The organism is Nostoc sp. CMAA1605 (assembly GCF_021596505.1).
Taxonomy (GTDB): domain Bacteria; phylum Cyanobacteriota; class Cyanobacteriia; order Cyanobacteriales; family Nostocaceae; genus Trichormus.
The window spans coordinates 1-57,671 of the sequence record NZ_PJIZ01000013.1 but is presented as its reverse complement, the minus strand read 5'-3'; the positions used below and the strand labels follow the sequence as shown (position 1 = coordinate 57,671).

The 57,671-nt window shown below is 40.1% G+C and carries 49 protein-coding genes and 2 pseudogenes (1 of these 51 running past the window's edge); 25 read left to right on the top strand and 26 right to left on the bottom strand.

The window, feature by feature from the left end; all coding sequences use genetic code 11:
- From CV014_RS07145 to CV014_RS07135, 3 genes are all read right to left on the bottom strand, one after another.
- Positions 1–256, bottom strand: the 5' portion of a protein-coding gene (locus tag CV014_RS07145) for a M20 family metallopeptidase (RefSeq protein ID WP_236141396.1). 926 nt of this gene lie to the left of the window's left edge; the window shows 256 of its 1,182 coding nt (coding positions 1–256); the start codon lies at positions 254–256; its stop codon lies beyond the left edge, outside the window.
- A 189-nt stretch (positions 257–445) separates the two neighbouring features.
- Positions 446–1,039, bottom strand: a complete 594-nt coding sequence (locus CV014_RS07140; RefSeq protein ID WP_236141395.1) for a Uma2 family endonuclease — start codon at positions 1,037–1,039, stop codon at positions 446–448.
- Between the two features lie 242 nt (positions 1,040–1,281).
- The gene (locus CV014_RS07135; RefSeq protein ID WP_236141394.1) at positions 1,282–3,951 is read right to left on the bottom strand and encodes a CHAT domain-containing protein; all 2,670 of its coding nucleotides are present in this window, start codon (positions 3,949–3,951) and stop codon (positions 1,282–1,284) included.
- 960 nt (positions 3,952–4,911) lie between these two features.
- Between CV014_RS07135 and CV014_RS07130 the strand changes: the two genes are divergently transcribed.
- Both CV014_RS07130 and CV014_RS07125 read left to right on the top strand, forming a co-directional pair.
- Positions 4,912–5,655 (top strand): DUF928 domain-containing protein, encoded by a 744-nt coding sequence (locus CV014_RS07130; RefSeq protein WP_236141393.1) that lies wholly within the window; start codon positions 4,912–4,914, stop codon positions 5,653–5,655.
- 611 nt (positions 5,656–6,266) lie between these two features.
- Entirely contained in the window at positions 6,267–8,768 is a 2,502-nt protein-coding gene (locus CV014_RS07125) for an EAL domain-containing protein (RefSeq protein WP_236141392.1), read from the top strand.
- A 156-nt stretch (positions 8,769–8,924) separates the two neighbouring features.
- On the opposite strand, the gene CV014_RS07120 is transcribed toward CV014_RS07125, so the two are convergent.
- Both CV014_RS07120 and CV014_RS07115 read right to left on the bottom strand, forming a co-directional pair.
- Positions 8,925–10,076, bottom strand: coding sequence for a glycosyltransferase (locus CV014_RS07120; RefSeq protein WP_236141391.1), 1,152 nt, complete (start codon positions 10,074–10,076; stop codon positions 8,925–8,927).
- Positions 10,077–10,088: 12 nt separating this feature from the next.
- Complete coding sequence (locus CV014_RS07115; RefSeq protein WP_236141390.1) at positions 10,089–11,255, bottom strand: glycosyltransferase family 4 protein; 1,167 nt, start codon at positions 11,253–11,255, stop codon at positions 10,089–10,091.
- Between the two features lie 661 nt (positions 11,256–11,916).
- Between CV014_RS07115 and CV014_RS07110 the strand changes: the two genes are divergently transcribed.
- The gene (locus CV014_RS07110) at positions 11,917–12,696 is read left to right on the top strand and encodes a PIG-L deacetylase family protein (RefSeq protein ID WP_236141389.1); all 780 of its coding nucleotides are present in this window, start codon (positions 11,917–11,919) and stop codon (positions 12,694–12,696) included.
- An 87-nt stretch (positions 12,697–12,783) separates the two neighbouring features.
- Positions 12,784–13,890, top strand: coding sequence for a glycosyltransferase family 4 protein (locus CV014_RS07105; RefSeq protein WP_236141388.1), 1,107 nt, complete (start codon positions 12,784–12,786; stop codon positions 13,888–13,890).
- Between the two features lie 205 nt (positions 13,891–14,095).
- On the opposite strand, the gene CV014_RS07100 is transcribed toward CV014_RS07105, so the two are convergent.
- Positions 14,096–15,379, bottom strand: a complete 1,284-nt coding sequence (locus CV014_RS07100; protein WP_329608353.1) for an ABC transporter ATP-binding protein — start codon at positions 15,377–15,379, stop codon at positions 14,096–14,098.
- A gap of 186 nt (positions 15,380–15,565) precedes the next feature.
- On the opposite strand from CV014_RS07100, the gene CV014_RS07095 reads away from it, so the two are divergent.
- Both CV014_RS07095 and CV014_RS07090 read left to right on the top strand, forming a co-directional pair.
- Positions 15,566–16,780 (top strand): FAD-dependent oxidoreductase, encoded by a 1,215-nt coding sequence (locus CV014_RS07095; protein ID WP_236141387.1) that lies wholly within the window; start codon positions 15,566–15,568, stop codon positions 16,778–16,780.
- A gap of 344 nt (positions 16,781–17,124) precedes the next feature.
- Positions 17,125–17,640 carry a single-stranded DNA-binding protein gene (locus CV014_RS07090; protein ID WP_236141386.1) on the top strand — a complete coding sequence of 172 codons (516 nt, stop codon included), beginning with the start codon at positions 17,125–17,127 and terminating at the stop codon, positions 17,638–17,640.
- A gap of 315 nt (positions 17,641–17,955) precedes the next feature.
- Here CV014_RS07090 and CV014_RS07085 read toward each other — a convergent pair whose 3' ends face one another.
- On the bottom strand, positions 17,956–18,876 hold the full coding sequence (locus CV014_RS07085; protein ID WP_236141385.1) for an AraC family transcriptional regulator: 921 nt from the start codon (positions 18,874–18,876) through the stop codon (positions 17,956–17,958).
- Positions 18,877–19,115: 239 nt separating this feature from the next.
- Here CV014_RS07085 and CV014_RS07080 point away from each other — a divergent pair, with 239 nt between their 5' ends.
- Together CV014_RS07080 and CV014_RS07075 are read left to right on the top strand one after the other, a co-directional pair.
- Positions 19,116–19,850 (top strand): SDR family oxidoreductase, encoded by a 735-nt coding sequence (locus CV014_RS07080; RefSeq protein ID WP_236141384.1) that lies wholly within the window; start codon positions 19,116–19,118, stop codon positions 19,848–19,850.
- Positions 19,851–19,999: 149 nt separating this feature from the next.
- Positions 20,000–20,401 (top strand): ribosomal maturation YjgA family protein, encoded by a 402-nt coding sequence (locus CV014_RS07075; RefSeq protein ID WP_236141383.1) that lies wholly within the window; start codon positions 20,000–20,002, stop codon positions 20,399–20,401.
- A gap of 246 nt (positions 20,402–20,647) precedes the next feature.
- Here CV014_RS07075 and CV014_RS07070 read toward each other — a convergent pair whose 3' ends face one another.
- The 5 genes from CV014_RS07070 to CV014_RS07050 all read right to left on the bottom strand — a co-directional run bounded on the left by CV014_RS07070 (position 20,648) and on the right by CV014_RS07050 (position 23,962).
- Entirely contained in the window at positions 20,648–21,229 is a 582-nt protein-coding gene (locus CV014_RS07070) for a hypothetical protein (protein ID WP_236141382.1), read from the bottom strand.
- A 31-nt stretch (positions 21,230–21,260) separates the two neighbouring features.
- Entirely contained in the window at positions 21,261–22,082 is an 822-nt protein-coding gene (locus tag CV014_RS07065) for a hypothetical protein (RefSeq protein WP_236141381.1), read from the bottom strand.
- Positions 22,083–22,172: 90 nt separating this feature from the next.
- Entirely contained in the window at positions 22,173–22,706 is a 534-nt protein-coding gene (locus tag CV014_RS07060; protein WP_236141380.1) for a hypothetical protein, read from the bottom strand.
- A 52-nt stretch (positions 22,707–22,758) separates the two neighbouring features.
- A complete protein-coding gene (locus CV014_RS07055) occupies positions 22,759–23,313 on the bottom strand; it encodes a hypothetical protein (RefSeq protein WP_236141379.1) in 555 nt (184 codons plus the stop codon).
- A gap of 28 nt (positions 23,314–23,341) precedes the next feature.
- The gene (locus tag CV014_RS07050) at positions 23,342–23,962 is read right to left on the bottom strand and encodes a hypothetical protein (RefSeq protein ID WP_236141378.1); all 621 of its coding nucleotides are present in this window, start codon (positions 23,960–23,962) and stop codon (positions 23,342–23,344) included.
- A 415-nt stretch (positions 23,963–24,377) separates the two neighbouring features.
- Between CV014_RS07050 and CV014_RS07045 the strand changes: the two genes are divergently transcribed.
- Positions 24,378–26,369: an ABC transporter ATP-binding protein gene (locus CV014_RS07045; RefSeq protein WP_236141377.1), complete on the top strand. Its 1,992-nt coding sequence runs from the start codon at positions 24,378–24,380 to the stop codon at positions 26,367–26,369.
- Between the two features lie 366 nt (positions 26,370–26,735).
- Here CV014_RS07045 and psaB read toward each other — a convergent pair whose 3' ends face one another.
- Together psaB and CV014_RS07035 are read right to left on the bottom strand one after the other, a co-directional pair.
- The gene (gene psaB / locus CV014_RS07040; protein ID WP_236141376.1) at positions 26,736–28,964 is read right to left on the bottom strand and encodes a photosystem I core protein PsaB; all 2,229 of its coding nucleotides are present in this window, start codon (positions 28,962–28,964) and stop codon (positions 26,736–26,738) included.
- Positions 28,965–29,322: 358 nt separating this feature from the next.
- The gene (locus tag CV014_RS07035; protein WP_236141375.1) at positions 29,323–29,538 is read right to left on the bottom strand and encodes a hypothetical protein; all 216 of its coding nucleotides are present in this window, start codon (positions 29,536–29,538) and stop codon (positions 29,323–29,325) included.
- 256 nt (positions 29,539–29,794) lie between these two features.
- On the opposite strand from CV014_RS07035, the gene ndhI reads away from it, so the two are divergent.
- Both ndhI and CV014_RS07025 read left to right on the top strand, forming a co-directional pair.
- Entirely contained in the window at positions 29,795–30,391 is a 597-nt protein-coding gene (ndhI, locus tag CV014_RS07030; RefSeq protein WP_236141374.1) for an NAD(P)H-quinone oxidoreductase subunit I, read from the top strand.
- Between the two features lie 4 nt (positions 30,392–30,395).
- Positions 30,396–30,977 carry a DUF4142 domain-containing protein gene (locus CV014_RS07025; protein WP_236141373.1) on the top strand — a complete coding sequence of 194 codons (582 nt, stop codon included), beginning with the start codon at positions 30,396–30,398 and terminating at the stop codon, positions 30,975–30,977.
- A 157-nt stretch (positions 30,978–31,134) separates the two neighbouring features.
- Here CV014_RS07025 and CV014_RS07020 read toward each other — a convergent pair whose 3' ends face one another.
- The gene (locus CV014_RS07020) at positions 31,135–31,626 is read right to left on the bottom strand and encodes a hypothetical protein (protein WP_236141372.1); all 492 of its coding nucleotides are present in this window, start codon (positions 31,624–31,626) and stop codon (positions 31,135–31,137) included.
- A 527-nt stretch (positions 31,627–32,153) separates the two neighbouring features.
- On the opposite strand from CV014_RS07020, the gene CV014_RS07015 reads away from it, so the two are divergent.
- Positions 32,154–32,417 carry a hypothetical protein gene (locus tag CV014_RS07015; RefSeq protein WP_236141371.1) on the top strand — a complete coding sequence of 88 codons (264 nt, stop codon included), beginning with the start codon at positions 32,154–32,156 and terminating at the stop codon, positions 32,415–32,417.
- On the opposite strand, the gene CV014_RS07010 is transcribed toward CV014_RS07015, so the two are convergent.
- Together CV014_RS07010 and CV014_RS07005 are read right to left on the bottom strand one after the other, a co-directional pair.
- Entirely contained in the window at positions 32,414–33,856 is a 1,443-nt protein-coding gene (locus CV014_RS07010) for a pentapeptide repeat-containing protein (RefSeq protein WP_442946891.1), read from the bottom strand. The genes CV014_RS07015 and CV014_RS07010 overlap by 4 nt on opposite strands.
- A 177-nt stretch (positions 33,857–34,033) precedes the next feature.
- Positions 34,034–34,744: a pentapeptide repeat-containing protein gene (locus CV014_RS07005; RefSeq protein WP_442946890.1), complete on the bottom strand. Its 711-nt coding sequence runs from the start codon at positions 34,742–34,744 to the stop codon at positions 34,034–34,036.
- Positions 34,745–35,091: 347 nt separating this feature from the next.
- Between CV014_RS07005 and CV014_RS07000 the strand changes: the two genes are divergently transcribed.
- Positions 35,092–36,267, top strand: a complete 1,176-nt coding sequence (locus CV014_RS07000) for an FAD-dependent oxidoreductase (protein WP_236141368.1) — start codon at positions 35,092–35,094, stop codon at positions 36,265–36,267.
- 315 nt (positions 36,268–36,582) lie between these two features.
- On the opposite strand, the gene CV014_RS06995 is transcribed toward CV014_RS07000, so the two are convergent.
- From CV014_RS06995 to CV014_RS06980, 4 genes are all read right to left on the bottom strand, one after another.
- Positions 36,583–37,668 carry an AI-2E family transporter gene (locus CV014_RS06995; RefSeq protein ID WP_236141367.1) on the bottom strand — a complete coding sequence of 362 codons (1,086 nt, stop codon included), beginning with the start codon at positions 37,666–37,668 and terminating at the stop codon, positions 36,583–36,585.
- A 48-nt stretch (positions 37,669–37,716) separates the two neighbouring features.
- Positions 37,717–39,150 carry a bifunctional orotidine-5'-phosphate decarboxylase/orotate phosphoribosyltransferase gene (locus tag CV014_RS06990; protein ID WP_236141366.1) on the bottom strand — a complete coding sequence of 478 codons (1,434 nt, stop codon included), beginning with the start codon at positions 39,148–39,150 and terminating at the stop codon, positions 37,717–37,719.
- A gap of 126 nt (positions 39,151–39,276) precedes the next feature.
- The gene (locus tag CV014_RS06985) at positions 39,277–39,999 is read right to left on the bottom strand and encodes a molybdopterin-dependent oxidoreductase (protein WP_236141365.1); all 723 of its coding nucleotides are present in this window, start codon (positions 39,997–39,999) and stop codon (positions 39,277–39,279) included.
- Positions 40,000–40,212: 213 nt separating this feature from the next.
- Positions 40,213–40,812: a cytochrome b/b6 domain-containing protein gene (locus CV014_RS06980; RefSeq protein WP_236141364.1), complete on the bottom strand. Its 600-nt coding sequence runs from the start codon at positions 40,810–40,812 to the stop codon at positions 40,213–40,215.
- Between the two features lie 106 nt (positions 40,813–40,918).
- Between CV014_RS06980 and CV014_RS06975 the strand changes: the two are divergent.
- The 4 genes and pseudogenes from CV014_RS06975 to CV014_RS06960 form a co-directional block, all read left to right on the top strand.
- Positions 40,919–41,017, top strand: a pseudogene (locus tag CV014_RS06975) (IS1/IS1595 family N-terminal zinc-binding domain-containing protein); the annotation flags it as partial.
- 90 nt (positions 41,018–41,107) lie between these two features.
- A complete protein-coding gene (locus CV014_RS06970) occupies positions 41,108–42,202 on the top strand; it encodes an NYN domain-containing protein (RefSeq protein WP_329608355.1) in 1,095 nt (364 codons plus the stop codon).
- Between the two features lie 176 nt (positions 42,203–42,378).
- Entirely contained in the window at positions 42,379–43,407 is a 1,029-nt protein-coding gene (gene hppD, locus CV014_RS06965; protein WP_236141363.1) for a 4-hydroxyphenylpyruvate dioxygenase, read from the top strand.
- On the top strand, positions 43,370–43,657 hold the full coding sequence (locus CV014_RS06960) for a hypothetical protein (protein ID WP_236141362.1): 288 nt from the start codon (positions 43,370–43,372) through the stop codon (positions 43,655–43,657). The genes hppD and CV014_RS06960 overlap by 38 nt, the downstream gene beginning before the upstream one ends.
- Here the strand turns inward: CV014_RS06960 and CV014_RS06955 are convergent.
- The 4 genes from CV014_RS06955 to CV014_RS06940 form a co-directional block, all read right to left on the bottom strand.
- Entirely contained in the window at positions 43,631–45,865 is a 2,235-nt protein-coding gene (locus CV014_RS06955) for a TOMM precursor leader peptide-binding protein (protein WP_329608352.1), read from the bottom strand. The two genes, CV014_RS06960 and CV014_RS06955, sit on opposite strands and share 27 nt — an antisense overlap.
- 269 nt (positions 45,866–46,134) lie before the next feature.
- The gene (locus CV014_RS06950) at positions 46,135–46,398 is read right to left on the bottom strand and encodes a hypothetical protein (RefSeq protein WP_236141360.1); all 264 of its coding nucleotides are present in this window, start codon (positions 46,396–46,398) and stop codon (positions 46,135–46,137) included.
- 124 nt (positions 46,399–46,522) lie between these two features.
- Positions 46,523–46,798: a hypothetical protein gene (locus tag CV014_RS06945; protein WP_236141359.1), complete on the bottom strand. Its 276-nt coding sequence runs from the start codon at positions 46,796–46,798 to the stop codon at positions 46,523–46,525.
- Positions 46,799–47,329: 531 nt separating this feature from the next.
- Positions 47,330–49,927, bottom strand: coding sequence for a two-partner secretion domain-containing protein (locus CV014_RS06940; RefSeq protein WP_236141358.1), 2,598 nt, complete (start codon positions 49,925–49,927; stop codon positions 47,330–47,332).
- A gap of 282 nt (positions 49,928–50,209) precedes the next feature.
- Between CV014_RS06940 and CV014_RS06935 the strand changes: the two genes are divergently transcribed.
- From CV014_RS06935 to CV014_RS06920, 4 genes are all read left to right on the top strand, one after another.
- Complete coding sequence (locus CV014_RS06935; protein ID WP_236141357.1) at positions 50,210–50,572, top strand: hypothetical protein; 363 nt, start codon at positions 50,210–50,212, stop codon at positions 50,570–50,572.
- 99 nt (positions 50,573–50,671) lie between these two features.
- On the top strand, positions 50,672–51,022 hold the full coding sequence (locus CV014_RS06930) for a YtxH domain-containing protein (RefSeq protein ID WP_236141356.1): 351 nt from the start codon (positions 50,672–50,674) through the stop codon (positions 51,020–51,022).
- Between the two features lie 133 nt (positions 51,023–51,155).
- Positions 51,156–51,704 carry a DUF948 domain-containing protein gene (locus CV014_RS06925; protein WP_236141355.1) on the top strand — a complete coding sequence of 183 codons (549 nt, stop codon included), beginning with the start codon at positions 51,156–51,158 and terminating at the stop codon, positions 51,702–51,704.
- Between the two features lie 241 nt (positions 51,705–51,945).
- Complete coding sequence (locus tag CV014_RS06920) at positions 51,946–52,755, top strand: TPM domain-containing protein (protein WP_236141354.1); 810 nt, start codon at positions 51,946–51,948, stop codon at positions 52,753–52,755.
- On the opposite strand, the gene CV014_RS29905 is transcribed toward CV014_RS06920, so the two are convergent.
- A complete protein-coding gene (locus tag CV014_RS29905) occupies positions 52,724–52,852 on the bottom strand; it encodes a hypothetical protein (RefSeq protein WP_268964537.1) in 129 nt (42 codons plus the stop codon). The genes CV014_RS06920 and CV014_RS29905 overlap by 32 nt on opposite strands.
- 58 nt (positions 52,853–52,910) lie before the next feature.
- Between CV014_RS29905 and CV014_RS06915 the strand changes: the two genes are divergently transcribed.
- From CV014_RS06915 to CV014_RS06900, 4 genes and pseudogenes are all read left to right on the top strand, one after another.
- Positions 52,911–53,540, top strand: a complete 630-nt coding sequence (locus tag CV014_RS06915; protein WP_236141353.1) for a precorrin-8X methylmutase — start codon at positions 52,911–52,913, stop codon at positions 53,538–53,540.
- Between the two features lie 72 nt (positions 53,541–53,612).
- Entirely contained in the window at positions 53,613–54,263 is a 651-nt protein-coding gene (locus CV014_RS06910) for a sigma-70 family RNA polymerase sigma factor (protein ID WP_236141352.1), read from the top strand.
- A 163-nt stretch (positions 54,264–54,426) separates the two neighbouring features.
- Positions 54,427–57,253: pseudogene (locus CV014_RS06905) on the top strand (CHAT domain-containing protein).
- 206 nt (positions 57,254–57,459) lie between these two features.
- Positions 57,460–57,671: DUF1822 family protein (locus CV014_RS06900; RefSeq protein ID WP_236141351.1), on the top strand; the 212-nt coding region annotated here is incomplete at its 3' end.

Below are 57,671 nucleotides of genomic sequence, written 5' to 3'. Positions count from 1 at the left end.
GAATGGGTAAAGCATCCATATCAGTACGAATCGCCAGGAATGGCTGATCTTGACTGCTACCGTGTAGTTCTCCCACCACACCAGTTTTACCAACTCCCTCCTGTACACGCAGACCACTGGACGATAAGACACCGGCCACAAACGCCGCAGTTTGATATTCTTGACCGCTAAGTTCTGGATGAGAGTGAATGTGACGACGAATCTCGATGAGGCGGGGTGCTAGTTTTGTGGCTAAATCTTTAATCAGGGTCAGCATTGCTTGATTTTAATTTACAGGCTTTGTTCCATGATAGATAGGGATTTAAAATTGGGCATGGGGAATTGGGTTTTATTAGGGGTGTAGGGGTGTAGGGGTGTAGGGGTGTAAGGGTGTAAGGGTGTAAGGGTGTAAGGGTGTGGGGGTTTCAATCTCCACGCAACACGGTTCGGTTGCCTCAAAGTTTTTTTACGGGTTGAGGATGAGGCTTAAATCTAGGACAAATCCTGGTAATACATCTTCTCCTGAAAGTTGTGGTGGTTGGTCTATGGAGAAATTAAGGGTTTCTACTTCCAAACCTGGACGATAAATTTCTACTAAAGGTGTTTGAGGGTCAATTAACCAACCGAGACGCACCCCATGATCTCGATATTCCTGCATTTTCGCCCTTAATTTTTTTAAGGAATCGGTTTCAGAACGCAGTTCAATAACAAAATCTGGCGAGAGTGGCGGAAAGCGTCGTCTTTGTTCAGCCGTTAATGCTTCCCAACGTTCTTTTTTTACCCACGCTACATCCGGTGAACGAAAAGCCCCATTGGGTAGGCGAAATTCTGTTGAGGAGTCAAAGACTTTTCCTAGTTTTGCTTGACGATTCCATAATCCTAGTTCTAGATTTAAATCTGAATTTCTGATGCCGCTTTCGCCGCCAGTTGGGGGCATAATAATTAACTCTCCTTGTGCGGTCAATTCTATCCGCCATTTATCGTTGGCTATGCACAGTTGATAAAACTGCTCATCTGTAAGACCTACGGCTGGTGGAACGTTGAGGGTGACAGTTGCCATTTGAATTTTACTAGTGGAGTTTGTTTTATTATCAGAAAATCTCTGTGTACTTGGGCGTTGAAAAAGTGAATATTTAGCGCAGCTTTACATATAAATAGTATTATAACGCCGTGTGCAACTTTCTCTTAAACCTAACCCCCAACCCCTTACCTTGTAGGGAAGGGGAGCAAGATTTAAAGCCTCTCTCCTTGCAGGGGAGAGGTTTGGAGAGTGGTTTCACAAATAAGTTGCACATCGCGTTATTATAGCCAATTTCCTACTAAAATATAGGGCGACCAATAGACAGGATGCTCATATTTGGGATTTTTTAAAAGAGTTAATTGAGCTTGACGTAAAGCTTCAGCTTTAGATTGCTTTGTGTTAGTTAATTCCTTATAAAATAAACCCATTAACTCGGCGGTAGCTTCATCATTTACAGACCATAGTGTGGCTAATGTACTCCTAACTCCAGTTCTCACGGCAATTCCTGCCAATCCCAAAGCAGCCCGCTTGTCTCCTGTGGCGGTTTCACACGCACTTAATACTAAAAGTTCTACGGCTTTTTGTGGTTTTTTCCCTGGTGCTTGTAAAAGATTATCTAAGTCATCAATTTTGATTTTTTCATTCCAAGCTAAAATAAATGTGTCTATAGCTCTGGAACTAAATTTTCCATGTGTAGCGATATGAACTATCGGGAAAAAGTCGTCTTGAATTTTATTTCGGAGATTTTTGAGGGTAAATTCTTGATTGAGTAGCACTTGACTAGAGATTTTTGACTTAATCATTTTCATCTCTTGGGCAACATAATCTAGGGCAGAAAAACCTTGTCTAGCTTCAGTTAAGCCTGCGCCCAGTACCTGCACTTTTTCCTGTTGTAGTTTTAAGGAAGGGAGTAATTGTAATCCTGGTGTTAAGGCGATCGCATATTTTTCTAATAAGTATTTCTGTCCATCGTTGAGGCTATTCATGGGAATATTCCGCAACACACCATCTAAAACAAAGACTAATGTTTTAGTTTGACTTGTCTCTAGGTCATTTTCTACTGGACGAATCAACCAATCGTAGAGTTTTCTGGACAATGGCAGAAACGATTTTCTACTACGAATGACTAGCATTTGTCGCAGTTTTTCTACTGTGGTTTCTAGTTCGGTTTGCGGCACAGGAATGCTATAGTGCTGTAGCGGTTTTTGTGGCAAACTGAGAACAATTTCTAATCGGTCAGCTAAGATAATCGGATAAACAATTGCGGCTTGATTATCAAATTTATCGATTAGTGTGGGTTTGAGATCCAAGCAAGCTTCCCGAAAGAAATCTTCTAATTCTGCTACCTGTAAGGACTCCATGAGTTGACGGGCTTGATTTAAAGCTTCTGAGTCAGATTGTTGATTTGGTTGTAACAACAAACTCACTAGTCCTCGATAAACAGGTTCGACGCTTTCTTGAAAGGAAAACTGAATATCAGGATCAACTGCAACTAAGTCATTTCTCAGGGATTTCAGCGTGTTCACAGCTTGAGTATAAGCTGCGATCGCTTTAGTTATCTCTCCTTGTTTTCTCAATATTCTGCCTAATTGCCATTGCCAACTATAAGCTAGTTCCGGTGCGTTGATGGTTTCAGCTAAGGCTAAGGCTTGCTGGGTTAAATCTTCAGCTATCGACCACTGCTGTGTTTTTTCATACAGCCTACCTAGTTTACCGCGTGCATAGGCTTGGGCGTATCTATCCCCTAAATTTTCCGCCTGAACTACTGTGTTGGCAACTAATTGAGCAATTTTCTCTAAATTTGGCGTGTCGGGAATATCGGCTTGCTGGAGACGAACTAGACTTTGGGCAAAATTTAACTGGGCGTAAATAGTATGACGACTATTTGGTAATGCCGTCAATTTTGCTGGAATTGATTGCTGTAAAGACTGCGCTAATGTCCATTGTTTGGTGTCAATAGCAACGTTTAATTGGTTAAGTTGGGCGCGGACTTGCAGATATTGAGAAGGAGAAGTCGCCGCCGCCTGTGTGTATAATTGCAAAGCTGCGGGTAAATCGGACTGGACACGAGCTACATTACCCAAATCGATGAAAGCTGCACTGATGTCTAGTGGAGATTGCAATTTTTGGGCGATCGCTAAACTTTGTTGTAAAACTTGCTTGGCTTGGACTACATTTCCCACCAACCGCAAGTTAATACCTAAATTGCGTAATGCAGCCGCTTTAATTAACGATTCCGGCTGTTTTTGCAGGATTTCATGAGCTTGATTGAGTCTTGACAAGGCTTGACGGTGTAATCCTAAAACCTTCAAAGCTTGGGCTTGATTCACCAGAGTCCGAATCACTCCCCTTTCATCTTGGGCTTGAGTATATTTACTATGGGCTTTTTCCCAGGTGGTAAGTGCTGCTTGTGTATCTCCCTTCGCTAACTGTAGACTGCCTTGTGTATTTAAAGCCTGCGCCAAGACTTTTAACTCTGCTTGCGAATACTTACCCTGTTGGGCTGAAGCGAATTGCAAACTTGCTGAAATTGCTTGAGTCGCTTGTGGCCATTGTCCCAGTTTTTGATATGCCAATGCAAGGTTGCTCAATACCCTAGCCTGATTTAATCTATCTTGGCGCGATTGATACACCTGAAGCACCTGTTGCCAAACCTGGATAGCTTGAGCAAAACTTTCTGTTTCATAGTAAACTCTCCCTTGTTGCTCCTGTTGTGCAGTCTCACTCACTACTTGAGCATGGGCGATCGCTAACGGTAAAGACTTGGGTAGAGAAACAGGCAAAATTCCTACCCCTAACACAACCGCTAACACTATTCCTAACAAAGTCCAAAGGATAAAAACACAAAATCGACGGTAGTCCCGAATAGAGTATTTATGCCTAAAAGAGAAATATTTCATCCCTATTTTGGATTTTGGATTTTGAATTTTGGATGCAAACCCCTGATTCATAAACTATTCCCACAGTTAGAAACAAGACTATAGGATTCTTATTGTATTTTTGAAAAAAACTTTGTACAGTTCCTTCATCAAATCAGATTCCTATATCTATCCCAATTTGATATCCGATACTGTTTTGGACGCATCAAAATCCGTCAAAAGCAACTCAAGACAATAGAGAAATTATCTTTGCTTCCTGCAAAGCTAGGTACACCTCTGTTCCCTGTGAAGAGTTCCCTGTCTACGTAAGTAAGTTTAATTATCAAGTCGGATTCTTATAGTAAAACTACTGATAATTTACCCTAGTAAAATATTCTTCTATGGCAAATCGACGATCTTTACTTAGTAATATCAATGATATTTAGCTGGCTAAAAAAAATTCCCACGGCATCTTTATCAAGAGCATCGCATCAATAAATCTGTATTTATACGTAAATTGCCTATGGTCATAACCAAACTTTCTATAGTAACCATTTACAATCTCATCCGTCTTTTTTTCACTACCGCTAGGTTCTCTAACTTTGCTCTCTGTTAGTCATGAGAACCAATAGGGAAGAATAATCCAGAAGTTCTATAGCATAAGTTCAATCTTTAAAATACTATTAAAAAGAGTACCGATAAATACCCGATTTCATTAACTATGTTTAGTATAAAATTGACACGCAAAATCCCCTTACTACTAAATTTAATTCACAATCAAACAATGTGAGATTTAGTATAATTTACAACTCAGTAAATTGTTGTCGCTCTCAACTCTGTATGTATTAATTAAACTGGCGTATACTTCTATTGTCTCAAAATAAATGCCTTATTTTATACTAGACTACAATCAGTATCTGTCATTTAATCAAACAAACCTCATCATTATTCATTTTTCCAGGATGAGTCACTTTTAGTAAAGGGTTCAGCTTGGTTTTATGAAACTTAAATGCTCATCAGCTTATCTCATATACAATGAATCAGGCTAGGCATATGTTCAGCAAGAAGACTCAGTTAAAAAAAATATCCACGATTCTTTCCTTAATGTTCCTTGTCATATCTGCTAATAGTTATCCACAACAGGTAATGGCACAATCTTCTAAAGGGAGAGAAGGTTTACCCGGACGCAGAGTCGGAGGGGGAACGCGTGGGGAATGTTCATTTGGCGATAAAAAGCTGATTGCATTAATCCCAGAAAGCAATTTACTACTGACAACATCACCAAAACCGAATTTATTTATATATTTACCGCCTACCGCCACACCCAAAACGTTGGAGTTCGTTTTACAAGATGAACAAGAAAATATAATGTATGAGAAAAGTTTCACTACTAACAAATATCCAGGTATTGTGAGTATGAGTCTGCTTGATCAGAGTTCTCTACCGCAACTTGCCGTTGGTAAAAAATATCGTTGGTTTTTCTCTATGATCTGCAATCCAGACAAAAGAGAAAATGACATTTCCGTAGACGGTTGGATTAGCAGAGTCAAATTAGAACCAAACATTGCTCAACAGTTAGAATCTGCAACGTCTACAGAACAAGTTAATATTTACGCTAATTTAGGTATCTGGCAAGATGCACTAGTAAAATTAGCAACTTTACGCCACCAAAACCCCCGTGATCCCCAGCTAACAGCTAAATGGTTACAGGTGTTACAAGCACTCAAGTTAGAAGTAATTGCCCAAGAAGGTATTGTAGATGCGAATCTCAATGAAATATCTTCTGCGGTGAGATAAGTCTATTAACAAGTGGTGTTAGCGTAGCGTTAGCGATACAAGAGCGTCAACCGTTAGCGTAGCGTCCCGTAGAGAAGGGCAAAATTTCCAAGATCCAGTTTTCAGCCAATCGTGTGAGCCTTAGCTCCAGTCTTTTACTGTCTGACACTGATACCAGCGTGAGCAAAAAGTATAGCTTCTCGAAACCATGCCACGCCAATATTAGGCGAAATTCACATCCCAAAAACCCTGCTTAAAGCCTAAGTGTATCAAGCAATTTTATTTTAAATCTTCGCTTTTCTAATACAGATGTTCTCTTGATGAGTACATCAGTTCTATAGTGCTAGAGAAAGTCCTGTTTGGTATAGTCAAAAATACTGGATACTGAGTCATCACAATTGAATGCTCAGTAAAAAGTTCATGCTGACTCAGGATTTTATCAATAATCACTTTGTTGGGCATTTAAACTAAAAGTGTAATCCTACTTGCAAATGTTGGGCAGTTTTTGATGTCATCGATGTTTCAGATAGAAATTACCTCATACAGTAATACTTTTTGTGATTATTCAATCCTTCAAAAAGCTTCATTCGCTAGCATCAGTATTAACTTATCTCAAGCGGCCATATCCAACTTTGAGTATCAAGCAGACTGTAATTGTAGCCAGTATGATGATGACAGGGCTGTTGTTGGGCATCAGACATCTGGGTGGATTACAAATATTAGAACTAGCGGCTTTTGATCATCTAGTACGTTTGCAAGCAGATGCGGGGCCTGATCCGCGACTGTTAATTGTAGGAATTACTGAAGATGACCTCCAACAACAGCAACAATGGCCATTGTCTGATCATACCCTTGCCCAAGTTTTACAAAAGTTACAGAAAGCTCAAGCAAAGGTCATTGGCTTAGATATTTATCGCAACATTTCCCACCCGCCAGGGCGGGAAATGCTGCTAAAAGAACTGCAAAAGCCCAATGTAGTCACCATTACTAACCTTGGAGACTCAAAAGCTCAAGGCGTTGCACCCATTTCAGGTCTACCTTCAGAGCAAATTGGGTTTAACGATTTTGTAGTTGACCCTGATGGGGTGATACGTCGTAATTTTATCTATGCTTACGACGGGGAAGAGAAATTTTACTCTTTTGCCCTCCGCTTAAGCTTGAAATATTTGGCAAATCGGGGTGTTACCCTCAGCGTCACTCCCGATGCTTTATATCTGGGAAAAACCAGATTTCCTGCCATATCTTCTGATGCAGGTAGTTACCATAATGTTGACAGTACGGGTTATCAAGTCCTGATTTCCTATCGTTCCGCCGAGAATGTAGCACAAAAGATATCACTGAATGATATTTTACAGGATAAATTTGACCCCAATTTGGTGAAAAACAAAGTTGTCCTAATTGGGACTGTCGCCCCAAGTTTAAAAGACTTGTTTTTTACTCCCTACAGTGCAAGTAAATCAACCAGCCCTGGTGTTTCAGGAGTAACATTACACACTCAACTGGTGAGTCAAATTCTCAGTACAATTGTTGATAATCGCCCTCTGTTTTGGTTTTGGCCTGAATGGGCTGAAATCTTATGGATTTGGCTGTGGGCATTAGGTGGAGGTGTCTTAGTTTGGCGACTGCAACACCCACTGGCTTTGGGAATAGCTGGAACAGCTTCCCTAGCAGTGTTGTATGGCATTTGCTTAAGTATATTTACATATAGTGGCTGGATACCTTTATTACCACCTGCCTTAACCTTCCTCACCACAGCCGTCTGTGTGATGGCATATAAACAATGGCAGATTGCATTGTATGACAGTTTGACTAGGCTACCTAATCGATCGCTATTTATCAAGTATTTACAAGCGGCCATCAACAGGTCGAGACTAGGCAAAAATAACTGTTTTGCCTTATTGTTTCTAGATATTGACCGTTTCAAAGTGATCAATGAAAGTTTAACTCATTATGTTGGTGATCAATTTTTAATCAACTTCAGCCAAAGATTATCTAGCTGTATAGGCTGCAAAGGCGTTATCGCCAGGGTGGGGGGAGATGAGTTTGCGATTTTGTTGGAAAATATTTCTGAAACGAGTTTTGCCAATAGCATTGCAGACCAGTTACAAAAACAGATGACTTCTCCCTTTAAAATTAATGGGCAGGAGATATTTACTAGCGTCAGTATCGGTATCGCTTTCAATCAAATTCAACTTGAGCATCAACCCGAAGATATGTTGCGGGATGCTCACACAGCTATGTATTTAGCCAAAGACTTAGGTAAAGCACGTCATGAAGTATTTGCGGTGGGAATGCACACCCAAGTTGTGAGACGTTTTCAGTTAGAGACAGACTTGCGACGGGCTGTTTTACAGCAGGAATTTTTTCTTTATTATCAACCCATTGTCTCCTTAGAAAATCATCAAATTGTTGGTTTTGAAGCTCTTTTAAGATGGAAGCATCCGCAAAATGGATTTATTTCCCCAGTAGAATTTATTCCCATTGCTGAGGAAACAGGTTTAATTATTCCTTTAGGACAGTGGATTTTAGAAGCTGCTTGTTCACAGTTATCTAGTTGGCAATCTCAATTTCCGCAAGAACCACCACTGATGATGAGTGTGAATATTTCGGGACAGCAGTTATCCCAACCAGATTTAGTGGAATATATTCAAAAAATTCTGCAAAAAACGGGATTAGACGGGACAAGTTTAAAATTAGAAATTACAGAAAGTGTGGCGATGAAAAATGTAGAAACTGCCATCACGATTATGCTGCAACTAAGAACTTTAAATATTCGTCTCAGTATTGATGATTTTGGTACTGGATATTCTTCTTTAAGTTATTTACACAGGTTTCCAGTTAACACCTTAAAAATAGACCGTTCCTTTGTCAGCCGCATGGGTGAAACTAATGAAGATGCAGCCATTGTGCGGACAATTATCATGTTAAGCCACACATTAGGTATGAATGTCATTGCTGAAGGTGTGGAGACAATCACACAACAAGATCAACTGCAATTATTGGGTTGTGAATATGGTCAAGGATATTTTTACTCGCAGCCTTTAGATAGTGAAGCAGCAACAAAGTTACTCAAGAGTCAATGTACGGGTAAAAACGAGGAACCGGAAATGGGAGATGGGGTTGACTTTTCATAAGGGACTTCCAGATAAAAAAATATCCAAACTGTAGGGTGCGTCAGTGCGAGAAAACCTAACTATACCAAGAGGTTATTCATACTGACGCACCCTACTAAGCTGTTTATTTGGGATAATTTATTTTTTGGTGTTCTCTAATATTTGGACAATCTCTCTCTATTTCCTGTTCCCTTGGAGATGAGATATTAACTGTGCTATTTGCTGATTAACATTGGCGACATGAAAACGCTGACTGGCAATATCCCGTGCTTGAGTAGCGATTTTTGCAGTTATTTCTGTTTCTTGAATGCAGGTATTAATTACTTGTGCTAGGGCTTGGGGTTCTCCTGGGGTTACTAAAAAACCGTTCACTCCCTGTTCTACTAATTCCACTGCACCGCCTGCTTTGGCTGCTACTACAGGTGTTCCACACAGCATGGCTTCTACTATGACTCTACCAAAGGGTTCGGGGGCGGTGGAGGTGTGGGTAACTAAATTACAAGCTGCCATTAGTTGGGGAATATCAGCACGGAAGCCTAAAAATTTTACCCTATTTTCTAATCCTAATTGGGCAATTTGTAGATGTAATTGTGCTACATAATCTTGTTCACCAAATAGGGCATCACCTACTAAAATTACTGTGACTTGTGGTGGTAATTGGGCTAGAGCTGCAATGAGGATATGTTGACCTTTCCACGGTGAAAGTCTGCTAAAATGCCCAACGACAAATTTATTTTCTAATCCTAATTGCTGACGAATTTTTTGAATCTCATCATTACTAGTGTGATAATTTTGAGGTTCAAAACCGTTATATACAACTTCGGTGATTTCTGGCTTACCGCCTGCTTGGATAAAGGCTGTTCGACTGGCTTGGGAATTAGCTATTACTAAGGATGCACAACGATTTGCTAAGTTAATAGCGATGCGAAGATTGGTTTGGCTAAAGTGTTCTGAAGAAAGAATATCGTGTAAATGATACACCAAGGGGCGACGAGTAATTATACTGGCGATCGCACCTACAACTAATGCTTTTTGGGTGTTAGCGTAGATTAAATCATATTGATAGGCTATTTTAACTACCTTGGTGATTAATGGCGCAAGTTGTCCGACACTGGCGAAGGCTTGGAGTAAATTGCTTTGTTTACGAACTGCAATCGATTGATTGGTTAAAACTTCTACAGGAATGTGATTTTGTACTAATAATTTTCTAAAATCGCCATCTGCAAATAAACCGACTAAAGCGCAGTCTCGATAAGGTTTAGCGATATCAATTAAACAGAGTTCTGCACCGCCTGGTTTACCACTTTGGTCTAAAAATAATATTTTCATATGATAAAATTTTTAAGCTAAGATTACTTCTCTGACTTGTTGACCGACTTTTTGCCAATCAAAGTTATTGATAATATATTGACGGCAGTCTGATGGGGAAGGGATAGGAAGTTGTTCTAGTAAGATTTGTTCTAACTTCTCTGCAATGGCTGAAGTTTCAGGAGAATTAGTAATTAATTGGGGTGAAAATGGTTGTAAAATTTCTGGCATTCCCCCAATTGGTGTACACAAAACTGGCGTACCACAAGCTAAAGATTCGACGATTGCTAAACCAAACCCTTCAAAAGATTGGCTAGGCATTACGGTTAAGTTAGCAGCTTGATAAGCTAATGGTAATTGTTCATCGGGGAGAAATCCTAATAATTTGACGTTATTTTCTAACCCTAGTTCTTGGATTTGTTGTTCTAAGGTGGCTTGTAAATGACCACGACCGGCGATCGCTAACCACACATCTGGTATTTTGGGTTTAATGGTAGCCACGGCTGCTAGGAGTTTATCTAGTCCCATACGCTGGACTAAACGCCGCGATGTGAATAAAATCGGGCGATTTTGCGGCCAGCCTAGTTGTTGACGCGCTATTTGGGGTGAGTCGGGCTGGAAGCGGTGAATATTTACACCCCCAGGAATCACATGAATTCTGCTCCAAGGAATTTGATATTTTTGGTGTAAAATGTTACCAAAAGCTTTACTCAAAACCACAAAGCGATCGCAACGACTATAAGTAGTTTGTTCAATCAAGCGTCGCTTAATTAAAATACCCAATGGATTACTTTTAATCTCTTGTTGACTTTCTAACGCCCAAGGGCCATGAAAGTTAAATGTAATCGGTACTCCCTTGGGTAAAATGTCTAACACCGGAAAACTATAGAGGGCAAAATGTAAATTGATTGCATCCGGTTTACTGATTCTCGTTTTCTGGAAGTTACGGCGAATTGACCAAAATCTCTGCCAAATTGGACTATTTGGTGAGGCTAAGTTAGTTAACTTAATTGATGTATTTAATTGAATATCTGGTAAGCCAATTCCACATAATTCTACTTGGTCTTGATGAGCGACAAATGTATGAATTAAATCATAAACATATCTTTCTAAGCCCCCTGGACTTTGCGGAAACCAGCCTGTTCCAATGGTAAGAATAGACGCAGAACTCGCACAAATATTTTCTTGTTGTTCTCCCACAATGATTCTCCACGCTTAAAATTAATACATAGGTTGACTTTTATACAAAGACTAATGAAATTTTTATATAAAACAGTACATTAATACTGTTTAGTATTTATATTCAGTCATTTTTCATCATCATCAGTAAGCTTTACGTCTGACTAGATGAAGATTTTTTAGAGAATTTTTGATTGATAATTGCTAAAAGCTACAGAAAATCTGCTAACTAAAATATTTAACCCAGTTTTTGTTACAAATGATGCAATCTTTTTACCAAAGCTAATAAAACAATAAGACTAAAGTAAATATCCATACTTTTCAGATATTTTGAGAACCGCTATAAAATCTCAAAAAATATGTATTTCTGATAAAAACATTATAAAAACCAACTCAATTACCAAAACAATTTATTATTGATATATGTCAGGATTGACACATTTAGAAAAATGAATCATACATATTTGATTATGATTATGGTGTGTCATACATCATAACTTTGTTGCCTTCTTAAAATAAATAATAAAAAACAAACATTTATCACATCAAATCTTTATTCTATTTCGCAGTTGTTGATATATGATTTCTCTGGTGTCTATAAGTAATTGACCAGATGTGTAATTAATTATAGATATGAAAAATTTTATCTTGCTTCTTGACTAGTATAAGGCTAGTGCATAACATGAAAGTTTATTTGCAAAGAATCCAGAAAATAATTCCCGCAAAATGGCTAGAAAATCTCCAATCTTTACATTCTCATTTTATCTGGAGATGGTTGTTATCTGATGGTAGTCAACCAGAAGATTTTAGTCATAAATCAGCAATGGTTTTTTCTCCTCACCAGGATGATGAAACTTTCGGCTGTGGAGGGATGATTGCTCACAAAACAGCACAGGGAATCAAGGTTGTAGTTGTATTTTTAACCAATGGAGACGCGGCGGGTGGTTGTAATCTAGACTTAAAAAATCAAATTATTGCTACTCGTAGACAAGAAGCAGTAACAGCACTACAAATTTTAGGTGTCCAAGCCTCAGATATTCACTTTTTATCTAAACCAGACGGATATTTACAAAATTTAAGTGAGCCAGAAAAACAGCAGACGATCGCACAGGTAGCTGAATTGTTAGAATTGTATCAGCCCGAAGAAGTTTATGTGCCTCATCGTAAAGATTGCCATCGAGATCATGAAGCAACATTTACTCTAGTTAAATCCGCTATTCAGTCAGCTAAAATTCATCCAGATTTGTTACAGTATCCGATTTGGCTATTCTGGCGATCGCCGTTATTTTTAATGTTAAAATTATCCGACTTGGCGGCGGCTTACAGGTTTTCTATTACTGCTGTTCAAGAAAAGAAACAACAAGCGATCGCTGCTTACTCCTCACAACTGCAAAGTTTACCACAAGGCTTTGTTAAGCAATTTTTAACTTCTTATGAGATTTTCTTCAAGACTCAGTTTTAGAAGAAATTCCTTAGATATATGAAATTATTAGGGCTGCATCTGGCAATTTTGGATTTTGGATTAAATATTATTTAGAGAATTAATTAAATGAGAATATTACATATTACTAACCACGTTCAAAAAATTGGTAATGGCATTGTTAATGTAGCTGTAGACCTCGCTTGTTTGCAAGCCCAAAATGGTGATGAAGTAGCTGTGGCTTCGGCTGGAGGAGAATACGAAACACTACTAGCAAGTTATGGTGCTAAACATTTTCACCTAGATCAATCTCGAAAACCACTAAACATCATGAAAGCGGCTTGGCGGTTGCGGGAGATTATCCAAAATTTTCAACCGGATATTGTTCACGCCCACATGATGACGGGTGTGGTATTGGCAGGATTTTGGAAAAATACCAGCAATTACAGTTTAGTTTCGACTGTACACAACGAATTTCAACGTAGTGCAATCCTCATGGGATTAGCAGATAGAGTCATTGCCGTCAGCCAAGCTGTAGCATCTGCAATGGTGCGGCGTGGTATCCCCCAACAGAAATTAAGAATTGTGGCTAATGGGACTTTAGGTAGCCCTCGTCATCGCCAGCTGACAGATTATCAACCACTACCTCTGCATAGTCCAGCTATTACTACCGTTGCGGGGATGTATTCCCGTAAAGGTATTGCTGAGTTAATCGCCGCCTTTACCAAAATTGCAGCCGAATTTCCCCAAGCACATTTATATTTAGTGGGAGATGGCCCTGATCGCGCCTTGTTTGAGACAATGGCACAAAATACCAATGTCAAACACCGCATTCATTTTGAAGGTTTCCAGCCAGAACCCCAAAGGTATATGTTAGCAAGCGATATTTTTGTTCTCGCTTCCCATTGCGAATCCTTTGGCTTGGTATTAACAGAAGCGCGAGAAGCAGGTTGTGCAATTATTGCTAGCAACGTAGATGGAATTCCAGAAACCTTAGATTATGGACAAGCTGGCTTGTTAGTCCCAGCAAAAGATAGTCAGACATTAGCAGACGCTTTAGGACAATTACTCAGAGATCCCGCCCAACTCTACAAATGGAAAAGCCGCGCCTCACAAAACCTAGAAAGATTCCATGCAGCGAGAGTCCATGCGGAAACCTTAGCCGTCTACCGCGAATTAGTAACAAACTATGAACCTCACAGAGTCATGATGAGGGAAGAGGTTTTGGTGAATTAGTCAATAGTGCTGAGTGCTGAGTGCTGAGTGCTGAGTAGTGAGTGCTGAGTGCTGAGTGGTGCCGATGAGTGCTGAGTTGTTGTTAGTCCTTAATATTTCTTCCGCCTTGTCTCCCTTGTCCCCCTTGTCTCCCCTAAACCCTCACACCCCTAATCCCCCACACCCCCACACCCCTAATCCCCCACACCCCCACACCCCTAATCCCCTATCTCCCAATCGCTAACTCAGTATCAGGGTCAAAAAAGTGAATTTTATCGGGTGTGAGGGATAACCAGAGTTCTTCACCTACCCTAATGAGGCGTTCGGCTGGAACGCGTACTTGCAAGGGATGAATGAGGTGGGCAAATTGAGGTTGCTGATCAACTAATTTGGCGGTGATGAAGGCATCATTACCGAGGTTTTCTATTAAGTCTACTTGCACTTGTAAGTTTTTCGTGGCAGGTAAGCCGACGTTTAAATGTTCGGGACGGATACCTAAGATGAGGGTTTGTCCGTCGTATCTTTGCAATGGACTAGCCCAAATTTCTGGGAGGGTGAGACGGAATTGTGCATGGGTGATTAACAGAGGGGCGTGAAATTCTACAGGGATAAAATTCATGGGTGGTGTACCGATGAATTCTGCAACAAAGCGATTAATGGGGTTGTTATAAAGTTCTATTGGGGAGGCGACTTGCTGAATTTGACCTTGATTCATGATGGCGATGCGATCGCCCATTGTCATCGCTTCGGTTTGATCATGGGTGACGTAGATTGTGGTTGTTTCTAATTGGCGTTGGAGTTTAACGATTTGGGCGCGAGTTTCGGCGCGGAGTTTCGCATCTAGGTTAGAAAGTGGCTCATCCATTAAGAATACTTGGGGACTGCGTGCGATCGCCCTTCCTAATGCTACCCTTTGTCTTTGTCCTCCTGAAAGCTGTTTAGGTAAGCGATTTAACAAAGTTTCAATTTGCAATAATTCCGCTACACCTCTTACCCGTTGGTCTACTTGTCGTTCTTTATCGGAAATATAGCGTAGTCCTTTAGGTAACTTTCTTGTCACACCTACCAGCGTATTTTCCATGAACTGCGGAATTGGGTTTTGCTGATTGTCTGCATTTTCTAATGTACGCCGACGCAACCCAAAGGCGATGTTATCGTACACCGTGAGATGGGGGTAAAGGGCGTAATTTTGAAATACCATTGCAATATCGCGTTCCTTGGGAGGTAAGTCATTGATCAGGCGATCGCCTACCCAAATATTTCCCCCTGTCATAGTTTCTAAGCCAGCAATCAACCGCAGTAAGGTACTTTTTCCACAACCAGAAGGCCCCACCAACACCATAAATTCCCCGTCGGCGATGGTGAGGTTAATCCGACGTAGGACATTGATATTTCCGGCTTGTTCTGGCGTTTTATCTGTTTTTTGACCAGATGTGCTGACTGAAGCCACATTTTCCCCTCGACGGGGAGGGAAACTTTTATATACGTTTTCTATAACAACTTGCGCCACGGGTTTAGTGATTAGTCAATGGTCAATAGTCAATGGTCAATAGTCAATAGTCATTAGTCAACAGTTAGCATAACAGTAAGGTAATTCTAAGTTACAAAAACTTTTCCCAGTCCCCAATCCCCAATCCCCAACAGTTCTGTAATTTTGAATTTTGAATTTTGAATTTTGAATTCGGAGCGAAGCGACGTGACTATCCATGACATTGTAGACGTACAAACTACAGATTGTTGCATTGTTGGCGGTGGCCCGGCTGGTGCGGTGTTGGCTTTTTTGCTGGCGCGTCGGGGTGTGAAGGTGATGCTACTCGAAGCACACAAGGATTTTGATCGGGATTTTCGGGGGGATACGATTCATCCATCGGTGATGGAAATTATGGAGGAATTGGGGTTGAGCGATCGCTTGCTACAATTACCCCATACTAAAATGCGCCAAATCAGGATTCAAACGCCGGAAACTACTACTACTCTGGCTGATTTTAGTCACCTGAAAACCCGCTATCCCTACATTACAATGTTGCCTCAAGTGAAATTTCTGGAATTCATCACCCAGGAAGCACAACAATATCCTACTTTTCAATTAGTCATGGGGGCAAATGTTCAAGAACTGATTGTAGAGGATGGTGTAATTCGCGGTGTACGCTATCGGGGTGGCGGTGGTTGGCATGAAATCCGCGCTATGCTGACGGTGGGTGCAGATGGTCGTCATTCTAAGTTACGACAGTTAGGTAATTTCACAGCCATTGAAACTTCACCACCGATGGATGTGCTGTGGTTTCGCTTACCCCGTCAACCAGAAGACGCTGAGGGAGGAATGGGACGTTTTGCTTCTGGTCACATTGTAGCGATGCTTGACCGTGGCGATGAATGGCAACTTGCTTATGTCATCCCCAAGGGAGGTTATCAAAAGCTACGTGCTGAGGGTTTAACAGCTTTAAAAACTTCTGTGGTGGAAGTTGTGCCAGAATTAGCTAACCGTATTGAGCATTTACAAGATTGGTCACAGGTGGCTTTTTTGTCTGTGGAGTCTAGCCTTGTACAATGCTGGCATCGTCCAGGGTTGTTACTCATCGGTGATGCGGCTCATGTTATGTCACCTGTTGGCGGTGTGGGAATTAACTACGCCATTCAGGATGCTGTGGTAGCTGCAAATGTGTTGACGAAGCCTCTACAAAATCACCATGTAGAATTAAAAGACCTGGCAAAAGTGCAGCAACAACGCGAATTACCTACACGCATCATTCAAGCATTTCAAACTTTGATTCAAAAACGAGTATTTGCCCCTATTCTCTCCTCTAACCGCACTTTTCAACCTCCAGCTTGGTTACGCTTGCCGATTTTACGGGATTTACCAGCTAGATTAATTGCTTTAGGTGTGTTCCCTGTCCATGTGGATGAGTGCTAAGGGACTTCCAACTAAAAAAATATACAATTGCTGTGGTGAGCAGGGGGGCAGAGGGCAGAGAGCAATGCGGTCTTGGGCTTTGCCCAAGTGGAGCAATTGCGGAGGAGCAGAGGGAAAAATCTCTCTACTTTTCGTGAAATCCCATACGAATAGGCAATTAATGGTACAATTATACTACTCATGCAAGATCAATGCTCGTTCTAGTCAAGCGAAAGTGTCCTGTAGTGTGACAACTGCTAGGCAACGCCATCGCTTGGCTTTTATGCTAGGAATGAAACACAATAGACAATTTCTAAATTAATTCATAATTTCATCGTTATGAATGATGAAGTCAGGAGGATGCAATGAATAGCTGTGTGTTGTTGGCGGAAATTATTCAAGAACCGCAATTACGTTATACATCAGATAACTTAGCTGTCACCGAAATGTTGGTGCAGTTTCCCAATTCGCAAAAACCAGAGGAACCGCCAGCAACCTTAAAAGTTGTGGGATGGGGCAATTTAGCTACAGAAATTCAGCAAAATTATCATCAAGGCGATCGCGTTATCATCGCAGGACGTTTAGGAATGCACACCGTCGAGCGTCAAGAAGGTTTCAAAGAAAAACGCGCTGAATTAACTGTACAGCAAATTCAATCCGTAGGAAGCGGTAGTTTCACTACATCACCAGCACCAGCAGTTACCGAAACACTACCACCCCCACCAGTCAACGTTCCCAGTTACGAACCACCACGTTCCACCCCTACCCCAGTCGCCACTCCTGTAAATGTCTCTCCCCAGGTGAACACCTACGAACCCACCACTAAACCCAGCAGCTATCAGCCTGCGGAAGAACCAGATCCAGATGATATTCCGTTTTAGGGGAATTCTTATTGATTATCTCCCGATGTCGCCTGATACCAATTCAAAATTCAAAATTCAAAATTCAAAGTTAAGAAAGTGATACTCAGCATACCTTTTAGCGTTTGCATCTGTATCGAATTTTTTGTGAATTGATATGACAACTATATCGGGAGAAAAAATCAACCCATAAAGTAAAATCCCTACACTGGAGGTGGGTAGGGACTAGAGGCTTACTCTCAGCAGGCTTATAGTAAAAATGTACTATAAATATCTGTCTCCGGCAAGCTCCCTAGTCAAGAAAGATACTCTTGTGGTTACTCTAACAGTTGAGATTTAGGCTACACGTAAACGTTGAATATCTTGAATTGGCGGCGCACCGAACAATCGAGAATATTCACGGCTAAACTGTGACGGACTTTCATAACCAACTTGATAGGCTGCATTAGCTGCATCAAAATTTTCTGCAAGCATGAGGCGACGCGCTTCTAATAGTCTTAACTGTTTTTGATATTGCAGTGGACTCATGGATGTGACTAGCTTGAAATGGTGATGGAAAGATGAAGCAGACATACTAGCTTGTGCTGCTAGCTCTTCAACCCGCATTGGCTGTGTAAAATTAGCCTTGATGAATTTGACTACTTTGGCAATACGCTGCATATTACTACCAGAGGTAGCAATTTGGCGGACGGCTTCACCTTGTTCACCCATTAACAATCTGTAATAAATTTCTCGGATAATTAATGGTGCAAGTATAGGAATATCTTCTGGAGTATCTAAAAGTTGTGTCAGTCTGACGGCACAATCAAGTAATTGTATGGAAGCATGACTAACAAACAAACCTCTGACGGAATTTTCCTTTTTATGTGTATCTAATTTTGTTTGGGCAATAATATCACACAGTAAAAGTAAGTCTAAATTCAGCTTAAATCCTAAATAGGGTTGCTCTGGAGTAGCTTCTACTACAAACCCACTTAAGGGTAAATCCACTGAGACAACAAGATATTGAGCAGCACCATAACGGTAAGTTTCTTCACCGAGTAATACTTCTTTTTTCCCTTGAACAACTATGGCAATAATCGGTTCATAAACATCACAAATAGAACTGAAAGCGGAAGATTCTCGGATGAATTCTAGGTGATTGATTGCTGTTTGATGCGTTCCGTTGCCTTGGCTTTTGGTGTGCTTCTCTAGTAATTCTACTAGTTGTTGACACCGATCAGGGACAGTGCTGTATTGGAGTGTTTCAATTGCCATACTGACTTCCTGAGTAATTTAATCATGCTCACTTGTCGATTGTAGATGATATTTCTGTTTGAGCAAAATCAGGTTTTAGAGGATTAGGCAATAATTTGAGATTTTTGGGCATTTCAAATCTTGGTTGCAACTCCTATGATGAACACAGGTAAAGGCAATAGACAGATGAATAGGCAATAACAGCCTGCAACGGAATATTTCTGGAGTTTTAAGCAACCTGAAGAGAAGGGAAAATCATCATGTTAAACGTAGAAAATAAAGTTGTCGTCATTACTGGAGCTAGTAGTGGTATTGGAGAAGCTACTGCCAAGTTATTAGCTCAAAACGGTGCCAAAGTCGTTCTAGGTGCGCGACGGACTCACAACCTAGAAAAGATTGTTCAAGAGATTCACATAGCTGGTGGGATAGCAGAATTCAAGGCTGTGGATGTCACCAACCGCCAAGATATGAAGGAATTCATTGATTTTGCAGTCTCTAAGTTTGGCCGCATCGATGTAATTTTTAACAATGCGGGTGTTATGCCTCTTTCCTTGATAAATGCCTTGAAAGTTGAGGAGTGGGATAACATGATTAATGTGAATATCCACGGTGTATTAAATGGCATTGCTGCGGGACTGCCTATTATGGAAGCTCAAGGTAGTGGTCAATTTATCAATAATGCTTCTATTGCTGCACACGCAGTTTTCCCAACTTGTGTTGTGTATTGTGCTACCAAATATGCTGTTTGGGCGATATCGGAAGGATTGCGTCAAGAATCGCAAAATATCCGTGTGACGACAATTAGCCCTGGTGTGGTGGAAACTGAATTAGGTAGTGATATTACAGACGATTCAGGTAAAGGTGCTTTAAAAGAATTCCGCAAAATCTCATTGACCGCAGATGCGATCGCTCGCGCTGTCCTGTATGCTATATCTCAACCGGATGATGTTGATATTAATGAAGTAATTGTCCGTCCTACAGCCAGTGTTTTCTAAGCAAAATAACTGAAATTTTCACTAATTACTATAGTCTTGCTCTCCAACCACAATAAACCCTAAATGGTTTTTGTGGTTTTTGCTGTCGCTTTTTGGACACTTAAAGGACTAGGGTTTAAAATCGATGAATTCCCTGTTATCTCTATATAATGTCATTTTTTACAAATATTCGCTGGCGAACTATCTTTTCTCTGGCTATTATTCTTCTCATCGGACTTTTATATAGCCACTATCGTTATTCAGTTGGGTGGTTAAACCAAGAAATGGGAGGCATTTTTTATGAAATATTTTGGTGTTTATTTGCCTTTCTTTTGATTCATAATCGTTCTTCAGTTTGGCAAATCCCTTTATGGGTGTTGATAATTACTTGCTTAATAGAGTTTTTGCAATTATGGCATCCGCCGTTTTTAAATTGGGTACGCTCATTTTGGTGGGGAAAAATGTTATTGGGTACTGCTTTCACTTGGTCAGATTTCCCCTATTACTTTATTGGTTCTGGGTTAGGTTGGCTGTGGTTGCGATTGATAGTCCGAGGAGCAAAGCTAAAGTAGTTGATGGCTGGAATATTGCTATTGATAAAATTGGTACTAAGAGCTTTTTTTGGGAGAGAAGTAGTACAACCTGCCCGATTTAATTTCTTATTTGTATCTGCACTAACATACCAAGTATTAGGCGGTGCGATCGCGGCTAAATCTAAATTTCGTTTTTCAGATGTGATAATATCACAAGCTCCAGATTACATTTTTTATATCCTGTTTGATAGATATTTGATAAAAAACACAAAATTATTGATATATTTATGGATTGATACAGCCGTATTTTTTAAAGTCACGAATCAATTTGGCCTTTTGTGCATTACTCGACTCTGTTGCTTCGGAGACAACCTTGTTAATACTTGCTAATGCTCTAGGCGAGTGATATATCAGATACATAGATACACGACCTTCTGAAATAGATCCAACCCCCATATAATTGCCTTCTAATAACAATAAATTCTTCCTAGCGTTGCGTAATTTACCATCCACAACTCGACCAAGTTCAAAGTCAACTTGTCCCAGACCGATATAAACCAAACACACACGATTTCTGGTCTTGGCTGGATATACCGCCATTGATGATTCAAATGCTGACCAATTGCCTAAAAATTGTGCAGTTTCTTGATCATATTTCAACCAATGGCTGACTAATAATTGTCGCGCACGTTTTTCTTTTAAAGTGCGAACATCAGGACTTGCAGTGTGAATTTGGTTGCGAAGTTCTCCGCGCGTACTCTCAACTTCTGTGCTGGTAGGATACCTGTCAGAATTTGCCAAAACAGGAGAACAAATTGTTACAACAATGATTGCTAAACATGATAAAAATATCTTTTTAAACTGCATTTTTTGTATTTAATTTAATTTTTACTTAGTTCTATTGCTGCACAGTTAAAAGCTTTATTAGGTTAGCTGTCTTAGCGGTAGGACGAAATGATGAGTTACCATTAGATAAAAATGTTAACTGGTGGTACTTTGGTTTTGTTAAACGTGGTTCTACACAGCCATCAGAGCTACTGACATTAGTATTATTTGCCCCTCTAGCTTCACTAACTTTGACAACTAAATCAGGAATTTTATCTTTGTTAGTGTCTTGTAATTTAAAGTCTTGAATCAGCATTTCATAATATGGCGGGCGACAGCTACCAGTATTAGATTCAAGTTTTACTAAATTAGTATTTGTGGTTTTAGTAGAATTAAATTCTAATTTGTCCAACCATGTGATTAAATAACCCATACCTGTGTAAGAACCTTGACAGATAACAGAATTACGTCCTGTGCGGTTAGTGATTTTCAAACACATATTGGAGCGAAATCCACTTTCATATCTAACTCTAGACCAACTATTATTAGTTTGTCGGAGTAAGACTGTACCTCCCCAATTACCAGCATGGGGTTCGCAGTCACTCAAATCAACTAAAGCTTCACGAGTACCAGCTTTAGTAAAACTGCCATAAACTACTGATGTTAAAGTTCCTGTACCATCTCGATACCCTGTAAATGATGGACAAGTATTACAAGTGATTACTCCTTTTTTTTGAGTGAAATTACCTGCACCACAGATACTTTTGGCAAATGCAACAGCATCTTTTTGTGGTGGAACTATACTATCTTTTCTAATTTCTTGCGCGAGTGTTTTATTAGCAATTATTTGAACGCTGAAGACTATAAACGGAGCTAAAATTAATTTATATTTCATTGATTTATGCCTTGGGAATATCTAGTGTATAATTTTAGGCGATCGCTCATTTAAAAAAAGAATCATGCACAATTATCAATTTTTGGTTGATTAACATCCATGATATCCTTTCAATCGTAAAACCTTACTATTCCTACCTACACTAATTGTAACTTTTGCGTGATAAATAGATGCTTCATATCCTGTTTTTTCACTGGGCGGCTCTATTAATGAATAATCAACTCTAATTTTTATTTGATTTGCAGTATAAATTTCATTTCTTAAGTTTCCTTTTTTATCCTTATTTGTGCTTATAAGATTTAATTTAATATCTTGTCCATTAAAGTTCATAAATGTATTTCCATCTAACAGAGATACAAAAATAAATTTATTTAGCTTTTTATTATAGTCTTGGACAAATTGAAAACTTCCACCACATCCTGTAAGATTACGATTCTTAATTACTCCAATTACTGGTAGTTTTTTACTTGCTTTATTGTTTATTTCATCATTAACTAAAGATTTAATTTGTGGTGCAATACTTGCAGTCAGACTTGCATTATACTTGGCTTCGGTGTTAGCTATGTATGGGGTTAAATTTATAGCTAAAATGGCTAAACTAGAAACAATAGTAGATAATTGCATATTTTTCTTACCCTATCAGTAATAATTTTTATTCAAAAACAAACTTTGCAAGTTAACGACGCATCCAACTATAGGGAAAACAATCTACTTGATACCTTGTACTAGGATTGCTTTCCTTATAGGGTTTCATTCCATTTAAATCTAGGATGATTCTGCGATAATGAATGAAATTGTTATTTTCTGCACCACTAGGATCTAAAATTCCTCTGGCTCGACTAGTCCGTAGTCGGGGATTAAATCCCCACTCTTCAAATTTAGAATTTTCTCTTACCGATGAAGCAACGTCCCTGTATTTAATAAAATACACAGCTTCGCCATTTACTATATTTTTCTTCACCTTACCATCAATACAAATACTGCCATCGGACATTCTAGTGATGTAAAAATATCCCCTAATTCGATTTCCTTGTTTAATAAATCGAAAACAAGTAACAAAAATTGCTTCATCATTTGTAGGTGGTTGGGACGTACAAATTAAATGTTGTCCATTCGGAAATTTCTCTAAAGACATCTTAGCTGTACGAGCAATTGCCGGCACATCACAGCTAACTGTTGATATCAACAATCCTAAAGTAGCTAGATTTATTAGTAATAACTTTTTTCTCATGCAATTTTTCTTTAATATTGAAGGTAAATTATCGGTTTACTTTTGTGGAATTAGTGCAGCCAGCAGCTTGAAATTTTTGGGAAACCGTAATTTTCTCTGCTTGTGCGTCATACATATACTCAAGCAATTTAGTTAGTGATCCAAGGGGACGGGGTGAATTGAATGGAATGTCATAATTGCGGATAAATTTACCATTTTTCAGCAATGCTGAACCTAAGTAATTTCCTTCCTTAAATAGCACTTCTCCCCGGCTAGTTTTTATAAATCCATTAGAAAAAACACCAGTATCCATACTGCCAGAACCATCACCAGTCCAAATAACACAAACACGACCTCTGATATTTGAGGGGTAAATATGCTTGCTACTTTCGTATCCAGACCATACACCCATGAAAGGTGCTAATTTGGGTTCAACTTTTGACCAAGCATTAACAAAAGATTTTCTGTTATTCTTTTCATTTTGAGTTCTTCTATCTTGAATATAAGAAGCAGATACACTATTATTTATTGTTGATTTAATCACTTGTTGAAATTCTTGGCGTAATCTTCTCAGTTCTGCATTAGTTGGCTGTCTAATTTGAGCTAATACTGATGAGTGATTAGCCATCAATATGATTAAACTGCTACCAATAATTAAGAGCGATCGCATTTTCATAATTTCTCTACAGTTGAAGATGTTTCGATATCTACATACTTAATGAGAGTACATACTTAAGTGTCATTTTATATATTTACAATGAAGATAACTTCAGTAATAATCCCTAAACTCCCAAGAGGTCTGGAAATGGGATGAAATCTGGGAAAAACCAGAAATCAAGTTCTGAGTAGGAACTTTTACGGATGCGATCGCTACTGCTAAGATAGGGCTAACTATGGCTGCATCTCAAGACAAATATTTACGCTGTTCTATCTTGAAAAAGGGGTGTAGGGGTACAGGGGTGTAAGGGTGTAAGGGAAAGACTTTTTCATGTTTTCTTGTGTATGCAGTTCAGGACGGCTACTTAAATGCAAAACTACTGCTACAATCCAAATAATTTTTACTCAATAGTCATACCAATACTCCTATGAGAGAAACTGTCCTAGAAGTTCGCAATCTCCAAGTAGAATTCTCCGGTGATGGGGATACTATCAAAGCCGTAGATGGGATTTCGTTCACACTCAAACGCGGTGAGACTCTAGGAATTGTAGGAGAATCAGGTAGCGGCAAATCAGTTACATCCCTAGCGGTGATGGGTTTATTGCAGTATCCCGGCAGAATTAGCGGCGGAGAAATTTGGTTTCGTCAACAGGCGGATGCAAATCCCATCAATTTAGTAGAGTTACCATCCCAGGAAATGCAACTATACCGAGGTGGGGACATCGCGATGATTTTCCAAGAACCGATGAGTTCCCTAAATCCGGTGTATACAATTGGTTTTCAACTCCAAGAAGCCATTCAACGTCATCAAAATGTCACCGCCGAGGAAGCGCAAAAATTGGCGATCGCAGGTCTGCAAGAAGTTAAACTTTTACCTAGTGATGAGCAGCTAAAACAACAATACCTCGATACTTGGCAAGAAACTCACTCCCATACCCCCGTTGATGAATATCAGGTGGTGCAGATGGTGAAGCAGCATAAGGAATCTATGCTAGAACGCTACCCTCACCAACTTTCTGGGGGACAACTGCAACGGGTGATGATTGCAATGGCGATTTCTTGCAACCCCCTGTTACTCATTGCAGATGAACCAACCACAGCCTTAGATGTTACCGTCCAAGCCACAATTATCGACCTGCTGAGAGAATTACAGCAAACTCGTGAGATGGCGTTGATTTTCATCACCCATGACTTGGGTTTAATTTCGGAAATCGCTGACGAAGTAGCGGTGATGTACAAAGGCAAAGTTGTAGAATACGGCGCATCGGAGCAAATTTTTCATCATCCCCAGCATCCCTACACTAAAGGTTTAGTTGCTTGTCGTCCCACCCTTAACCGCCGTCCCCAAAAGTTACTCACAGTCTCGGATTATATGACAGTGGAGGAAACATCAACAGGACAATTATTGATTCAAGAGAAAGAACCTGTTGCACCGCCAGAAGTGAATAGTCATGAGATTAGCCAAAGATTAATTCAACTAGAAACACAACCACCCCTGCTGCAAGTACGTGATTTGAAAGTAGCTTTTCCCATTAAAGGGATATTGGGAGGGACGAAACGTTATCACATGGCTGTTGATGGTGTTTCTTTTGATGTCAAACCAGGAGAAACATTAGGTTTAGTGGGAGAATCTGGTTGTGGGAAAACGACTCTAGGCAGAAGTTTATTATTATTAATTGAACCAACAAGCGGTCAAATTATCTTTGATGGCCAAGAAATCACAGAAAAAATCGATGCTTTTGGTTTTGCACCTTCTATATCAATTTCTCCAAAAAACTGGTTGCGGTCATGGGATGAAATTTCCTTAGATTTAGATGTCAAACTAGCACTGCGCCGCCGCAAAATCCTCAAGGGTCATAAAATGCCTAATTTACGGCGGGAAATGCAAATTATTTTTCAAAATCCTTTTAGCGCACTTGACCCTAGAATCAAAGTAGGGGATGCGATCGCTGAACCGTTAGTCATTCACTCCATTGGTAAAAATCGCGAAGAACGGCGTGAACGCACAGCTTACCTGTTAGAAAGAGTCGGTTTAAGTGCAGATGCCATGAACCGTTATCCACATCAATTTTCCGGTGGACAACGCCAAAGAATTTGTATTGCCCGTGCTTTAGCCTTAAATCCAAAATTTATTATTTGTGATGAGTCAGTATCGGCCTTGGATGTATCTGTACAAGCACAAGTATTGAACCTCCTCAAAGAATTGCAAGCTGAATTTCAACTCACTTATATTTTTATTTCCCATGATTTAAGCGTCGTCAAATTTATGAGCGATCGCATTTTAGTGATGAATCGTGGCAAAATTGTTGAACAAGGCACAGCCGAAAGCATCTACCGCGAACCCAAAGAAGCGTATACACAAAAATTAATTGCATCCATTCCCACTGGTAGCCCGGAAAGGGTGCGTTCTCGGAATTAGGGAATCGGGAATCGGGAATCGGGAATTGGGAATCGGGAATCGGGAATCGGGAATGGGAGACAAGGTAGATTTTAACCCAATGCCCAATGCCCAATGCCCATACCCAAATAAAATCCCCCTTTGATAGCAATAAAGGGGGATGATGGCAAATAATCAGAGGAAATTTGAAACTTTCTTGGAAACAGTTAGGTTTAAAACCGTACTTCGCAACGTTCCGCTAACACCCTTGGTGTGTAGCTGAATTAATTGCGTTAGCGTACCCCTCCGGGGAAGCAAGCTACGCGGTAGCGTCTCGTAGAGAAGCGGGACGTTAGTCCATTGCGAATTGCGAATTGCGAATTGCGAATTGCGAATTGCGAATTGGTTTTATCCGAATTTACCGGCAGTTGAAGCTATGAGGAATGCCGCATAGATCAAGACATAACCGACGGTGAAATGTGCCAAACCAACTAACCAACCTTGGACGATAGATAACGCTACAGGCTTATCCTTCCAACGGACTAAGTTGGCTAATGGTGTGCGTTCGTGCGCCCAAACTAGGGTTTCAATTAATTCTTGCCAGTAACCACGCCAGCTAATTAAGAACATGAAACCGGTCGCCCAAACTAGATGTCCGAAGAGGAACATCCACGCCCACACAGATAAATTACTTGTACCGTAAGGGTTATAGCCGTTAATTAATTGTGCAGAGTTCGCCCAGAGATAATCTCTAAACCAACCCATGAGGTAGGTAGAGTTTTCATTAAATTGGGCAACGTTACCTTGCCAAATACCTAAATGCTTCCAATGCCAGTAAAATGTCACCCAGCCTAAGAGGTTCAACATCCAGAAAAAGGCAAGATAGAAGGTTTGTTCCCAAGAGGAGGTTTGACAAGTACCACCACGACCAGGGCCATCACAGGGGAAGGTGAAGCCGAAGTCTTTTTTATCGGGCATGAGTTTACTACCACGGGCATCTAATGCACCTTTCACACAGATTAGTGTAGTGGTATGTAGACCAAGTGCGATCGCATGGTGGACTAGGAAATCTCCGGGGCCAATAGTTAAGAATAGGGAGTTAGTCCCAGAGTTAATTGCATCTAACCACCCTGGTAGCCAGACGTTCCCATGATTGGGATAGGCTGTAAAGGCAATACTATCAGGATTGGATAATAGTGCATCCATGCCATACAGTAGTTTACCGTGGGCAGCTTGGATAAATTGAGCAAATACCGGCTCAATTAAAATCTGCTTTTCTGGTGTCCCGAAGGCAACTACCACATCGTTGTGAACGTATAACCCCAGTGTATGGAAACCCAGGAATAACGACACCCAACTTAAGTGGGAGATAATCGCTTCTTTGTGTTGGAGAACACGGTCTAATACATTACCCTTATTTTGGTCGGGGTCGTAGTCCCGCACCCAAAATATCCCAGCGTGGGCAAAAGCCCCAATCATCAAGAAACCAGCAATATATTGATGGTGGGTATATAACGCCGCTTGGGTGGTGTAGTCCTTGGCTATGAAAGCGTAAGGCGGTAAGGAGTACATATGCTGGGCTACTAAGGAAGCGGCTGTTCCCAAAGCTGCTAAGTGAATACTTAACTGGAAGTGCAGAGAGTTATTGTAGGTGTCGTAAAGTCCTTGATGGGGGAGGTTAAATTGCCCTTCGGTGCGGATACCAAAGAAATTTCTCGCATTGAGCATTTCTTTGATGCTGTGACCGATACCGAAGTTAGTGCGGTACATATGACCGGCGATAATGAAAATAACTGCGATCGCTAAATGGTGATGTGCCATATCAGTCAACCACAGAGATTGCGTTTGGGGATGGAAGCCACCCAAAAACGTTAAAATCGCTGTTCCCGCACCTTGAGACGTACCGAAGATATGTCCTGCTGTATCAGCATTTTGAGCATACACACCCCAATTACCAGTCCAGAACGGTGTTAACCCGGCTGGGTGAGGTAAGGTTGTTAAGAAGTTATTCCACCCCACATGAACCCCACGGGATTCAGGAATGGCGACGTGAATTAAGTGACCAGCCCAAGCTAGAGAACTAACACCAAATAAACCCGCCAAATGGTGATTTAACCGAGGTTCAGCACTTTTAAACCAAGTCAAACTAGGGTGGAAGTTGGGTTGTAAATGCAACCAACCAGCAAAGAGAAATAACGCCGCCAATAACAACAGGAACACCGAACCAATGTACAAATCATTATTGGTTCGCATCCCAATGGTGTACCACCAATGGTAAACACCAGAGTAAGCAATGTTCACTGGATAGTTAGCACCGCCTTGGCTAAAAGCTTCTACAGCTGGTTTACCAAAGTGCGGGTCCCAAATCGCATGGGCGATGGGACGAATATGTAAGGGGTCTTGAATCCAGCGTTCAAAGTTACCTTGCCAAGCTACGTGAAACAATAAACTAGAAGCCCAGAGGAAAATAATCGCTACATGACCAAAGTGAGTAGCGAAGATTTTTTGATATAAATTTTCCTCTGTCATCCCGTCATGGCTTTCAAAGTCATTACCTTGAGCCATTGCGTACCAAATACGCCGCGTCGTTGGATCTTGAGCCAGATCCTGGCTAAATTTAGGATATTTTACTGCCATGTATGTTGATCACATCCTTCTGTACTAAACCAAGTTGCTATTGTTAATGTCCTAGTAATTTTCGACAATTTTGATAGCAAACTTAGTATTTATGGATATACATCGGGCTAATTTAAGACCTATATTTTCTAGGCAATGTGATGTAATTAGTCTTGATAGGAGTATTAAAAAAATCCACTACTACTTCCATCACACTAGAGGAAGAGATTAGTATTAAATAATTGTGTACTGGAGTTTAAATCTAAAAATCAACATCTTTTTATCAGCTTTATGCTTACACATCATATTTCGCTAAATTTTAGAAATGATAGGTGTTTTTCCAAAAAAATAATGTCTTTCAGCCAATTAATGTTTGATTTTAAGGATTGATAATGCCGTAGTAAATAGCAGCCACAAACAAAATAGCTATAAACACCAAAATCAAAAACCCACGTAGCAAGATAGCGAAACTATCATTTATTGATGTATTTTCTGCTTGGGCTGGCATATCGCGATTATTTATAGTTTGGTTAGATGTATTTTGTGCCTGCAATGATGCTGCTTTCCCAATTGTAGATTTATCTTTGGCTTTCATAGATTTAGATGAAAATTTGAGGTAAGAATACTGCTATTTTTTTAAAAAATAGTTGCTGTCTACATCATCCCTGAGAGTTAGATTAATTTATTATCTATTGTGGCTCTATTATCGAGTAATATTAACAAAATTAGTAGTTTAAAATACATAAAAACCTATAATTAACTTAACCTCTATTCATCTCGTTTGATAGAGTTTAAAGACATTCAAGATAATTAACTTACTGAATAAAAGTGTTGGGTAAGAGTAATTGACCATGTTTAAATTTTTGCAACAAGTTGGTGATTATGTCCAAAGTTCTTTGCAAGCTGGTCAATATATAGGACAGGGACTAGCGGTCACATTTGACCACATGAAGCGTCGTCCAATTACTGTGCAGTATCCTTATGAAAAACTTATCCCATCGGAGCGTTTTCGGGGCAGAATTCATTTTGAATTTGATAAATGTATTTCTTGTGAAGTCTGTGTAAGGGTATGTCCGATTAACTTACCTGTAGTAGATTGGGAATTTGATCAAGCCAATAAAAAGAAAAAACTCAACCACTACAGCATTGATTTTGGAGTCTGTATTTTTTGCGGTAATTGTGTAGAATACTGCCCAACAAATTGTATATCTTTTACTGAAGAATACGATATTTGTACATATGACCGCCACGAATTAAATTATGACAATGTAGCTTTAGGTAGACTACCTTACAAAGTGACTAATGACCCAATGGTGACACCATTAAGAGAGTTAGTTTATTTACCCAAAGGAGTATTTAATCCTCACGGTGTTCCTGATAATGCTCACCGTCCAGGTTTATTACCATCAGAGATTTTAGAACAGGGTTTAGAAAATACTGATAGTTGAGATTATGCTTTTACAAAAAACGACCAATCTGATTAGTATTATAGGATTAAGTGCTGCGATCGCCATCACTAGTAATTTACAAATCAGTCCGCAAGCAACCGCTACCAATATCAGCCAAAATTCTCTTCCTGCAACTAGCCAACTAACTCAACTTGATAGATGGTACGCCACGACTGCTGCTCAAGCTGGAATGGCAGAAATTGAAATGGCTAAATTAGCATTACAAAAGTCTCAGAATAATAATGTGAAAGAGTATGCCCAGCAAATGATCAAAGACCATACACCTGCAAATCAAGAATTAATGCAATTGCTCACTCAAAAAGGAATCACTCCACCTAGCAATGTAGGAGTTAAGTATCAAGCCTTAATTGAGCAGTTATCTAAATTATCCGGCGAAAATTTTGATCAGGCGTACATTAATGAAGCTGGTATTAATGCACACATGGAAAATTTAATCTTTAGTAGTCGTCTGTTGCAACTAGGTGAAGATCAAGATTTGAAAGCTTTTGCAGTTAAAAATATGCCCTTGATAGAAGCGCATTTACAATTGATGGAGAAACTTTTCCCACAACCCACTCAACAATGATAAATACTTTGGTGTTGCCGACAATATTCTTGAAAAGCTCACGCAAAGGCGCAAAGACGCAAAGAAGAACGCAGAAAGATAACTCTTGAATTTATGTATTCGGAGTGTTCAATTATTCGTGCAAGAGGTCTAATGACTAATGACTAATAACTAATAACTATCCCTCCTCCCAAGCTTGGCGAATTTTCCGCGATTTGATTTCCCCCTTCAATAAACAGACAGGACATCCACAGGGTTTCTTTCCATGTGCTTCTGGATAATATCGCCAGCCTAAGACTTGCGGTAAAGCTTTAATATGCTTAATCTCATCGGCGGCGATTTTACGGGGAATGAAGACTTCATAACCTTGGGAATTCTTCGCCTCCATAATCATTCCGGCTGCTTCTGCAACAGTTGTATGTAAGTGCTGACGATTATAATGTCCGACATAAACTTCCTGTTCATCAGGAATGCGAAAATAAACACCACAAATATTCCGTTGTCCAGAACGCTTGAGTTCCCTTAACCATTGATGAGAAATGTAGAAATCAGGAATTATCGGCATAGCAAATACACCTTTAGGATATTCCTGTCGGTAAAATCTTGGCTTGATCCCAGAACGTAAGACTGAATTACGATTGTTTGATGAAGTCAGATGAACTAACAGCACAATTACTTAAAAGCGGATTGAAATTAGCAATAACTTAACTCATTCTGCTAAGAATGACCAATACTCTATTTAATTCAATTTGATTCAGCTCGATTTACGAAAATTTGGCATGACATTATCTTGACTTAATATTTTTTTTACAGAAACAATAAAAATCTGCTTAAGTAGAAATACTAGACTTAATCTATAGTAATCTCATACTTATCTTGGTAATTGCAACAAAACAGTAATGATTAGCAATGTTTCTTGATACTATTTTGGCTATTTTTTTTTGGTTAAAGTTTTTTATGGTTGTTAACTAAACCTGGGACTACTCAAGTGCGGCTACAAGACTTACTAAAACACAGATTTGATCCCTTTTTATGGTGCAGATAGTTATCACATTACAGAAAATTTCAATTTTTTTGACAAAATTAGCGATAAGAGAGTAAACCTGACTGTATTGATTGTTGATGGTCTTTGCATTTAATTATATCTAGCAACTGATTATTATTAATAACCCCCTCTACAAAAGTCGAGTCATCATTATGATTAATCCTCTAGAAACCGAAGAAAGTAAATTTGATGGAGAAACGTTTACTAAAGTTTTTATTTATACAATTTGTGCTGCTACGGTTTTAACCGCTAGTATTTTAGTCGCTAAGTCTTTTATTTTTAATGGTGGTGCTGTCGAGAAATCAAGTTATCCTACCTCAATTCCCTGGATTAACACTAAATTAGACTGTGAAAATACTGGGCGCAACTGGATAGATAACAAGTGTTGGGATCAAGAACACAGTGCGGAGTTTTAACTAGACTGTCGCCAATGTATGGGAATTTCGATGTGATCTGGTAGTTTCGTGGTGCGATCGCCAATTGCTAAACTAAGTTGTTGAGATAGCAGGTTTTTCACGCCTGTCAGAATCGCCCCCGCTAGGTTGACATCAAAAAAGTCAGTTTCGGCTAAGTTTGCTCCCACTAGACTGGCTTGGCTCAAGTTAGCTTCGTAAAGGTTAGCTTTTTGCAGATTTGCTCCCATAAGATTGGCTTTAGATAAATCTGCTTCGGTTAAACTAGCTTCTGTAAAGTCAGCAAAGATAATTTCTGTTTGTGTTAATTTAGCAGCATTTAAATTTGCGCCACATAGATTTGCACTATTGAGGTTAGCCCCTTGCAAGTTCGCTCCAATCAACCCACAATGAGACAAATTAGCTTTCCCTAACTTCGCCCCTTGTAGGTTAGCCAGAAATAATTTCGCACCTGTTAAATTTGCTACTTTTAATGTTGCTTGTTGTAAGTTGGCTTTGTAGAGATTAGCACCTTGTAAGTTTGCTGCGCGCAGGCTAGCTTCTGTGAGATTCGCTTCCCGTAAATTCGCACCATACAAATCTGCACGGTTGAGGTTTGCGCCTTGGAGATTTGCACTTTGTAAATTAGCTCTCACTAAGTTGGCTTCGTAAAGAAAGCAGCCAGATAGTTTGGCGTTTTCCAGATTTGCATCACTGAGATTACAACTGTGCAAATCCGCTCCCCTTAAATCTGCTCCGCGTAAGTCTACTCTTTGTAAATCAGTCCCTAATAAATCTGCACGCTTTAAATCTGTAAATCGCAAATCCAGTTTTTTATCTGCATCATCCTGTTGAGAATTACGCCTACCAATTACAGTTAATGCGGCTTGAATATCTCGACGCAGTTTGGGAAATTCTTCTAGCTGATCATCTTCATGGTTTTTGGGCTGAATTAAAGAGGTGGCTGTATTTTCTTCTTTGTGGTGTTCTGCATCTAAATCAGCATTTTCTCGCACAAATGCTGTGAGAATTTCCATAATTGTCCAATGTTCTTGAGGAAAATCTTGGGCAATTTTTTCTAGGACATAAATGGCACTGGTGCGAGTAGCTATTTTCTCATGTCCTAGTTGGGCAATAGCTGACATTAAGCGTTCTGAAATTAATCTATCTTGCGATAGTTTGACATTTTGCAAACTAATCTCTAGATTTTTTTCCGCCGCGATCGCACTTTTTTGTATAGCATCTATGCGTTTTACGGTATAGTAGGCGTGGATAGTTAAACCCAATCCCAAAAAGGCGATCGCGGTTGTAGTTAATGCCTGATTTCTGTACTGTAGTTGTTCTTGAATCGATAAGTTATCAGGTGTCGCAAACAACCATGAAATCAAAACGACACAGGAAACAAATATAATTACTGTACCAATTAACCATTGCCAAGGTTTAGCCGTTTTATTGGCAGATATATTAGTAATATTTCTCACCACACAGAATTATTACTGAATAATAGTTAGATATTCCCATCATCATAACATAAGAATTTACTGAGGCGATGATTACGGCAAAAATTGCTATGTGAGAATATTTATGTAATTTGCCAGAGAAATTCTATTCGCTTAATTATTATACTTAGTGTTTTTCTCTTACGTAAATTTTGCTTCCCGCAGATTTGCTTTATCTAGAATGGTTTCATCCAAATTTGCCTGCTGTAAATTGGCAAGATAGAGATTTGCCTGATATAAATTAGCACTAGTAAGATTAGCTTGACTGAAGTTGGCTGCACTCAAAATTGCACCCGAAAGGTTTGCATTGGCGAGATTTGCACCGCTTAGGTTAGCTGCACTCAAGATAGCACCAGAGAGATTTGCTTGACTTAAGTTTGCACCAGCCAAATTTACATGATATAAATTTGCCCACTCTAAGTTAGCTTTTTGAAGATTTGCACCACGCAAATCTGTGTGACTTAAATCTAGCTGTGCATTCTCTGTCTCTGGTTGGCGATGGATTTGAGTAATTACGGTTAAAATTGCCTGAATTTCTGCCCTAATTTGATGTGTAGAGCTAGGATTTATTTTTGTATGCTGTCGCACAAAATCACTGAGAAACTCCAGAATTAACCACGAATATTGCGAATAATTTCGCGCTAAGTTTTCTAATTGAGTGATGGTTGCTAGAAATTCTACAGTTTTTTGCTGTTGCCAATACTGAGTCACTAAATGGCACTTTTGTCTAATTACATCAGGAGAAATATTTTGTGGAAAATCTATATTTTGAATGATGTTTAATATAGACAATTGATTATGGATAATTGTCTTGGTGGATTGATGATAAAAATCAATAATTATGTTCAACATCATTAATACATTTATCAAAAAAGGATATCGTGTTATTTTCTCTATATTAGAAGAATTTGAGTAGTGGTAGATATAACGATTATATGCAGTCTCACCAATATAAAAATCACTAATTCGTTATATGTATGTAAAATGTAACTGCTGTAATTCGTGATTTCCAGTTATGATTGATACGTAATAACTAGATTGATTCTTGGATATTTAGCAGTAAATCATGAATTTGCCGGAAAAATTATCTTCCATCAATAAAAAATGTATTAATTGATATTCTTAGCTAAATTAAATAAAGTTATATATAATACAGCCATAATTTTAAGAAAAAAATATTAAATTCCTAATAATTTACGATGCGCGCCCAAAATTTAGTATTAGTTGGTGGTGGTCATAGTCATGCTATTGTCCTCAAGCTGTGGGGAATAAAACCCTTAGCAGGAGTGAATTTGACTTTAATTACACCCACATCAACTACACCCTATTCGGGAATGTTACCAGGACATATTGCTGGTTTTTATAGCCGCGATGAGTTTTACATTGACTTACAAAAATTAGCTGATTTTTCCCAAGCACAACTATATTTAGATCAAGTCATAGACATTGATTTACAAAATCACCAAGTAATTTGTGCTGAACGTCCGCCTGTCAATTTTGATTTATTATCTATTGATATTGGCAGCACACCTGCCACAATATCTGTATCAGGTGCAGCAAAATACGCAACTCCAGCTAAACCAGTAGGTAAATTATTAGAAAATTGGTATCAATTATTAGTAGATGTCTCTCAAAATCCCCAACAAGCAATTACCATAGGGATTGTTGGTGGTGGTGCTGGTGGTGTGGAATTAGCTTTATCTATGCAAGCACATTTGCAGCGCATTCTACAACAACCGCAACAACCGCAGCAAAATTTAGCCATCCATTTATTGCAACGTCATCCTCAACTCATGCCACAGCATCACCCATCTGTACAATATCAAGTACAGCAGGTTTTAATCGAGCGTGGTGTGAAATTACATCTAGGGGAAACCGTATTGCAAATTGCACCATCCCTGAAAAACACAACATCATTGGTAGTCAGGTGTGAGTCTGGGTTGGAGTTAGAATTTGAAAAAGTCTTTTGGGTAACACAAGCATCCGCACCCCAGTGGCTAAAATCCACAGGATTAACCACCGATGAACATGGCTTTATTTTAGTGAAAGATACATTGCAATCTCTCAGCCATCCAGAGGTGTTTGCAGCCGGTGATATTGCGACAATGAAGGATCATCCCCGTCCGAAAGCGGGGGTGTTTGCTGTGCGACAGGGGAAGCCATTATTTGAAAACTTGCGACGTATGCTATTGGGTCAACCACTCCAACCCTACAAACCGCAGCAACAATATCTCAGTTTAATAGGTACGGGAGACAAAAGAGCGATCGCCACCAAAGGTTGTTTAACTCTACCACCGCATCAACTAATCTGGTGGTGGAAAGATAAAATTGACCGTCGTTTTATGAATAACTGGGGAATGGCGACTAAAAATTAGCCCATAAAAAGACCCCAGCTAACGCCGGGGTACTGATGATGTATGCCATCAACTCTATTCCTAACTATAGAGGATGCCATCTTCTCGGAATAAACGCATCCGGGTAAATGCAATAATTGCATAATTTTTATGACGATTTGACAACTAAGTGAAATTTCTTAAGTAATAAAACCCTCACCAACACTAAGTTTGAGTTCATATTTCTCACTAAATGACGAAAATGCGTAATCATCATGTTAAATCTCTGACTCCAAGTGTCTTCGATTTGGAATTCCCTACACCCCTATTTCTTCAGAAGCATGATCCTCAATTTATTTATAGGGTTTCTCCCTTGCCCCCTGCCCCCTGCCCCTTGTCCTCTTTTTGACTAGACAGAGAATCCCAACCATCAATAATATCTTTGATTAAACCCGCCGCAGGTACAGCCACCAATAAGCCTAACAAACCCCCAACATAAGTACCAACAAGCAAGGAAATTAACACCCACACAGGTTTTACCCCCGTTAAACTACCTAAAAGACGGGGTGCGATCGCTTGGTCAATGATTTGGTCGATAATAATAGCTACTACTAACACCTTCACAGCCAACCAAAAATCATAAGACACAATCACTAAAGTAATCACACTCAGGCTGACAATATCACCGAAGGGAATCAAACTAAAAACACCAATTCCTAAACCAAAAAGTAACCCAAACTGCACTTGAAAAGCCAGAAACATCATTGTCTGACAAGTACCTATCAACAAAGCTAAAGTCCCCTGTCCCAGTAAATAATTTTGCAGATTTTTTTGAATAGAATCCCCGAATTTTTTAATAGAATTTCCAGGTAATTTATGCCAAATACTATCCCAAATCCTTGACCCATCTAATAAGAAGTAGAAAGCCAGAACTACTGTAATTAAAGCCTCAGATAAACTATCAATAGTATCTATCACTATAGTGACAAACTTATCAGAAAGATATTCTAATTCATCTGGGATTTTATCAGTGATTTTTGTCAAAATTTGACTTAAATCAATATGCAGCCTTTCACTAATAAATAAAGCATTTAAATTCTGGATTTTTGCTTGGGTAGAGTCTATCCATTGAGGTAGCATTCTCACTATCTCATTAAGCTGTTCTAATGCGATGGGCAATAAGATAATCCCTACAGCTACTAATATTAGTAAAGTGGCAAAAAATACTAAACCCACAGCATAGTTACGCTTCATTCCCCTTTGCTGAAGGAGGGAAACAGGATAGTTTAAAATAAATGCTAGTAAAGCCGCCAACACCAAAATTGTCACTAAAGGCTGGAAATAGTGAAAAAATTTACCAACCAGCCAAATATTCAAAAACACTAGCGGAAATAACAGAGTTATAATTAACCACTTAATTAATTGATTCAGCGAAATATTCATCCCTGTTAGCCTATCCCTGATAACATCCACGCATCACATTTTAGAAAACTAAAACTCACTCAAAGCCGAAAATTGCTCATCATCAATCTTCCCACATTGATGCAGGATATTTGTAATTTCCGAAATCTTTAACACCGCGTGACCACGATAGCCATTGGCTGATAACCGTTCTTTTACTCCTTGTTCATGGTCAATAAAAACCACAATATCATGCACATTTAAGCCAGCAGATTTTAACTTTTCTGCCCCTTCCATGACACTTTTACCACTGATGAGAATATCATCAACAATAGCTACAGTTTCTCCTGGATGAAAATTACCTTCAATTAATCTCCGAGTTCCGTGTGCTTTCACCTCCTTCCGAGGAAAGATCATAGGACAATGCAAACGTAAAGATAAGCCGGTAGCCGTAGGTAAAGAACCATAGGGGATACCTGCTAATCGATCAAAATGCAAATTTCTCAGAATTTCTTCATAACCACTGAGAACTTGATTAAATACTTGAGGATTAGAAATAATCTTGCGTAAATCAATATAATAAGGAAAAGTCGCGCCGGATGCTTGGACATAATTACCAAACATAATGCAACCAATATCATAAAGTTGCAAAATTAAATCTTGATAAGGATGTCGATTCGGGACAATAACATCTGAAAACCAAACAGCGCAGTTAGAATCATTTTGAATTACCTGCGTCCTCATCTGATTAATTTCTGTACGTAACGCCTGAATTTCCTCAGATAAATTTCCTGCGCCCAACATATCTTGAGGGACAGGAATTAATAGTCCATTTCTATTACTATCTAACCCAGCCGCGAGAATTTTATTTAAATTACTTCCCTCACCCCAAACACTACGCGCCATAATTATCCGTTCCGGCGCGACAGCACGAATTTGAGACAAAATCTCAGCATTGGTAGTTCCTACTTCTAAGCCCAATTGTTCAGGAGTTCCCCAATTTCTAGATTCTTTTGCTACCTGTAAATAAAGAGGTGATTCCGGCGTAGGATATTGTTGTAAAGCTTCCGCACCTGGGTTAGAAGTGCAACATAAAATAAAGACGGCTTTATCAGGATAAACCAGAAAAGGAGCTACATGATCTTGTCCTGTATAGGGAGTGAGGGTAATTGCATCAACTTGCCATTCTGTAAATACTGTGCGAGCAAAGATAGTGCTAGTATTTAAATCACTATGTTTAGCATCCAAAATAATCGGGATGTGATGAGGAATAGCTGCTAAAGTTTTTTGTAGTAATTCTAAACCAGGAATTCCCAAAGCTTCATAAAAACCCAATGTCGGTTTATAAGCACAGACAAAATCAGCAGTTTCAGTGATGATAAATTGTAGCCATTGCCATAAACCATCAATAATATTTTGAGATTCATACCTAGCCGGCATCATCTCTATATTAGGGTCAAGTCCGACAAATAGTAAACTTTGATTTTGCGAAATAATAGTTTGTAATTTATCAGAAAAAATCATGTTGGTTAGTCAGTAGTCAATAGTCAATAGTCAATAGTCATTAGTCATTACTTATTACTGATTACTCATTACTTATTACTCAGCACTCAGCACTCAGCACTCAGCACTCAGCACTCACTCCAAACCCTAAATACCCGCAAACCATTCATAACCCAAATCTTCCCAGTAGCCTCGAAAATTGGTTAAATGACTGGTGAGAGTAATTTGAGTTACCCATTTACTTTGCTTGTAACCAAGTTTAATTGGTGAGGCTAGACGTAAAGGCGCACCATTTTCTACTGGTAAAGGTTGACCATTTTTTTCATAAGCTAACAGTGTTTGGGGATGTAAAACTGAAGCGATATCCCAACTTTCGTAATAACCATCAGCAGATTTAAAATAAGCATACTTGACATTAGTTTTAGGACGGGCTAGTGCAATAATTTCTTTTAAACGTATACCGCCCCACTGCACGATCGCAGCCCAGCCTTCTACACAAACATGACGTATAATCATGGAGGTTAAGGGCAAATTTTGAATATCAGCCATGCTCAAACTTAATGGCTGTTCTACTTCACCATCTATAATTAACCGATATTTTTCTATATCAATAATCGGCGTACCACGAAAACTATTCACTATTAATGCTTCCGGTTGAATTGCGCTAGGTGCAAACTCTGGTACTGGCTTTTGTGGTTGAAATATTAGCTTCTCGACTTTTTGATTTAGTGGTTCTGATAACGTACCAACTAAATCTTCAAATGTGGGTGTACCACAACCACTAAGCAAAAAACTCATACTGGAAATTCCTGAAATCTTCAGAAATCCCCGACGGGTTAATTGAGGACGATTGAAACGAATTAAATCCATATTAAAAATATTACCAATAGCACAGCGTAAGTAGAACAAGGTAAATAATTAAGTGTTGGTAGTGAGAACTTTAGTTCTCTCTGGGAGACGTTTTGCGAACAGAAAAGGACTAAAGTCCTTACTACGAACTGAATACTAGTATTTTTACATTGATTAACATAGTTTTTTCAGTAAATATTTGTAGCTGAGATGAATCAGGAGGTTTGATTACTACTACCAAAACATTGATGATGTCAGTTCTTCTCCTCCAGCTTTCTTACCTAAAAATGAGTGAACAAAAGCAAATATAACTACCATCGGCACAGATATAAAATGGACAATTCTCAATCCTTGCCAACCACCAAACATATCGACAATAGCAGGAAATTGAGCAGGTTTATACATTCCTAACCCTGTAAATAATGCCAATAGCAAAATCGGAATAATAGAGGTGTAAACAATGCGATGCCAAGCATAAAATAAACGCTTAGGATTTTGAGTTTTTTGTAAGGCTTTGATGTCGTTAACACCGACAAATCGATGTCGCCAACGTCGAGTAATTAAAACATAGATGCCATACCATAAAAGATTTAGGGAAAATAACCACATAGCTGCAAAATGCCAATGTCTACCACCAGCTAACCAACCCCCTAGTGTAAATATGGGTGGTATGTGTAAACCCGCACGTCCACCAAACACAGGGTTAGCGTTGTAAATTTGCAGTCCACTTGTGACCATCAAAAATAAGCTAACGATGTTGATAGTATGGAAAATTTTAGCTCCTAGTGCTTGTGTAGGTAACTTTCTCATCTTAGGGGGAATCGTCGTAGTCATAGGATTAAATGTTAGGGTGAGACAATTATATTAAAAAATGTGAAGCAAACTTTTCAAATCACATACTTAGAGGTAATCATCAGCACAAGCAGTGCTGAAGAATAAAATGAAATGTCCTCATTGTGCATCAACCTCATACCGCAAGAATGGTCATCGCAAGGGTAAGCAAAACTACCTATGTAAAAATTGTGGTAAACAATTTCTAGAGTATGTATTACCTAATACTCCCGCAGATGAGTTGATAACTGATAGCAATGGACATAGTCACATATCAGTTTCGCCAGCAACAGAACTGATGACAGAAACATCTCAACCACAAAATCATCATGGTGCGTTGAGTGGAAATTTCTTGGAAGACATGATCCGAAGTTTCTTAGATAGTGGTTATTTAGAATCTCCGGCTGTGTGGGAATTTGTGCAGAGAATTCAGCAGCAAATTCAACAGAAATCTACTCCAGAAACATCAGGCATAGCTGTATTATTATTGGATGTGGAGAACTTGAAAATTAATGCTGAACTTGAAAATTTTCTAGCTAGTATATGCAAATATCCCCTCCAAGTCAAAATAGGGTTTGCTAATTGGAAAAATACTAGTCTGGGCAAGCAAGATGTGGATTTATATGAACGCGGTTATCAGCTTGTTCATGTACCTGATGGGAAAGATGGTGCAGATGCGAAAATGATGACTGTAGGGGCAAATATTTTAAGTTATTATCCTCATGCTAGGGAAATATTTGTCTGTTCTGGAGACGGCATTTTAAATCATCTATGTAATGCCCTACAAAATCAGGGTTTGATAGTGTATTGGGTACGCAGACAAGGGCAAAATTTACATATAGAAAACCGCAATACTGGAAAATATGTTTTTTATTCTCTGTCGTCATCTAGCGAAATTCCTTCCCTAGCAGATGTGGTGAATAAAATAGAAAGCCTGATTAAATCTGAGCAAGAATCTCTTGAGGCTAAACTGAATAATCTGGTGGCGATCGCCCATTTATTTCAAGAGCGATGTCATTTAGAATTGCAGTATGAACAACCAGCTAAAGAAGATAAGAAACTACCGCCAGATAACCAAACTGAGACAAATACAGCAACTACAAAAGCTACTAACAAAGAGATTAGCTCCCAAACAGAGTTAGAAAAAATACTGTTAGCAATTATCGCCAATCATACAAAATCTACTCAAGATAAACTATCTGTATCCAAACTCAGCACCGAATTACAAAGAAGATGTGGGCAATCTCCGAATGCAATTATTAAGAAATTAAAGCTTGGTTCTAGTTTTATCAAGTTTTTGCAGTCATCATCCCTATTTATCTTGAATTTCGACGGTAAAGAGTATGAAATCACTAATTCTCAAAATCAGCCTTTAGGATGTGTAAATTTATAGAATTAGTCGTGTGTTAATTAGGAGATAATTCATCCTTAATACCTATGTCCCTAAGAGGATGTGGGAAAAATCATGAATAATGTCTGGATAATTATTGCTTAGGCAAGACTCAAAAATTTAGTGATAACCACAAAATCTACAATGATATTAGCTGTGGTGCTAGATTTTGAGAATATATGAAAATTGATCACGTACACTTTTATGTAACAGATGCCAAAATCTGGCGAGATTGGTTTGTCAACTACCTGGGGTTCACATCAGTAGCTAGTATCCATTCTTTCCACACTTGCACAGAAGCGGTAAAAAGTGGTGTGGTCAAGTTTTTGCTGTCTTCGCCATTATTACCTACTAGTCCAGTTGCTGAATTTTTACGTGAACACCCTCCTGGTGTAGCGGATATTGCCTTTGCAGTTCCAGATGTGGAAGAAGCGATCGCCCATGCGGAAATTAACGGTGCTACAGTCTTACAATCTGTTGAGGAACTCCACGTAGTTAATTCAACTTACAAATGTAGCAAAATCGCTGCTTGGGGTGGTTTGACTCATACCTTAATTGCTAGTCCTCCAGAAATTCATCCCACTGCACCCCATCAACTCATTACTGGCATAGATCATATAGTTTTGAATGTCGCCGCAGGTGAATTAGAACGAGTCGTGCGTTGGTATGAAAAAATTTTTGGTTTTCAACCCCGTCAAAGCTTTAAAATTCAAACTGCGCGTTCGGCTTTGTACAGTCAAGTCATGGTTTCTGCCCAAGGTGGCGTACAGTTACCCGTGAATGAACCAGCCTCCCCCAATTCCCAAATTCAAGAGTTTTTAGATTTTAATCGCGGTGCAGGAATTCAACACATCGCCCTCAAAACAGCCAATCTTATCCAAGCGATCGCTCAATTTCGTCAGCGTGGTTTATCATTACTCTCAGTCCCCCAAACCTATTACAAACAACTCCAAAATCGCCCAGGACTACCCCTCTCAGCTGTAGAATTAACAGCGATCGCACAACAAGAAATTCTAGTAGACTGGCAGCAAGATTCTGATCAAGGAGTGTTACTGCAAATTTTCACTCACCCCATCTTCGGACAACCAACCTTTTTCTTTGAATTTATTGAACGTCGTTCTCAAGCACAAGGCTTCGGAGAAGGCAATTTTCGCGCCTTGTTTGAAGCTATTGAAAGCGAACAAATTAAACGCGGAACTTTGGGGTAAGGGGGACTGGGGACTGGGGACTGGGGACTGGGGATTGGGGACTGGGGACTGGGGACTGGGGACTGGGGACTGGGGAAAAGGAGACAAGGGAGATTTTATCTCAATGCCCAATGCCCAATGCCCCATGCCCAATGCCCCATGCCCCATGCCCCATGCCCCATGCCCCATGCCCCATGCCCCATGCCCAATGCCCAATGCCCCATGCCCAATGCCCCATGCCCATTTAGATAAACATCGGAATTGGGTTTAGTTCGCTTTCTGGTAATGGTGTTTTTAACCAACCCAACTTTACAGGGACATCATAAAGCCTACCAGGTGCAAACTGCGCCCAAAAGTGGCGTAAGCCAGGAACAACTACCTTGACTACAGACATCCCAATATCTGGTTGTGTTTGGTCTAATACCAACATTTCTAAACCTTGTCGCGCTGCTAAATCAATGCAGGTTAAAACATCTGTCAGCAGATTATCACTACAATAGGGTGTGTAGTCTGCATAGGTTTTCGCTGCTAAACTCTGATTGGGAGCTAAGTAAGGTTGATTTTCTAATGTCGCAGTCATACACCAATTCTGCATATCTGGACGCGTAAACTTAGCTGACGCATGGGGATTTGCACCTTGAGACAGAAATACCATCTGGTTCATTTCTGTCACAGCACGCAACAGGGCAATTTTGGCATCAAAATGAGTCCCAAAACCAAAGAGAATATCTTCCGGTTGATGGTTTACTCTTCTGGAAATGGCGGCAAAAGTAGGAATATTGAAATCAGTTGTGATATCTAAAACCCAAAAATCTCTGCCATAAATTTGGTAGTAGGTTTGCAGATGATTTAAATAGGGTTCTGCAAAACTCTGCAAATCAACCGCCGGTCGAGATGTGCGGTTATACCACCAAATCGCCACCGCATCCCTTTCTACCAATTCCATAAATCCTTGCAGTATGGCTTCCTCTTGACAAGTACCAGCAGATGTGCCGTTAGTATCTGCATAACAAAAGCAGTGATTTTCCGCCAGAGGATAGCCATAATAACAATAGGCTGTAGGAATGTATTTAAATTTTTGCTGAGTTAGTGACCAAATAGGTGTCCAATCAATCACTTCACTGGCATTAAAGGGATCTGCAACCCATTGAATAAGATGGTGTTGCTGATTCCAAATCTGGCGATCGCGGTACTGCTCTGCACTATACTGCATTAAATCATGGGGATGAATTGCTAATTCTCCCAACTCGGCATAGGTGGCTTTGATGGTGATTTCTTCCCCTGTGTAAGTTCCTGAGTAGCGTTCTATGGCTTCTCCCACAGCACTCATTTTTGCCTGTGCTGCTGTTTTACCTTTCCCAAAACTTTTAGGACGCGCCGCCTTACCTAAATCTTTTAATTCCTTACTAGCTATAGGTAAACAATGTTCTGCCACATAGGCGTGGACTAGCTCATTATAGGGAAATGGTTGAAATAATTGCTTAATAATCCCAGTAATGGGGCTAATATGATGTTCATACTGTGCCGCCGCTAACTCAGGTAAATATTGCCGATATCCGCCATCATCAACTAACTGCTTCTTCCTGTCAGTTAATAGCAATGGTTGCGGTTGTGTATGCGCCAAGTTCATCAATTCACCACAACAACGACACTGCGGACGACGCACGACAAAATGACGTTGTAAATTGAGATTGATTAAATCAAAAGTGAGGATAGTATCCTCAAGAGAATGGTGTTCTGGATGAGTCACCCATTTAGCCACCTCTGTCGCTATCAAATTCAGTCCTGTCTGTAAAGTAGAGGCTAAAGCCGCGCGCGCTACCGATAAAGGTTCGCTGCTTTGTTTTTGTTCTTGAATAAAAGACTCAACTTCACGATTAATTCGGAGTCTTTGCGCCAGACATTCCCAGCATCCCGTCTGATAAGGACGAAAAATCGGGCCAATCCAAATCACGCCACCTATAGGTTTTACTAATAACCAAGAACGATTTGCTTGTAAAGCCTTACGGTTGAAGTCTGCTAACCCTGGTTGCAAATAATCATCTGTCAGTACAACACTAAATTCCCCCCCATCAGCAACTCCAACATTGAGAGATGCAAGTATGGTTTCTAAGACTTCCCCAGTCACGTTACCAAATGTTGTAATACTAACTTTAGTTGACCGCAGGCGTTGATCAACTATCTCCGTATTGCGGTTGAGCAATTCCCAAAAAGCAGACTCAGCAGGTGGTAGGCTATCTGTATTAGTAATATAGCCTTTCCGTTCTAACTGTTCTAAACCGTAGGTAATTTCATCAATCTTCGCTTGACCCTCAAGATGGGCAGCTATTTCTGCTACTGTATGCACTCCTGTGAGTAGAGGTGCTAAAAGACAGTACAAATACCCGTTTAGTACAAAATGTCCCTTTTCACTTAATAAAAAGACAGTGCGGGGGGGACAGACTTCCACATGAAAGCACTCTTTAAACTTTGGCTTCATGAAACACAAAGATATGAGGAAGGATAAAAGTATTTATGTTGATATAGGAATCTGATGGGATTCCTGAAATACTGAATCTAGGGAAGTCACAAACGGGGAACAGGATCTAGTTCAAAAATATGATGTCTACAGTCTACGGGAGTCTTACTTTATACCCGTCAGTAACTGTGAGCAAAACAATGCGATCGCCAACGATAGATTGATCACACAAAGCATATCATAGCCGATTGCACAGGTGAATCTGCTTAATTGTTACAGCCGATACTTATTTAAAGGTTTCTTTTCCAACTTTGGTAGCGAATTGAGCCATTAGGGTCATAAACTACACTCACAGCACCATTATCCACATTGACAAAGCCTTTATCTAGTTGCGGTAGTTCTGCTACTATCACTGTAATTTCACGCTTCTGAGTCGTGATTTGAATATTACAGCCACCAGTAACTGCTGCCAATTCTTCATCAGACAAATCTGCAATTAAATTCTCAGGCATCTGTGGATTGGGTGATGATGCGATCGCCATATTATGAGGCATAAATTTAACTCACCTTTTTGATGTCAAATTCTAGTTAATATCTAGTTTATTTTAATCAGGTGAATTTATCCCTGGCAATCAATTACATCATCACTTCTTATCGGTTTTATGAAATATTTATTTATTACATATTGCGTATGTAGTTTTTATATCTATTTGAACCGTTAGGGTCATACCATAAACCAGCTTTGGAATCAGTGATATAGGATGAAGAATGCAATTTGCCATTGATGAAGAAATATTCTGTAATCTTATATCTGCCATTAATTGTTTCCACTTCACATTCATTTCCTCGTTGGTTATACCACCCACAACCCCCAAAACAGCTAGATAGTTCCTCATCGGTGAGGTCTTCAATCAATGACTCTACGGGTTTTACGAATTCTTTGTTCACAGCCATATCTACCCTAAAAATGAACATGAAAAACTGGACATTATCGGAAAAAATAATGTCAGTGTGAACCTATCAACACACTTAATCATCTTAAGTATATTCAGTGAAATTATTGAAGAAGTTGAGCAGCAACTTTACTTGTTCTTATAAATTATCCCGCCTTTGTGAAATCATTTATAAGCACAGGTAGAGTAATATTTAAGCTGCAATATTTGGTATGAAGTTGAGTAAATTCTACTTCAAGACTGATGAGTTTTGTTAACCGTGGGATTACTGATATATTAATTAGACTAGCAAATGCCGATTGTTAAACATGATAAAACTTGGCAATATCACCAATTAATCTAGATAAATCTGCTGTCATTATTGAGTGATTTACGTAATTAGATGAGGGGTCACAGGCAGTAACAACTCTCCTGATGTGGGGAAAATATTTAAATATGAATCCTATATTTTGGCATCAGTAATATTACAGGGCTGGACAAGTCATTGGTGTAAATACGGAACCATGAGATGTGGTAACTGGTGTTTGGGTTGTCAGCAGAATATTACCTTGGGGGTGACTACTAATCCTTGAGCTTCGATAATTTCATCAGGATGATTTGGATCTGGACGTTGAGAAACAATAGTAGATGAAGTGCGATCGCTGCTACTATGAATCGGAACTGTCTGCACATCTTCCAAAATCGTGTCACTACCCAAAGCCACCTCTGGATTTTGTGGTAGTCCACTCCGTCCAGTCACTACAAACCGACTGAATTTTTCAGGATTTTTCGCACCACAGCCTTGCTTAATTAATCCAGAAGCATCATTGAGTTGAACAGGTAACTCGACAATTCCTTTACTGGGATCGGCCGCTAAAGTATTGACTTCTACATTTCCACTCAAGCCAAACTGAGAACTAGCAGTAATATCACTGTTGAAAGTCAATTCTGGGCGAAATTCAATATTAAAAATCCCTTTAGCCGTGATTTCGATATTTCCACCCCGTCCCCGAATAGCATTCGCCGTAATATCGCTATTTTCCGCAGCCGCTAATACATTCGTCTTAATTAAGATATTGCCACCGTTACCACTACCATCTTTAGCATCCGTAGTAATCCGGCTACCATTACGCAACAACAAAATATCTCGCGCCTGGAGTGTAATATCACCACCTTCACCAGACTTAGTGGTGGCTAAAATCCCACCCGTATCCTGATCAGGATTTCCTCCATTATCCAGCAATATGGAATTCGCTCTTACTAACAGGTCTCCACCTTTACCTAGTCCCGCATTATCCACCCTTAAACGAGAACCGCCAAGAATCAATAATTTATTCGTATTAATTTCTACACTCCCCGCATCGTTGGGGTTATCCTTGTTAAAGATGCCCGCAGAGATAGTGCTGAATGATGGTGTAGGATTAGCCGCATTTTCTCCAAATGTAATCAAAGCCCCTTGTCCTACTAACTCTATAGAGTCACTTCCATTGATAGTCAGTAGTCCTCCCTCACCTAAACCCAATGTCTCAACAGCAATTACCCCTCCATCTTGGACAGTTAATTTCTGAGTATTAATAGTGATATTTCCAGGATTACCCGTGGAATCACGATTTGTACTACTAAATATCCCACCTGCAAATTGAAAAATCGGGGAAATACCACTAACATTAACCGAACTAGTAGCATTAATCGTGATATCTCCGCTATTTCCTTGGGCGGAAGTACCCGCAAAAATTTGCGCCCCATCACGGATAAATAAGTTTTGTGTATTAACTGTTAAATTCCCAGCTTGTCCGCTAGCATCCTCTTGCACTGCTGTGTACAAACCACTGGCTAAATAATCATTAGTGGAAACACCTAATAATTCTACAGATTCAGCAGCATTAATAGTCAACTTGCCACCTTGAGCCTCACTAAAAGTAGCGGCTGATATTTGCGCTCCATTTTCCACAATTAATTTTCCGGTGTTGATAGTTAAATCTCCCCCAATTCCGCTACCGTGGGTATCTGTTGATATCCCTGTAAACAGAGAATAATCTAGTGAATCAACACCGTTTAATTTCACTGCATCACTAGCATTAATAGTTACATCTCCTCCCCTTCCTGTAGAGTCAGAAAAAGTTCCAGTGGAGATGCGCGCCTCGCCATTCACTTGCAGTTTTTGAGTATTAATAGTGATGCCTGCACTAGCAGCATTACCAGCATTTTCAGCAAATAATCCATTGATAAAAGTTTGCTCAGTGCTACTACTAGCAACTATTACCATCTCTGATGCGTTTAAGGTAATATTAGCTCCAGCAATAGAGCCAGTTGTTTCAGCACTAATGCGAGAATCTTCAATAGTGATCTGCCTACCCGTAAGTTGAATACTACCGCCTCCATCCCCATTGGTAGTTAGTTGAGCTTGATTACTAATGACAACATCTGCTCTTGCATGATTGCTAGGTAAACTAAGTTGAGATTGGTTCTGTGTTAATTGCAATCCCACTACACTACCGGCACCTGCTCCCACTACTTCTATTCGTCCATTTTCCGCCTGTAATTGACCACCATTGATATTAACTTCACCACCAATTAATGCCAAGGTGTGATTTGGTTGTACAGTCAATTGGGCTGCCTGTGATTGAATGGGGGCGGGGCGATTACCATACTGCAACCCAACGGGAACACTAACACTTAATAGAGGCGAATTTTGGGAGTTATCAGCATGAAACTCTGTCCCATCAGCAAATTTCAACCTGTTAGCAGTAGTAGCAAAAAAAGAACCACCAATTTCTAATTGAGCATGACTACCAAAAATAATGCCATTGGGATTAATTAAAAAGAGATTGGCATGGGAATTAGCCTGAATTTTGCCATCAATAGTAGAAGGTAAGTTACCAGTAACGCGACTAATAATATTTTGAATATCAGCACTCTGATTAAAATTTGCCGAGCCGTTTTTAGGCACAGAAAATTGGCTAAAGCTATGAAAAAGATTACTACCTACTTGACTACCACCTGAAATAGTGAAATTAATGCCATCATTCGAGGTAACATCTGTAGATAGAGTCCTATCTGTGGCGATCGCTTCAGCCAAAGTAATGCTACTAAATAAACAATTAGATGTGGCAAATAATACCGCGATGCCAACAGGATAGAGAAGTTTCATACACTTTAGTTGATATCAGCATTTATTTTTAGTATTCCCACGATCACTGACGGATACCTTCAGCCCTTAAGGGACTCTCCCTGCACCCTTCTTTTCATTAGGAGACTTCCAGAAAATAAATTATCCAATTTTCGAGAGAAGACATTATTATTTTTCCCCCTGCTCCTCCGCAATTGCTCTCCCTAGTATTTATTCCTACTCTCCCTTACTCTCCCGTGCCTCCTCTGGAAAAGCTATGATCACAATCAAGCCAAGTCAAGCAAACATCATACATTTTTACTAATGGTAATAATAGTTGTCATAATTAATACATTTATTTCCATCATGCTACTCTACGTAGCGTGGCAATTGTGGCAATTAAAACAGAAAATAGCTTTTATAGGCGATCGCCTCACGGAATACGAACGCTGTAGCTATGCTTTACTATATAAAGCACCAGAACTAATTTATTCAGGGCAGAACAGTATTCAGCAATTAAGAAAAAGCAATCAATCTCTAAGGGTGCAGACTCAACAACTAAAACAGATTATCAGCATCCTTTTACTCGGCAGGCAAACTTGGTTGCGCTATTTTCGTAAAATAGATTCTATCCCTAAAAAATCAAATTCTCACTCAATCAGACCAGAATCAAAGCAACAGTTCTAGCTGATACATTGTCAACATCCACTAACTAGATCAAACCATTTAGGTTTCGCCAGGGAAGCAAAGACACCTAAAATGGGTGAAAGGAGAAAAACACTTAAGATGTCTAATAACCGTTCTGGAGTATTTATTGGTGGTTTGATGCTAGGGGCTACTATTGGTGCTTTAGCAGGATTGTTAGTAGCTCCCCGCACCGGACGCGAAACACGTAAACTTTTGAAAAAATCTGCTGATGCGATTCCTGAATTGGCGGAGGATTTATCAACAAGTGTACAAATTCAAGCAGATCGCCTTTCTGCCAACGCTTTGCGAAATTGGGACGAAACACTAGAAAGACTGCGGGAGTCCATAGCAGCTGGCTTAGATGCTAGTCAGCGTGAAAGCCAAATCTTAAAACGTCAGCAAACTTCCCCAGACTCTGACTCTCTTCCCCAAGAATTAGAACGCTCATAAATTAGGTAATTGCATACACATTACCTATAGTCAGTACATAAATGTGTTCTAAAATCGAACCTTATGGTAAGGCATTTTGATTTGTGTGGCTGACTTCTCGTAGAGTATTTTTAACTTTGAATTTTTGATTATCGTGGCTCATCCCCTATTTTGGTTGGGACTTTCCATTCTTCTAGTAGCCATCAGCCTGACGGCTGTTTTAGTGGCAGCAATACCAGCTTTGCAGGAATTAGCAAGAGCTGCTCGCAGTGCCGAGAAATTATTTGATATGCTATCACGGGAACTACCCCCCACCTTAGAAGCCATTCGGGCGACAGGGATGGAAATCACAGATTTAACTGATGATGTGAGTGAAGGCGTAAAAAGTGCCAGTCAAGTAGTCAAACAAGTTGACCAAAGCCTAGATACTGCCAAAAGACAAGCCCAAAATCTACAATTAGGTACACGTAGTATTTTGGTTGGTGTCAAAACAGCGTGGAAAACCTTCACACGCCAAAAAAACACCAAACGCACAGTCGAACGTCTATCAATCACCGAGCAATCTACATCTACCCTCACACTCAGGGACAGAGAAACACTCAAGCCAGAAAATCGCCGCACTAAAGCAGAAGCCTACCGCGTTCATGAGAACTATAACGGTGTTTCTTATCATCAGGATAATTTTGAGGAAGAGGAATATTAGGGAATAGCGACTGGGGACTGGGGACTGGGAGATAAGGGAGATGAGGAGCAGGGGGAGCAGGGGGAGCAGGGGGAGAAAAATACAATGCCCTATGCCCTATTCCCCATTCCCAATTAAAGATATTTTGCTTTCCTACCTAAGATTAGAGTAAAGTAAACAAGTGTAACAATCTATCACTTTTCTCATACTCTTTTAAAGCAACTTGTTCACTTCTACTGTTGATATTTGTATAAAAAAGTCCATGCAGTCTTGTTTTTGGCGAAAAATTTTAGTATCTATTACTGTATTTTTCTTGGCTGGGTCTCTTTGGGTGAGCAATTCTTCTTCAGCCTTGGCTTATGACAACCCAGAATTGTTACCTAAATATTTCACACCAGTTGTGGATTTAGCTAAATCGCTTCCTGATCCCCAAGAAGAAAAGCTGGTTCAGGAAATTGGGGAATTTGAGGCTGATACTGGTTGGAAACTGCGTGTCTTAACTCAATATGACCGCACACCAGGTAGAGCAGTCATCAATTACTGGGGTTTGGATGATAAAAGCATTCTGTTAGTTGCTGACTCCCGTGGCGGAAACATCCTCAGTTTTAGTGTGGGCGATGCGGTGTATGAACTTTTACCCCGTACTTTCTGGATAGAATTGCAAACCCGCTTTGGTAACTTGTATTTTGTGCGGGAACAAGGCGAAGACCAAGCGATTTTACAGGCGTTAGATTCTGTAAAAGGCTGTTTACTCAAGGGTGGTTGTACAGTTGTACCTGGATTACCTAGAGAACAGTGGATTTTAACCTTAGTAACTTCGATAATTGGTGGGATTATTTGCGGATTTGCAGCTCAACCCCGCACAGAAGGACAAGTTTTTGCTTGGCAATGGGCGTTAATTTTCTCACCTTTGTGGGGAATTTTGTTTATCGCCTTCGGTATCGGCCCTGTAGTAACGCGTACTAGTGATTGGCTGCCTCTAGTGAGAAATATATCCGGTTTTCTCATCGGGGCGTTAGTAGCTTTCTTATCCCCTGTTTTCAGCCGTCCATCTGTTGAAAGTCAGGAATAGGGCATTGGGCATTGGGCATTGGGCATTGGTAAAAAATTCTACCTTGTCCTCTTTGTCCCCAGTCCCCAGTCCCCAGTCCCCATTCCCCATTCCCCATTCCCTATTTCCTTCCCTAGCTGATAAGCTGAAGGCTAGTCTTTCAGAAGTCAATGGCAATGGAATGGCACGTAACTGATGCTCAAAGTTTAGCAATCATCGATAGTGAAATTGGTGATCATGTTTTCTCTCCCGCAGAATATGAGATTGTGCGACGGGTGATTTATGCTACGGCTGACTTTGAGTATAAGTCTTTAATTCGATTTTCAGAACGTGCTTTGCAGGCTGGGGCAGCCGCGTTGGCTGCACGTACTACTATTGTGGTAGATGTGCCGATGCTGCAAACAGGTGTTGCTTACGAGATCCAAAATACCTTTGCGAATCCGGTTTATTGCAGCACTGACACTTCAACCCGTCCCCAAACGGCAAAAACTCGCGTTGCTTGGGGGATAGAAACCTTAGCTAAACGTTACCCAGAAGGAATATTTATTGTTGGTCAAGCTCAAACTGCATTGACGACCTTGGTAGATTTAATTGAAGCCGAAGAAATTCACCCGGCTTTGCTAATTGCTACGCCTGTGGTGTTTGTTGATGGAGATAATGCTAAAAAGCGTTTGCAAGATTCTTTAGTGCCGAACATTACTATTGATAGTTGTAAAGGTAATACAGTTGTGGCCGCGGCGATCGCCGATGGGCTGATAGACTTAGCATGGCAAGCCTATGGACAGAAGAGATCAGAAATCTTTTGAGTATGACGGCTTGTAGTAATAAGATATTCTTGCTGCTTGCTATACACTTTGGCCTTTTGCGATCTAGTGATCATGGTTGAATTTGATGAACAGCTGCGTAACTTAGTTTCCCAAGTTTGTGGACACCCTCCTGGAAGTCCCCAACGTCAGAAACTACTAACGCAAATTATTCGCCTCAGTTCCAAGAAACTTTGGCGGGAAAATACTCCCTACTATCAAGATGCACTACAACAAACTTGGTTATATTTCTGTCGTAACATTTGCGAAGGCTTGACTGGGCAGAAGTACGATCCTACCTATGGTAGTGTTGTAACGTGGTTAAATGCTTATTTAAAACGCAGATTACAGGATTTTTATATCAATCAAAATAAAGAGCAAGCCACAACAGTTCCTTTGCGGATGCGCCAATCAAAATCAGGTGAAATTGGCGATGTAATTGACCCTGTAGAAAATTTAGCAGCTACCCCAGAAGCACCACCAATTTTAGATGAATTAGAAACTTGGATTAAAACTGACCCCACCGGAGAATTACGCAGCACTTATATTAAAGGTCGTCCCGATGTTAACTGTCAGATTCTCATACTCAAACGGCTACCCCCCGAAGTGAGTTGGAAAGAACTATCTGAGGAATTTGGGTTAGCAATTCCTACCTTAAGCAGTTTTTATCAGCGTCAGTGTCTCCCTAGATTACGCAAATTTGCTGAATCAGAAGGGATAATATAGTACATAAAACTACTTCTTGAAACCTCGCTTCCAGGTGATGGGAGAATCAAACAATTGTTGAAACAATGTTGGGATTGCCGATGCTCATGGCAACATGATTCTAGTTGCTCAAAACTAATCATCGGCTATCCCTGTGGTTGTCATCTGCTGGTTGCCCATATTTATGAATAAACTTTTTCGGGTTTTTGATCGTTATTTGCCAGTCAAAAAGCCAAAAATCAAAATTAATCTATTCATTTACTTTCTTGTGGCGTTGGTGTTGACAGTCAATTTACCAGTGTTGGCTGTCAATCACACTATTGCTTCCCCATCTTTGGTAAAGTTAGCCAAATCCCAGAATGATTTATTGATAGATCAAGGGAAAACTTTATATGATGCGGGGCGTTTTGCTGAGGCAGTGCAAGTATTACAACAGGCAGCCCAGGCGTATAAGCAACAAGGAGACAGGCTGAAATTAGCTGCTACATTGAGTAACTTGTCCCTAGCTTATCAACAACTTGGTGACTGGCAAGCCGCACAAACAGCGATTAAAAATAGTCTGGAATTACTTCCCGCCGAAAAGAACCAGCAAACTCTGCAACTACTCGCCCAAACCCTAGATATTCAAGGACGTTTACAATTAGCAACAGGCAAGATAGAGACAGCTTTAGCAACTTGGCAACAAACCGCAGAGATTTATCAAAAAATTAATCACCCCATTGGCGAAGTGCGATCGCAGATTAACCAAGCTCAAGCATGGCGTAACCAAGGCTTTTATCGGCGTGCAGTGCAGATTTTATTAGCAGTCAACCAAAAATTGCAAGCACAACCAGATTCGAGAGAAAAAGCTGTAGGATTGCGATCGCTGGGTGATGCCCTCATGGTAATTGGTGATTTAACCCAAGCGCGTACTGTTTTAGAGCAAAGTTTAACCATTGCCCAACGCCTAGAATTACCTGGAGAAGTGGGAGTAAGTTTATTAAGTTTAGGCAACAATGCACGGGCTGATAGTTCCCGTTCTAAAAGCTTAGGTAACAACACACGAGCCAAACAGGAAGCCACCACCGCCATTAACTATTACCAAAAAATTGAGCCATCTGCCTCACCCCTCACCCAAATTCAAGCCCGACTCAATCAACTTAGTTTGCTGATAGACACTCAACAACTATCAGAAGCACAAAATCTGCTCACCTCAATTCCCCCCCAACTCAACCAACTCCCTCCCAGTCGTGCAGCCATCTATGCCCAGATTAACTATGCTCAAAGTTTGATGAAATTGGCCAGGGGGCAGAGAAAGGACAGGGGGCAGGGTGTAGAGGGCAGGGGCAGGGGGATAAATTTAACTCAGTCCCCAGTCCCCAATCCCCAGTCCCCAGTCCCCAATCCCCAGTCCCCAATCCCCAATCCCCAATCCCCAGCGATGCACTGAGCTTGTCGAAGTGTCCCCAATCCCCAGTCCCCAGTCCCCAACAAATCGCCCAATTCTTAGCCAATACCATCCAACAAGCCCGCATTTTGGGAGATAAACAAGCTGAAGCTTATGGCTTGTTAAGTTTGGGAAATTTGTATGAGAACAATCAGCAATGGACAGAAGCGCAAAATGTCACCCAACAGGGATTAGTTTTGGCACAGGGTAGTAATGCTTCTGATATTAGCTATCGCTTAGAGTGGCAGTTAGGGAGATTGCTGTGGGCGCAAAATAATATTAATGGAGCGATCGCCGCTTATGATGCGGCTGTAGAGACGTTAAAATCTCTGAGAAATGACTTAGTAGCTGTTAATCAAGATGTGCAGTTCAACTTTCGCGACAGTGTAGAACCCGTCTATCGCCAATCAGTAGAGTTATTATTACAGTCTCCGGTGGCAAAGTTAGATGACAAGACTTTAGATAAAGCCCGTCAACGCATTGAAGCTTTGCAATTAGCAGAATTAGATAACTTTTTTCAGGAAGCCTGTCTTCAAGGTGAAAGTGTGCTGATTGATCAAGTCGTAGATCAAGATAACCCCTCCACCGCCATTTTGTATCCCATCATTTTGCCGCAACAATTACAAGTTATTGTCAAAATTCCTCATCAACCCCTCCAGCATTACAGTGCTAAGGTCACTCAATCAGAAGTCAACCAAGTTCTCACCGAACTCAGGAAAAATCTGATTAATCCCACCACTACTAACGTTATCAAAACCCAATCGCAACAGGTTTATAACTGGCTACTCCAGCCCATAGAAAAGCAATTAGCCGCCAGTGGTGTCAAGACATTAGTGTTTGTCTTAGATGGCGCGTTGCGTAATATACCGATGGCAGTTCTTTACGATGGTAAGCAATATTTAATCGAAAAATATGCGATCGCCCTTAGCGTCGGGTTACAGCTGCTCGACCCCCAACCCTGCAAAGACAACAACTTAGAGCCTTAACGGCTGGACTGACTCAGCCCCCAGCCGGGTTTCCTAACTTTGCCCCCCTACCCGCCATCAAATCAGAAGTAGACCTAATTGCCAGTGCTGGAGTCTCCACCACCAGTCTTTTAGATCAGCAATTCACCCGTGAAGCCCTAGAAAAAGAGGTAAATACCGTTTCATTTAACGTTGTGCATTTAGCCACTCATGGTCAATTTAGTTCTATTGCCGAAGAGACGTTTATTTTGGCTAACGATGGCCCTATCAAAGTCAAAGAATTTGATAACCTACTCCGCAATCAAGAACAAACCAGGACAAGACCCATAGAACTACTAGTTTTAAGTGCCTGCCAAACTGCCGTAGGCGACAATCGCGCCGCCCTGGGACTAGCAGGAGCCGCCGTCAGAGCCGGCGCACGCAGCACCGTAGCCTCTCTATGGCAAATTGATGATGAATCAACCGCCTTATTTGTCGGTGAATTTTATCGGGAACTCAGAAACAACAAAATTACTAAAGCCGAGGCTTTGCAACTAGCTCAACTCAAACTACTACGCCATCCCAATTACCAAGCACCCAGCTTTTGGTCTGCTTACGTGTTAATCGGCAATTGGTTGTAATTTGGGTATGGGGCAAATAGGGCATTGGGCAGAGGAAATTGATCAAAACTCTTGTTTGTCTACCCTTAAACCCCTACACCCCTATACCCTACACCCTTACACCCCTAATTTCACAAAACTATCTACATTCATTTATTTTCTGGCATAAATTGAGTGACTTTGGATGATACATAAACAGCAGCATTGATCAACTGGGGATTGAACTTATGACTAACAACACCTTCAAGCTAGAGGATTTCGCAATTACGCTGCCGATTTCCCCAAGCAGCTCGTGTAACTGCCCAACAGTTGCTAACCAACAGCCTACTTCAGCCAAAGCAGAACAAGTAAGGCTCAATACTTTAGCTGTATGGGTAGTGAATGATTATTTACAAATGATGGATATTCCTACTAATCTGACAGCTAGCGACAGTTGGAA

Coding starts and splice junctions, on each gene's coding strand:
- CV014_RS06945 (WP_236141359.1), bottom strand. CDS start 46,798: ATGGCTGTGAACAAAGAATTCGTAAAACCCGTAGAGTCATTGATTGAA.
- CV014_RS06930 (WP_236141356.1), top strand. CDS start 50,672: ATGTCTAATAACCGTTCTGGAGTATTTATTGGTGGTTTGATGCTAGGG.
- CV014_RS07035 (WP_236141375.1), bottom strand. CDS start 29,538: ATGAAAGCCAAAGATAAATCTACAATTGGGAAAGCAGCATCATTGCAG.
- CV014_RS06920 (WP_236141354.1), top strand. CDS start 51,946: ATGCAGTCTTGTTTTTGGCGAAAAATTTTAGTATCTATTACTGTATTT.
- CV014_RS07135 (WP_236141394.1), bottom strand. CDS start 3,951: ATGAATCAGGGGTTTGCATCCAAAATTCAAAATCCAAAATCCAAAATA.
- CV014_RS06985 (WP_236141365.1), bottom strand. CDS start 39,999: ATGGATTTAATTCGTTTCAATCGTCCTCAATTAACCCGTCGGGGATTT.
- CV014_RS06955 (WP_329608352.1), bottom strand. CDS start 45,865: ATGAAGCCAAAGTTTAAAGAGTGCTTTCATGTGGAAGTCTGTCCCCCC.
- ndhI (WP_236141374.1), top strand. CDS start 29,795: ATGTTTAAATTTTTGCAACAAGTTGGTGATTATGTCCAAAGTTCTTTG.
- CV014_RS07050 (WP_236141378.1), bottom strand. CDS start 23,962: ATGCGATCGCTCTTAATTATTGGTAGCAGTTTAATCATATTGATGGCT.
- CV014_RS07070 (WP_236141382.1), bottom strand. CDS start 21,229: ATGCAGTTTAAAAAGATATTTTTATCATGTTTAGCAATCATTGTTGTA.
- CV014_RS06940 (WP_236141358.1), bottom strand. CDS start 49,927: ATGAAACTTCTCTATCCTGTTGGCATCGCGGTATTATTTGCCACATCT.
- CV014_RS06990 (WP_236141366.1), bottom strand. CDS start 39,150: ATGATTTTTTCTGATAAATTACAAACTATTATTTCGCAAAATCAAAGT.
- CV014_RS07065 (WP_236141381.1), bottom strand. CDS start 22,082: ATGAAATATAAATTAATTTTAGCTCCGTTTATAGTCTTCAGCGTTCAA.
- CV014_RS06970 (WP_329608355.1), top strand. CDS start 41,108: ATGACAGAAACATCTCAACCACAAAATCATCATGGTGCGTTGAGTGGA.
- CV014_RS07130 (WP_236141393.1), top strand. CDS start 4,912: ATGTTCAGCAAGAAGACTCAGTTAAAAAAAATATCCACGATTCTTTCC.
- CV014_RS07045 (WP_236141377.1), top strand. CDS start 24,378: ATGAGAGAAACTGTCCTAGAAGTTCGCAATCTCCAAGTAGAATTCTCC.
- CV014_RS07015 (WP_236141371.1), top strand. CDS start 32,154: ATGATTAATCCTCTAGAAACCGAAGAAAGTAAATTTGATGGAGAAACG.
- CV014_RS06995 (WP_236141367.1), bottom strand. CDS start 37,668: ATGAATATTTCGCTGAATCAATTAATTAAGTGGTTAATTATAACTCTG.
- CV014_RS07075 (WP_236141383.1), top strand. CDS start 20,000: ATGTCATTTTTTACAAATATTCGCTGGCGAACTATCTTTTCTCTGGCT.
- CV014_RS06980 (WP_236141364.1), bottom strand. CDS start 40,812: ATGACTACGACGATTCCCCCTAAGATGAGAAAGTTACCTACACAAGCA.
- CV014_RS06935 (WP_236141357.1), top strand. CDS start 50,210: ATGGTAATAATAGTTGTCATAATTAATACATTTATTTCCATCATGCTA.
- CV014_RS06950 (WP_236141360.1), bottom strand. CDS start 46,398: ATGCCTCATAATATGGCGATCGCATCATCACCCAATCCACAGATGCCT.
- CV014_RS07025 (WP_236141373.1), top strand. CDS start 30,396: ATGCTTTTACAAAAAACGACCAATCTGATTAGTATTATAGGATTAAGT.
- CV014_RS06910 (WP_236141352.1), top strand. CDS start 53,613: ATGGTTGAATTTGATGAACAGCTGCGTAACTTAGTTTCCCAAGTTTGT.
- CV014_RS06915 (WP_236141353.1), top strand. CDS start 52,911: ATGGAATGGCACGTAACTGATGCTCAAAGTTTAGCAATCATCGATAGT.
- CV014_RS07120 (WP_236141391.1), bottom strand. CDS start 10,076: ATGAAAATATTATTTTTAGACCAAAGTGGTAAACCAGGCGGTGCAGAA.
- CV014_RS07090 (WP_236141386.1), top strand. CDS start 17,125: ATGAATAGCTGTGTGTTGTTGGCGGAAATTATTCAAGAACCGCAATTA.
- CV014_RS29905 (WP_268964537.1), bottom strand. CDS start 52,852: ATGGGGAATGGGGAATGGGGACTGGGGACTGGGGACTGGGGACAAAGA.
- CV014_RS07000 (WP_236141368.1), top strand. CDS start 35,092: ATGCGCGCCCAAAATTTAGTATTAGTTGGTGGTGGTCATAGTCATGCT.
- CV014_RS07140 (WP_236141395.1), bottom strand. CDS start 1,039: ATGGCAACTGTCACCCTCAACGTTCCACCAGCCGTAGGTCTTACAGAT.
- CV014_RS07110 (WP_236141389.1), top strand. CDS start 11,917: ATGAAAGTTTATTTGCAAAGAATCCAGAAAATAATTCCCGCAAAATGG.
- CV014_RS07080 (WP_236141384.1), top strand. CDS start 19,116: ATGTTAAACGTAGAAAATAAAGTTGTCGTCATTACTGGAGCTAGTAGT.
- CV014_RS07105 (WP_236141388.1), top strand. CDS start 12,784: ATGAGAATATTACATATTACTAACCACGTTCAAAAAATTGGTAATGGC.
- psaB (WP_236141376.1), bottom strand. CDS start 28,964: ATGGCAGTAAAATATCCTAAATTTAGCCAGGATCTGGCTCAAGATCCA.
- CV014_RS07060 (WP_236141380.1), bottom strand. CDS start 22,706: ATGCAATTATCTACTATTGTTTCTAGTTTAGCCATTTTAGCTATAAAT.
- hppD (WP_236141363.1), top strand. CDS start 42,379: ATGAAAATTGATCACGTACACTTTTATGTAACAGATGCCAAAATCTGG.
- CV014_RS07005 (WP_442946890.1), bottom strand. CDS start 34,744: ATGTTGAACATAATTATTGATTTTTATCATCAATCCACCAAGACAATT.
- CV014_RS07055 (WP_236141379.1), bottom strand. CDS start 23,313: ATGAGAAAAAAGTTATTACTAATAAATCTAGCTACTTTAGGATTGTTG.
- CV014_RS07085 (WP_236141385.1), bottom strand. CDS start 18,876: ATGGCAATTGAAACACTCCAATACAGCACTGTCCCTGATCGGTGTCAA.